Here is a 55561-nt window from a genome sequence, read left to right on the forward strand (position 1 = left end):
AAGAAGTCATGCACATATTGCTGACCGGCGGTACTGGTTTGATAGGACGTCAGCTTTGTCGACACTGGTTGAGTCAGGGGCATCGCCTGACGGTCTTGAGTCGTACGCCCGATAAAGTTGCGAAAATTTGCGGCGCTGCAGTGCGTGGTGTCGCACTGTTGGAAGACCTCGGTCAAGAACCGATTGACGCCATTATCAACCTGGCGGGTGCGCCGATTGCCGATCGACCATGGACGTCCAAACGCAAAGCGCTGTTATGGAGCAGCCGGATTACCTTGACCGAAACCCTGCTGGCCTGGCTGGAAAAGCGCGAGCAGAAACCCCGGGTACTGATCTCCGGCTCTGCCGTGGGTTGGTACGGTGATGGCGGCGAGCGGGAGTTGACCGAAGAATCACCGCCGGTGATCGACGACTTCGCCAGCCAGTTGTGCATCGCCTGGGAAGAAACCGCGCAGCGTGCGGAGGCCTTGGGGATTCGGGTGATCCTCATTCGCACCGGTCTGGTGTTGTCTGCCGATGGCGGCTTTTTGTCGCGCCTGCTGCTGCCGTTCAAATTCGGGCTGGGCGGGCCGATCGGCAACGGTCGGCAGTGGATGCCGTGGATTCATATCAACGATCAAATCGCCCTGATTGATTTTCTTCTGCATCGCAATGAAGCCAGCGGTCCATATAATGCCTGCGCACCGAAGCCGGTACGTAATCGCGAGTTTGCCAAAACCCTGGGCAGCGTATTGCATCGCCCGGCGTTCATGCCGATGCCGGCGCTGGCGTTGAAGGTCGGCCTGGGCGAGATGTCATTGTTGTTGCTGGGTGGTCAACGGGCCACGCCGGCGCGTTTGCTCGAAGCAGGATTCACCTTCCAGTTCACTGATTTGCGCGCGGCCCTGGACGATCTTTCCAGCCGCCTCTGAAATAGGACGTTGCATGACCGATCACGCGTTGCTTCTGGTCAACCTGGGCTCACCGGCCTCCACTTCGGTGGCGGACGTGCGCCGTTACCTCAATCAGTTTCTGATGGACCCCTACGTGATCGACCTGCCTTGGCCGGTGCGGCGTCTGCTGGTGTCACTGATCCTGATCAAGCGTCCCGAGCAGTCGGCCCACGCGTATGCTTCGATCTGGTGGGACGAAGGCTCGCCGCTGGTGGTGCTCAGTCGTCGCTTGCAGCAAGCGATGACTGCGCACTGGCATCACGGCCCGGTTGAGTTGGCCATGCGATATGGCCAACCGTCCATCGAGTCGGCGCTTACACGACTGATCGCCCAAGGGCATAAGCGAATAACCGTGGCGCCGCTCTATCCACAATTTGCCGACAGCACCACCACAACGGTGATCGAAGAGGTCCGGCGTGTTTTGCGCGAGAAAAATCTCAATGTGCAACTGTCGATACTCCAGCCGTTTTACGATCAACCAGAATACCTTGATGCGCTGGTGGCCACGGCCGGACCGTACCTGCAACAGGATTACGACCACCTGTTGCTGAGCTTTCACGGCTTGCCTGAGAGGCATCTGACCAAGCTCGATCCGACCGGCCAGCATTGCTTCAAGAATGAAGACTGCTGCAAGAACGCTTCGCCAGCGACCCTGGCGACCTGTTACCGCGCCCAATGCCTGCGTAGCGCAGCGGAGTTTGCCAAGCGCATGGGGCTTGCGGACGGCAAATGGTCGGTGTCGTTCCAGTCGCGCCTGGGGCGCGCCAAATGGATTGAGCCCTACACCGAAGCGCGTCTTGATGAGTTGGCCAAGTCGGGTGTGAAGAAACTATTGGTCATGTGCCCGGCGTTCGTTGCCGATTGCATCGAGACGCTGGAGGAGATTGGTGATCGCGGTAAAGAGCAGTTCCGCGAAGCGGGGGGCGAGGAATTGGTGTTGGTGCCGTGTCTCAATGATGACCCGCGTTGGGCACAGGCATTGACCAAGTTATGCGAAAGAGCGCCTTTGGCTCTCTAGGAACCCAACCTGTGGCAAGGGAGCTTGCTCCCGCTGGGTCGCGAAGCGGCCCCAAAATCTTGCAATAAATGAAGATTTTGTGGCTGCTGCGCACTGGTGCGCCAGACCGGTCAAGCGGGAGCAAGCTCCCTCGCCACAGGGATCGCCTGTTACACCAGCGGCTCTTCCGCCTTCTTGTGCTTCCAGCTGTCATTGCCCGGCAGGATCAGGTTCAGCGCAATCGCCACCACCGCGCACAGCGCAATGCCTTTGAGGCCGAAATCATCCGGGCCGGTGCCGGTACCCACCAACACACCGCCGATCCCGAACACCAGGGTCACCGACACAATCACCAGATTGCGCGCCTCGCCCAGATCGATCTTGTGGCGGATCAGCGTGTTCATGCCTACCGCTGCAATCGAACCGAACAACAGGCACAGAATGCCGCCCATCACCGGCACCGGAATGCTTTGCAGCAGTGCGCCGAATTTGCCGATGAATGCCAGGCTGATGGCGAATATCGCCGCCCAGGTCATGATTTTCGGGTTGTAGTTCTTGGTCAGCATCACCGCGCCGGTGACTTCGGCGTACGTGGTGTTGGGTGGGCCGCCGAACAGGCCGGCTGCGGTGGTGGCAATGCCGTCACCAAGCAGCGTGCGGTGCAGACCGGGTTTCTTCAGGTAATCGCGACCGGTCACGCTACCCACGGCAATCACACCGCCGATGTGTTCGATAGCCGGGGCCAGGGCCACCGGAACGATGAACAGGATCGCCTGCCAGTTGAATTCCGGCGCGGTGAAGGCCGGGATGGCGAACCATGGCGCCGCGGCAATCTTCGCCGTGTCGACCACACCGAAATAGAATGACATGGCAAAACCCACCAGCACGCCGGAAATGATCGGCACCAGGCGGAAAATGCCTTTGCCGAACACGGCGACGATCAGGGTGGTCAGCAGCGCCGGCATCGAGATCAGCATTGCGGTCTGATAGTGAATCAGCTCGCTGCCGTCTCCCGCCTTGCCCATCGCCATGTTGGCGGCAATCGGCGCCATGGCCAGGCCGATGGAGATGATGACCGGGCCGATCACCACCGGTGGCAACAGGCGGTCGATGAAACCGGTGCCTTTGATCTTCACGGCCAGGCCGAGGAAGGTGTAGACGAAGCCAGCCGCCATCACACCGCCCATGGTCGCCGCGAGGCCGAATTGACCCTTGGCGAGAATGATCGGGGTGATGAAAGCAAAACTCGACGCCAGGAACACCGGCACCTGACGTCCGGTGACCACCTGAAACAGGATGGTTCCCAGGCCGGCGGTGAACAGCGCCACGTTCGGGTCAAGGCCGGTAATCAGCGGCATCAACACCAGGGCGCCGAAGGCCACGAACAGCATCTGTGCGCCGGACAGCACCGTGCGCCAGAGCGGATCGTTGAACTCTTGCTGCATGCTCACGCGTCCTTCTGCTTGGTGCCGAAGATCTTGTCGCCAGCATCGCCCAGGCCCGGGATGATGTAACCGTGTTCGTTGAGTTTTTGATCAATGGACGCGGTGTAGATGGTCACGTCCGGGTGAGCTTTCTCGACCACCGCAATGCCTTCGGGCGCGGCAACCAGCACCATGGCGCGGATGTCCCTGCAACCGGCCTTTTTCAGCAAGTCGATGGTCGCGACCATCGAGCCGCCGGTGGCGAGCATCGGGTCGATGATCATGGCCAGGCGTTCGTCGATTTCCGGTACCAGTTTTTCCAGGTAGGTGTGGGCTTCGAGGGTTTCCTCATTGCGGGCCACACCCACGGCGCTGACTTTGGCGCCTGGGATCAGGCTCAACACACCTTCGAGCATGCCGATACCGGCACGCAGAATCGGTACTACAGTAATTTTCTTGCCGGCGATTTTCTCGACCGACACCGTGCCGCACCAACCTTCGATATCGTAGGTTTCGAGCGGCAGGTCTTTGGTGGCTTCATAGGTCAGCAGGGCACCGACTTCCTGAGCGAGCTCACGGAAATTCTTGGTGCTGATGTCTGCGCGGCGCATCAGGCCAAGTTTATGACGGATCAGCGGGTGGCGGATCTCGAGGATGGGCATGGGAAAGGCTCCGGCGGCGGGCAAAAAAACCGGCCTAGATTAATCTATCCGAGGGTGTTGTCCTATAGACATAGAGTACGTTAGTCCACAAACGCTTGATCTGGCCTCGCTTGATGCGTACCTTTGCCCGCTTTTCCTGAACCGCCACCCCCCTCAATCCCCTGGAGAGCGCCATGTCCGCTGATCTCGAGCATATCCGTCAAATCATGCGAGAGGCTGACTGCCTGTACACCGAAGCTGAAGTCGAGGCGGCCATCGCCCGCGTGGGTGCACACATCAATGAAGAACTGGCGGACAGCAACCCGGTGGTGTTCTGCGTGATGAACGGCGGGCTTATTTTTGCCGGCAAACTGCTGACCCATCTACAATTCCCGCTGGAGGCGTCCTACCTGCACGCCACCCGTTATCGCAACGAAACCAGCGGCGGCGAGCTGTTCTGGAAGGCCAAGCCGGAAGTGTCGTTCATCGACCGTGACGTTTTGATCATCGACGACATTCTCGACGAAGGTCACACCCTGGGTGCGATCATCGACTTCTGCAAACACGCCGGTGCCCGCAAAGTGCACACCGCCGTGCTGATCGACAAGGATCACGACCGCAAGGCTCGCCCGGACCTGAAAGCCGATTTCGTCGGTCTGCCGTGCATCGACCGTTACATCTTCGGCTACGGCATGGACTACAAGGGCTACTGGCGTAACGCCAACGGGATTTTTGCCGTTAAAGGAATGTAAGACATGGATACGCCTCGCTTTCTCGATCAGACGTTGTTCGCGGAACTGGCCGGGAAAGCCGCGGCCAATCCTCGTGGACGCCAGCATTACAACTTCCATCAGATGGAAGACGCTTGCCATCGCATGGCGGTGGCGCTGCAGCCATCCACGTACATTCCGCCTCACCGGCATCTGGGTGACAACAAGGCTGAAACCCTGCTTGTCCTCAAAGGACGCCTGGGTGTGTTGATCTTTGACGAGAACGGTACGGTGCTCAGCAAGACCGTGCTTCAGGCCGGTGGCGACTGTGTTGGCGTGGATCTGCCGACAGGCGTATTCCACGGCCTGGTGGTGCTTGAAGACGATAGCCTGATGTTCGAATGCAAGGCAGGGCCTTACCGCCCGGTCGGTGAAGGTGAACTTGCCGTCTGGGCGCCGCGCGAAGGCGAGCCTGGTGTTGCCGAATATCACGCCTGGATGCGTGCGCAGTTCGATTGATCCAAGCCAGATCAAAACATCGCAGCCTTCGGCAGCTCCCATAAGGGCCTGATGTACACCCTGTAGTCGCTGCCGAAGGCTGCGATCTTTGCTTTTAAAGCCATGATAGAGTGCTCGGCCCCGCCCTCCGGAGCCTTGTCATGAGCCTTTTGTTTCGCAGCTGCGCCGCTCTGTTGCTGACCCTCAGTCTGCCCCTGGCCGCTGCCCCGGCACCGATGCACGGGCAGTTCCTGCCTCCGGATGACCTGACTCTGCGTGACGCAGAGCCCGAGCAGCAGCAGTTGTTGCAAGTCACCGAATATTCGGTGGTGGTCGGCAGTCAGCGCCAGTCCAATCAGCAGCCGATCCCGGTGACCTCGCCGCTGCTGGTTCGCCTCAAGGGCAAATCCTTGAACAAGGGAGCAACCATCAGTCAGGTGCTGGTCAATTTCGACGGCGAAAGCAAAAGCCTGAAGAAACCGGTCTACGACGACAAAACCAAGACCCTGACCCTCTATTACCCGCTGGCGCAGTACCGGGTGGTGATCGATCTGTTGCGCAATGACACGGTGTATTGCCAGTTCTTGAGCTATGCCAATGGCCACATTTGGGCCGATCTGCACACAGGCGCCGTTCGTCCGCGTTGAGCCCGGCGCCCGCGCAGGGGTAAACTGCCTGCCCTGTGAAATGTCTGCGAGCTGGAGTCGGCAATGCGTAAAGATAAGAAACAAGTGATTGGTGACGAGATCGGCGATGAGCAGATCAAGTTGTTCCTCGATTTCGAACCGGTCGACGCGACTTCTCCGTCCCTGCACAAACTGGTCAAGGCCTACCGTGGCCTGCGCATTGATGACTTCGAACGCTTCCTGACGTTCTTCGTCGAGGCCGGTTTTGACGTCAACGGCAAAGACGAGCAAGGCAATGACTTCATTGCCTTGATCAAGGATCAGCGTAATGCGGCCGAGTACATTGAACTGATCGACAAGGCTCGCGGCTGATCAATTTTTCCCTGTGGCGAGGGAGCTTTCTCCCGCTTGACCGGGCTTGCGCACCAGTGCGAAGCGCTCACAAGATTCTGGAGCCGCTTCGCAGCCCAGCGGGAGCAAGCTCCCTCGCCACAAAGAAGGTTTGACCGCCCATAAAAAAACGCCCCGTTCTCAAAGAGGACGGGGCGTTTTTCATGGGGCCGAATCAAGCGTAGCTTTCGGTCTCGCTGCTGGCTTCAACCAGTTCCAGGGCAACGTTGTTCTGCGTGTTGATCTTGCGATACAGCGCAGCGTCGGCTTCCAGGACTTTTTCACGGGCCGGGAAAATTTCCGCCAGTTTGGCAGCCCATTCGCCTTTGGCCTGGTTCGGGAAGCATTTTTCGATCAGTTCCAGCATGATCGAAACCGTTACCGAAGCACCTGGCGAAGCGCCGAGCAGGGCGGCGAGGGAGCCGTCCTTCGCCGCGACCAGTTCGGTACCGAACTGCAGGATGCCGCCTTTTTTCGGGTCTTTCTTGATGATCTGCACCCGTTGGCCGGCCACTTCCAGGCGCCAGTCTTCGGCTTTCGCTTCAGGGTAGAAGCGACGCAGGGACTCCAGGCGCTGTTCCATGGACTGCATCACTTCGCTGACCAGATACTTGGTCAGGTCCATGTTGTTTTTCGCCACGGCCAGCATCGGGCCGATGTTGCCGGCGCGAACCGACATCGGCAGGTCCATGAAGGAGCCGTGCTTGAGGAACTTGGTGGTGAAACCGGCATAAGGTCCGAACAGCAGGGACTTCTTGCCGTCGACGACGCGGGTGTCCAGGTGCGGCACCGACATCGGTGGCGAACCCACGGCAGCCTGGCTGTAGACCTTGGCCTGGTGGTGCTTGACCACTTCCGGGTTGTCGCAACGCAGCCACTGGCCGCTGATCGGGAAGCCGCCGAAGCCTTTGCTCTCTTCGATACCCGAGGCCTGCAGCAGCGGCAGTGCCGCGCCGCCAGCGCCGAGGAAGACGAATTTGGCGTCGACTTCACGGGTGTTGCCGCTGTTGACGTCCTTGATGCTGACGGTCCAGCCACCGTTGTTGCGCTTGAGGCCGGTCACGCGCTTGCAGTATTTGACCTGGGCATCGGGTGCGCTGGTCAGGTGCTTGAGCAACTGGTTGGTCAATGCGCCGAAGTTGACGTCGGTGCCATTGATCACGCGGGTGGCGGCAAGGGTTTCGCCGGGGTCGCGCCCAGGCATCATCAATGGCATCCACTCTGCCATTGTCGCCTTGTCTTCGGTGTATTCCATGTCGGCGAAGGCGTGGTGCTTGCTCAGCACCTTGAAGCGTTCCTTGAGGAAGGACACGCCGCTGTCGCCCTGGACGAAACTCAGGTGTGGCACCGGGCTGATAAACGATTTGCACGAGCCGAACGTGCCTTTTTTGGTCAGGTACGACCAGAACTGCTTCGACACCTCGAACTGGGTGTTGATGTGCACGGCTTTCTTGATGTCGACGGTGCCGTCGGCGGCCTGCGGCGTGTAGTTGAGCTCGCACAGCCCGGCGTGGCCGGTCCCGGCGTTGTTCCATGGATTGGAACTCTCCGCGGCACCGGAATCCATCAGCTCGACGACTTCCAGCTTGATCGCGGGGTCGAGCTCTTTGAGCAGTACTGCCAGGGTGGCACTCATGATGCCGGCCCCAACCAGTACTACGTCGACTGCTTCGTTATGCGCCATTTAACGCGTCTCCAAAATCTGCAGCACCAAATTGACGGCATGGCTGCCAGGCGTTCCGGGGCGAGTCAGTAATGCCCCTCGAACTCATGGCAGGATCGCCATGTCCGAATCTTCGCAATTTTTTGCAACTTCGACGGACGCTACCGGCCGGGTCTAATCAGAGTCCTATGAACTCATTTCAACGGGCGGCTGGCAATTCGACTTATGGTCGAGACATCCGTTTGTGCAACCAAATCCGTAGCGGACAGGCTTCAGGCTCCGGTGTTCGAGGCGTACTCGGTCCTGTGTCGTTGGGCTGTTCTAGACGCTAATGGTGCATGTTCAGACGCAAAACTATTCATTTGCTCGCCACACTCTTGTGAAGTTGTGAAAACCCGTTTTTTTCACGCTCTTTTGAAGACGTGAACCTCAAAAAAGGGCTGCCTCTGCCTGGCACCGTGCCCGAATGCTTTGCCGCCAGGGAGTTCATGGCAGGCAAAACGGGCAAACAGCTCAGTGACCGAGCGTCATGACAGCTCTGCAGATTCGCGAAAAGTGGAGGTTTTGCTTGATGAACAGCAAGCGCGCCAGCTTCACTCGATCTGTGTGGGCGGCTCTCTGTGGGCGGTGCGGGGTGCCAAAACCGAAGCATTGACGATGCTGCGAGGCCCGATCAGGAGACGTCCTTATAATCGGGGGGAGATTGTAGCGAAGAAACGTAGGGAATTGGTCGTGTTTAATGACTTTTATTAGGCGTTCGGTCAGGTGGTCAACAGTTGCTGTGCCCGCGAGCGTGGCTGGCGTGCAATCACGCGGGCGCTGGCAGGCAAGGGCTTGTGCAGCCAGTTGAGGCGGATTTCTTCGATTTCGACCCAGCCATCGCCCATGGGCTGCAGGCTGCATTGTTTGAATGCCTGGCAATGGCCGTTGCGGTCGAGCAGCGCAAAGCTGCGGTGATGCGGACGTGCTTCGAACAGCGAAACGAGAAAACGCATGGCGAGAGACCTCTTGGGTGATTGACCATTACGTTCGCAGCCACTCGTGACGTGCAAGTGAAGGCTGGGTGAAAAATCTGTGACAGGAACCGTGATCTCTCGGGTTTGTCAGAGATTTCAGTAATCGTTGCATGACCCTAGTTAGCCGCAGTGGCCCACCGCTATACTGCCGGCCTGTTTGTGCCTGATTCTGGAGAGAAGAGCATGTTGCAACGCCTGTTGTTCGGTTTGATCACTGTGACCAGCTTGACGCTGGTCGGCTGCGCCCACAGCCCGCAACAACTGAACCCGGAACCCAAGTTGACGGCCCAACTGGCGCCGGTCGGCCACGGACAGCCGGTGGTGGTGCGTGTAGTCGACGGTCGTCCGTCGCCGACCCTGGGTACCCGCGGCGGTCTGTATCCGGAAACCAGCGCGATTACCGTGCAGGGCGCGCAGATCCTGCCGAAACTGCAAGCCCAGGCCGAAGCGGCCGTGCGGCTGCTGGGGTTCACCCCGAGCACCAACGCGCCGAACGCGCCGCAAATCACCGTGACCCTGGCCGAACTGAAGTATCAGTCGCCTAAAGAGGGCATGTACGTGACCGAGGCCACTATTGGCGCGACTTTCCGCTCCGATGTGCAGAACGCCAACCGTCGCTACAGCGGTCGCTACGGTGCGTCCCTGGACCAGCGTTTCGGCATGGCGCCGAACCAGGAAACCAACACCAAGCTGGTCAGCGATGTGTTGAGCGATGCGTTGACCCGTCTGTTCAAGGACCCGACCGTGGGTCAGGTACTCGGCGAATAAGCGTTCGCAAGATGTAGGAAAGCCCGGTGCCAGCAATGGTCCCGGGCTTTTTCATGTCTGATGTACACCCTTCCCTGTAGGAGCTGAGCTTGCTCGCGATGGCGGCATGACATTCAACATTGTTGTCGACTGACAGTGCGCGATCGCGGGCAAGCCTCGCTCCTGCAGGGGGCGAGGTATCACGCGGCTTGCGAGTAGAAGTCCAGCACACTGACTCCGGTCAGCAAATCCGCTTCCGGCAAATCAGCATGTTGGTGGCCGCCGAGTGCGCAATACACCAGCCAATGGCGGTCTTGAACATTGAAGGCGAGGCTGCCGACGAGGGTTTGTTGTTCGTCGTTGTGGGCGATGAGATAGAGGCGATCCTGGTTTTCGGCGTGAAGCATGACGCAGTCCGTGTCGGTTTCGAGGCGCGCATGTTCGCCGATGCAGATGACGAAGCTGTGACGCAGGACAGCCATTGGTCATTTGTTTCGTTATTTGTCGTAAAGGGGAGTGCAGGTACAGAGGCTTTCGGTAGAATCCGCGCCGCGGTCGTCGGTCTGGCGCTCGCCACACCGGTTTTGCTTGAGGTTTGTGATGTCGCTGCATTTGATGACGCTGTTTACCGCCCATCCCGCCAAGTTGATCAATCTGCTGGCCTTGTTCTTCGCCTTTCCGGGCGGCTGGTTGCTGCATGCCACCCGTCGTCGTGAACAACGCGCGATGGCCAATCTGCAAGCGCAACGCGAGAGTCGCCCCAGCGAAGAACCAACGCTGGACTGGGCCACCCTGCGCATGAACCGGTTTTTCTACAGCTTCGGCTTCGCCTGCATGGGGCTGGCATTGCTGGTGTCGTGGATCAGCACGCAAGTCTAGATTCAACAAAAACGGCGCCCGAAGGCGCCGTTATCGTATCCAGCCGAAACCGCTTACAACGGCAGTCCAGCCTTGACCCGGTACTGATTGCGCACCGGTGTTGCATATTGCAGCACCAGGTACGGACGATGCTCTTCAGGGCAAGCGTCCAGGCGTTGCTGCCATTGCTCCTGGGCCTTGGCCAATTCGTCCGCCGCGAACATCTCGGCAGCGCTCGGTACCTGCAATTGCGGGTCGGCGTCTGTCCATTGTGCATAAGCCAGGTAGTGCACCGGGAACAAGCGGTACCCGCCCAGAATTTGCTTGTCCATTTCGACGGCCAATTGCTTGGTGTCTTCGAACAGCTCGGTGATTGGCGCGGCAAAGTTCACGTGCACCCGGCCCTTGTAGCCGGTGATGCCCTTGGCGATGCTCACGTCATCTTCGCCCGGCGCCTTGGTGTAAGTGCCGGTGGTGGCGCGGATGTAGAGCTCGCGGGCCTTGGCCTGGTCGCAAGGGTCATATTCGTAGCTGATCGACACAGGCGTGAGGTTCAGCGAACGGATCACTTCGCCGAACGGTTCGTCCTTGCGGCTCATGTGGAACATCTTGAGGATCGCCGACTCGGTACGGTCATCGCCGTCCTTGGCCCGGCCTTCGGCCTGGGCGATCCAGATCGAGGCGCAATCGTTACGGATCGAATGATTGATATACGCTGACAACAGTTGATACGCCGCCATCTTCTCGCGGCGACCCGTAATCGAACGGTGCACGATGAAGCTCTTGTTCAGACGCATCAGGTCACTGACAAAGGGCTTTTGCAGCAGGTTGTCACCAATTGCGATACGCGGGGTCGGCAGGCCGGCGTGGTACACGGCGTAGTTGACGAAGGCCGGATCCATCACGATGTCGCGGTGATTGGCAATGAACAGATAGGCGCTGCCGGACTTGAACTGCTCGACACCGGAATAGGTGACCCCATCGGTGGCGCGTTCAATGGTGTGGTCGACGTAAACCTCGACTTTGTCCTGCAAAGTGGCGACCGAATTGACGCCAGCGAACTCACGGCGCAGCCGATGAGCTATAAGGGGTTTGAGTGCCCAGCCTAAAGCACCGGCAAAACGCGGGAAGCGGAAGTGGGTGAGGATATCTAGAAACGCCTTGTCGCCGAGCAGCCGGTCCAGTACTGCCGGGACTTCGCTGTCGTCGTAAGGTCGGATGGCATCGAATTCGCCCATCATGCTCTCTTGTTAGAAACGGCTAGGGTAAGTAAAGGTTCTGATCGAAAACCGGCGGGGTACGGTCTGAAAAAGTAGTCAGACAAAAATAGCCCTGCAAATAGACCGGCGATTATACGCACAAGTCACCCGGGAGACCGCGATGCTGGAAAACGCGCTGTATGAATGTCCGTATTGTGGTGAAGAAGTCGAGACGACGGTGGACCTCTCCGGCGGCGATCAGACCTACATTGAGGACTGTCAGGTGTGCTGTCGGCCAATCACGTTTGTATTGCAGGTTCATGGTGAGGATTGGTTTCTGGAAGTCTTCAGCGAAAACGAATGAGGGGCGCATATGCAGCGCATCTACGAACCGGAAAACCTGATGGAAGGCGAGCTGCTGCAAGGCATGCTCGCCAGCGAGGGCATCGAGGCGCATCTGGTGGGCCGCGATCTGGTCGGGGCCACCGGTGAATTGCCGATCTTCGGCCTGCTGGGGTTGGCGGTGGATAACGATCAGGCCGAATACGCCCGCGAGCTGATCAGCGCGTACAATGCCGCGCTGCCGCTGTCCGGCGATGAACCGGAAAGCTTCCCCGGCACGCTGGTCTGTTAGGCTGGCGTTCGTTTGATCAAGAGTCGTGCTGCCCCATGTGTGGACGTTATGCCCTGTTTCGCTGGAACCGCGACTTCGCGACCCTGCCAGGTTTTCCCGCCGATCAGCAGGCGCAGTGGAACATTTCCCCCAATGATTCGGTGTTGATGCTGCGTGCCGGTGCGCACGGCCAGCGGGAACTGGCGCGCGCGCGCTGGGGCCTGACGCCGCCGTGGCTGACCGATCTGTCCCGAACCCCGGCCCATGCCCGCGCCGAAACCGTGGCCGAGCAACCCATGTTTCGCGAAGCATTGCGACTGCGGCGCTGCCTGCTGCCTGCCAACGGTTTCTACGAGTGGCGCGGCACCACGCGCAAGCGCCCATACTGGTTGACGCCGGGGGAGGGTTCGTCATTGTTTTTTGCGGCGATCTGGGAAGCGTATCCGGTGCAGGAACAAGTCTGGTTGAGTACGGCGGTCATCACGCAGCCGGCGGCGAACCAGCGTCGGCCGCTGATTCTGGATGAGGCGGGGCAGGCGGCATGGCTCGATCCCGAGACGCCGCTGCACACCTTGCAAGCCCTGCTGGCCAGCGAGCCCGCCGCGTTGCGCGAGCGCGTGTTGGCCAATATGGTCAATGATCCGAAGCTCAACGGGCCGGAGTGTTTGACCCCGGGTTGATGGGTTGTCTGTGCTGACCCAATCGCTGGCAAGCCAGGCTCCCACAGGGTTTTGCGGTGTTCACGAAACCTGTGGATCAGATCCTTCCACAGTGTTTTGCGGCGCACGCAAAACCTGTGGGAGCCTGGCTTGCCCGCGATGGGGTCTTTGGATCAGACCTTGAACTGATTGATCAGCCGCCGCTGCTGTTCGGCCAGTTTGGTCAAATCCGCACTCGCCGCGCTCGATTCATCCGCACCGCTGGCCACTTCATTGGCCACTTGCCCGATATTGATCACGTTGCGGTTGATGTCATCGGCCACCGCGCTTTGTTCTTCGGCGGCGCTGGCGATCTGGGTGTTCATGTCGTTGATCACCGACACGGCTTGCGTGATGGTTTCCAGCGCTTGGGCCGCCTTCGCCGCGTGTTGGACGCTTTCGTCCGTGCGGTTCTGGCTGTCTTCCATGACCCGCACCACATCCCGTGTGCCCTGTTGCAACTGTTGAATCATGGTCTGAATTTCTTCGGTGGCCTTCTGGGTTTTCTGCGCCAGGTTGCGCACCTCATCGGCCACAACGGCGAAGCCGCGACCCTGTTCACCGGCCCGGGCGGCTTCGATGGCGGCGTTCAGGGCCAGCAGGTTGGTCTGCTCGGCAATCCCGCGGATGGCGGTGAGGATCGCGTTGATGTTTTCACTGTCCTTGGCCAGGGTTTGCACCACACCGACCGCGCGTCCTATTTCCACGGCCAGAGCACCAATGGAATTCGAGGTATCACGGACGATTTGCATCCCCTGGCTGGCAGCCTGATCTGCATGGCTGGCGGCTTGAGCCGCTTGCGTCGCGTTACGGGCTACGTCCTGAGCGGTGGCGGTCATTTCGTGCACCGCCGTGGCGACCTGATCGATCTCGGCCATCTGCTTGTGCACGCCGGTGTTGGTGCGGATGGCGATGTCGGCGGTGTGTTCCGAAGAGTCGCTGACGCTCTGCACCGACGTCACCACCTGAGTGATCATCGCCTGCAACTTGCTCAGGAAGGTGTTGAAGCCTTTGGCGATCGAGCCCAATTCATCGGCGCGGTCGCTGCTCAGGCGGCGGGTCAGGTCGCCTTCGCCCTGGGCGATATCGTCGAGCATCGCGACCATTTGCTTCAACGGACGGGCAATGCCGTGGCCCACCAGCCAGATCACCAGCAAACCGATACCGGCAATCAACAGGCCGACCATGGCCATGCCGAACGTGTCCGACTTGCGCTGGGAGTCGAGGTCCGCCTGGAGTTTCTGCAGATCGGCCATGACCGCATTCAGTGGGAGTTGCAGCATCAGGGTCCAGCGGGCGTCGGTCTGGCCGATGCCGAAGGGCAGATACAACTCGATCCGGCCCTGGGCCTTGTCGACGGTATAGGTGACTTCGCCACGCTTGAGATTGGCCATGTTGGCAATCTGCTTGCTGTCGAGAATGTCGCTGACTTTTTCGCCGAATTTGCTCGGATCCTTGGTGTAGGCAACGATTCGTCCATTGCCGCCGATCAGGGCCATTTCGCCAGCGCCGCTGTAGAGTTTCTGGTTGGCGCCGAGGAGCATTTCCTGAATGAAGTTCACTGACAGATCGGCACCGACGATGCCCTGGAAGGCGCCGTTGAGCATGATCGGCTCAATAAAGGAGGCGAGCATGACGATTTTGTCGCCGACCTTGTAAGGCGCCGGGTCGATCACACAGGATTTTTTGGTTTCTTTCGAGCACAGGTAGTACTCGCTGGCGCGCACCCCGGTGGACAGGGTTTTCTGATCGTCGACGTCCACCAGTTTGTCCAGCCCAAGGCTGCCGTCTTCATTGCGGAACCACCAGGGCAGGAAGCGCCCGTTGCTGGTGTCGATGCCAGCGACCTGGGTGCCGACGTACGCCGTATCGTTGTGATCCAGCGCGTCTTTTTCCCAGCCGATGTAGGTGCCGAGGATCTTCGGGTTCTTGGCTACGTTTTCCTTGATCAGGCCGATCAATTGCTCGCGGCTGAGGCTCAGGGCAGGTTGGCCATCGGCACCGGGCGTGCCGATCAGCGCGTTGACCCGCACCAGGCCGCCGGCAATCAACAGGGGGGCCTCCAGCTCGCGCTGGATCTGACTGACCTGGGTTTGCGCCAGTGAGGTCAGGCGCTGTTCGATGACTTGCTCGAATTGCGCCTGGGTCCGTTCCTGGACCATGTCTTGCGTCCGGGCACCGGAGAACAGCGCGTAAACGACCAGGGCCGCCACCACACTCAGAACGATGGCGCCGGCCAGGGCCGCCACGGAAAACTGGATCGACTTGAATTTCATGGTTGCTCCGCACGCAAAAGGACATCCGCGGAGGTGTATCGGCAGGGGGCTGGAGGGGCATGAGCGGGCGTCACTGAAATGACTGTTTTGGGGTGCTCGATGTCGCAAATGAATCATTGCCCGCGCTTTACGGACGGTGGCTTACCCGGTTTCGTGAATTTTTTACTGCAGTGACGAGAGCTTTGTCTGAAATGCGCGTCATATATGCCGTTGTATCTGGCGCCGATACCTTTCCGCGCCTAGGATACGGTCATGTTTTCAGGGAGTTTTTTGATGAACAAGACATTGGTTTCGTGTGCGCTGAGCGCAGGTCTGTTGCTCGCCGGTTGCCAGTCTGTCAACACCACCAGCGGTGGCGCGGTGGGTGTTGAGCGCAAGCAGTACATGTTCAGCATGTTGTCCTCGCAAGAGGTCGACCAAATGTATGCCCAGTCTTATCAGAAGACCGTCGGCGAAGCGTCCAGTAAAGGCGTGCTGGACAAAACCAGCAGCGATGCCAAGCGCGTACAGGTGATCGCCGATCGGCTGATTGCCCAAACGCCGAACTTCCGCCCGGATGCGGCCCAGTGGAAGTGGGAAGTCAACCTGATCAAGAGTGACGAGCTCAACGCCAACTGCGGACCGGGCGGCAAGATCTTTTTCTACACCGGACTGATCGACAGTCTGCAATTGACCGACGATGAAATCGCCGCGGTGATGGGCCATGAAATTGCCCATGCCTTGCGTGAGCACGGTCGTGAAGCGATGTCCAAGGCCTACGGCATGGAAATGGCGAAGCAGGGCGCTGGTGCGTTGTTCGGGTTGGGGCAGGATACCCTGGCGCTGGCCGACACCGTGGCCAACTACGGCATGACCTTGCCCAACAGCCGCGGCAATGAGAACGAGGCCGATCTGATCGGCCTGGAGCTGGCTGCTCGCGCGGGTTACAACCCGAATGCCGCCATTACCCTGTGGAACAAGATGAGCAAGGCCAGCGAAGGTGCTCCGCCAGAGTTCCTCAGCACGCACCCGTCCTCTAGCACCCGGACTGCAGCGTTGAAGGCGGCGATTCCGAAAGTCATGCCACTTTACGAACAAGCCAAGAAGTCCTGATCTGCGCGCGAGGGCACTTGTGGCGAGGGAGCTGGCTCCCGCCCGGCTGCGCAGCAGTCGTAAATCCGGATGACGCGTCGAATCTGACAACACGCGATCATCTGGTTTGGGGCTGCCAGGCAGCCCAGCGGGAGCCAGCTCCCTCGCCACAATGATTGCCTACCGCGTCAAACCCATCCGCTAGCCTGCATCGCCTTGTATACCGCAACAATCGCCAGAATGAAGAACGCCGACGCAGCCAAGCGGCGAATCAGGGTCAACGGCAGTTTGTCTGCAGCGAAGTTACCCGCCAAGACCACCGGCACGTTGGCAATCAACATGCCCAGGGTGGTGCCAATGATCACCAGCCACAATTCCGGATATTGCGCAGCCAGCATCACGGTCGCGATCTGGGTCTTGTCACCGATTTCCGCGAGAAAGAACGCGATCAACGTCGTCAGGAACGGCCCGAACTTGCGGGCGGTGCTGGCTTCGTCGTCATCCATCTTGTCTGGCACCAGGGTCCACAAAGCGGTGGCGGCGAAGCTGATTGCGAGGATCCAGTGCAGCAACGTATCCGAGAAGAAGCTGCCCACCCATGCGCCAACCGCGCCGGCTGCCGCGTGGTTGGCAAGGGTCGCGGCAACGATGCCGGCGATGATCGGCCAAGGCTTGCGGAAACGGGCAGCGAGAATGAGCGCGAGCAGTTGCGTCTTGTCGCCAATTTCGGCCAAGGCAACGATTGCGGTGGGAACGAGCAATGAATCCAGCATCAGGGGTTTTCCTAAGGGGCGGGTCGACACGGCTATGACACGTACAGCCTTCCCGCCCCGGGTAAGGTGTGCGTGTCATAGGTCTTGTCAAACCCTGCGATCCGTCTGATGCGGACGCTTGGGTCGCATACGCCATGGTCTGAGGACCAAGTATGTTGACGTATGCCGGACGAGCATGGCGCTCGTGGGAGACTACTCCCCTAGGACGGAGCGGATTCTGCCTAGGCAAAATCCATTCGGCAAGTACAAATTTCTACCCGCGTTTGGCTCGGTAGATCCTAAAACCCTGACCTTCGGCCTTGATGGCGCACACGCCAAGGTGCTCTTCGATCAATGGTTGATACTTCAGGAAGCTATTGGCTACCAAGCGAAGTTCGCCACCATTTTTCAGATGTTTGGCTGCTTTTCGCAGCAAATTCTCGGTGGCGAAGTAATCGGTGTGCACGCCGACATGGAAGGGCGGGTTGCTCAGGATCGCACTCAAACCCATCGGTGCAGCGTCGATGCCGTCGCCGGTAATCACTTCGGCTTCCAGACCGTTGGCGGCTAACGTCAGGCGACTGCTGGCGGCGGCGAACGCGTCGACGTCGAGCATTGTCACCTGATTGTGCGGATAGCGCCGTTTTACCGCGGCGCCTAAAACACCTGCACCGCAACCGAAGTCCAACAGGTGACCACTGGGCAGTTTGTCCAGATGCTCCAGCAGCAGTGCGCTGCCGCGATCCAATCGACCATGGCTGAACACGCCCGGCAGGCTGATGACTTTGAGCGGGCCTTCAGCCAGTGGCAGTTCGTAGGTCTGGGCGAGGCTTTCCAACGGTTTGGCTGCAGGCGCATTGGCCACAGTCACCAGCCACAGCTGGCAGTGTCGCGCGCTGTCGAGTTTGCGCGGCTTGCCGAACGGATTGAGTTGTTTGGCGGCGCCCTCGATGCCGCTTTTTTTCTCGCCCACCAGGTACAGCTCGCGGCCCGCCAGCCGCGAGGCCAAGGCGTTGAGGATGTAGTCGGTCAAATCCTTGGACTTGGGCAAAAACACCACGGCGGCGTCAAACGGGTGTTCCGGCACGTGTACGCCAAAATCGCTGCGCTCGGCGAAACGCGCGTCCAGCGCGGCTTGATCACCCGCATGCCAGCACCAACCGCGAGCGTCGGGCAGGCGGCCCAGCAAATCGTCGGCGGGAAGACCGGCCAACAAGACTGGCCCCTGGAATAATTCAGCCTGACGAAGCAGTACTTCACTGCGCGGATCCATAACTGCTCCTGTGAAAAAAAGTGTCGCAGTCTATCAACTGACGACCCGCAGCGCCTTACCGCTGAAGTAGGCGAGGGCGTTTTCAGTGACTTGGCCGACGATGCGCTGGCGTGCCTCGCGACTGCCCCAGGCGTTGTGCGGTGTGACAATCAAGCGCGGGATGTCATTGGCCAGCAGCGGATTGCCGTTGACGGGCGGTTCGACACTCAGCACATCGGTAGCGGCACCGCCGAGGTGACCCTTGCGCAACGCGTCGGCCAGGGCCTGTTCGTCGATCAGGCCACCGCGAGCGGTGTTGACCACAAAAGCGCCGGGCTTCATCGAGGCCAATTCACGGGCTCCAATGAAATGGCGGGTGTGCTCGTTGAGCGGGCAGTGCAGGGTCAACGCGTCGACTTGCGGCAGCAGCTCGTCCAGCGGCAAACGATCCGGGCGGGCAGGGCGCCCCGGAATCTGGCCCAGCAACACACGCATGCCGAACGCTTCGGCCAGCCGAGCGACGGCACCGCCCAATTCGCCATGGCCGAGCAAGCCGAGGGTTTTGCCTTCCAGTTCGACGATCGGGTAGTCCAGCAGGCAGAACTGCCGGGCCTGCTGCCAGCGACCTTCGCCCACGGCTTTTTGATAGTCGGCCAGACGCGTCGCCAAATTGAGCAGCAGCATGATCGTGTGTTGCGCCACGGACGGTGTGCCGTAACCCTGACAATTGCACACGGTAATGCCGTGGGCACGGGCGGCCGCAAGATCGACGTTGTTGGTGCCGGTGGCGGTGATCAGGATCAGCTTCAGCTCGGGGCTGGCAGCCATGGCCGCGGCATCAATCAGGATTTTGTTACTGATCGCCACGGTAGCGCCCTTAAGGTGATCGATCACTTGATCCGGCAAAGTCTGCGAGTACAGCTGTAACTCACTGAAGCAGTCCCGTAGTGGCTTGAGATCAAGGTCGCCCAGATCGAGGGATGGGTGGTCAAGGAAAACGGCGCGGCGAGTGTTCGTCATCAACTGTACCTTTTGTGCAATGAACTGAAGGCGTAATCTGCCGAGCCTACCAGATGAAATAAATAGTTACGCTTGGCCTAAGGAGCCCTCATGTACTGGACCGAGTTCTTGACCGTTGCCTTGATCCACTTGCTGGCTGTGGCCAGCCCTGGCCCGGACTTTGCCGTGGTGGTGCGTGAAAGCGTCACTCACGGTCGTCGCGCGGGCACCTGGACAGCGCTGGGTGTCGGTACGGCAATTTTCCTGCATGTGGGGTATTCCCTGCTGGGTATCGGCTTGATCGTTTCCCAATCGATCATGCTGTTCAACGCCCTGAAATGGGCCGCCGCCGCTTACCTTTTGTACATCGGCTTCAAGGCATTGCGGGCAAAACCTGCCAAAGCGGTGACTGACGATTTGCACAAGGAAGCGGGCGAGCGCACCGCTCGCGGCGCCTTCACCTCGGGCTTCGTGACCAACGGCCTGAATCCGAAAGCCACGCTGTTTTTCCTGTCGTTGTTCACCGTCGTGATCAACCCGCACACGCCGCTGGCGGTACAGGCCGGTTACGGGGTGTACCTGGCAGTGGCGACGGCGATCTGGTTCTGCCTGGTGGCCATGTTGTTCAGCCAGCAACGTGTGCGTGCCGGGTTCGCCCGCATGGGTCACTGGTTCGACCGAACCATGGGCGCGGTACTGATCGCCATCGGCGTGAAGCTGGCATTTACCGAGATGCACTGATTGTAACGGTCTTCAAACACCGGCAAATGCTGGCGCAACGCTAGCATTTGCGCGGCCCTGCAAATCATTCCTTTGGCTGATTTGGCTGGCGTTCAGGCGCACTACAGTGCGTACTTAACAGCCACGACCGTGCAGTCAGAAAAGGGATTCTTATGTTGCAGACACGCGTTATCCCCCCAGCCGAAGGCGCTTACCAGTATCCGCTGCTGATCAAACGGCTGCTCATGTCAGGCGCGCGTTATGAGAAAACCCGCGAGATCGTTTACCGCGACCAGTTGCGCTACAGCTATCCGACCCTGATCGAACGGGTCGCGCGGCTGGCCAACGTATTGACGGCCGCCGGGGTCAAGCCCGGGGACACCGTGGCGGTCATGGATTGGGACAGCCATCGGTATCTGGAATGCATGTTCGCCATTCCGATGATCGGTGCAGTGATCCACACCATCAACGTGCGTCTGTCGCCGGAACAGATCCTCTATACCATGAACCATGCCGTGGACCGCTTTGTCCTGGTCAACAGCGAGTTCGTGGGGTTGTACAACGCGATTGCCGGTCATCTGACCACGGTCGAGAAAACCTTGCTGCTGACCGACCTGCCGGAAAAAACCGCGGACCTGCCCAATCTTGTGGGTGAGTACGAGCAATTGCTGGCCGCCGCGAGCCCGCAGTACGACTTCCAGGACTTCGACGAGAACTCGGTGGCGACCACGTTCTACACCACCGGCACCACCGGCAATCCCAAGGGCGTGTACTTCAGCCATCGACAACTGGTGCTGCACACCATGGGCGTGTCGACGATCATGGGCGCCATCGACAGCGTGCGCCTGCTGGGCACCAACGACGTGTACATGCCGATCACCCCGATGTTTCACGTCCACGCGTGGGGGCTGCCTTACGTGGCGACCATGCTTGGGCTCAAACAGGTCTATCCGGGCCGCTATGACCCGGAGTTCCTGGTGGAGCTGTGGCGCAAGGAAAAGGTCTCCTTCTCGCATTGTGTGCCCACCATCCTGCAAATGGTCCTCAATGCCAAGGCGGCACAAAACACCGACTTCGCCGGCTGGAAAATCGTCATTGGCGGCAGCGCGCTGAACCGTACGCTGTACGAAGCCGCGAAGGCCAAGGGCATCCAGTTGACTGCCGCCTATGGCATGTCGGAAACCGGACCGCTGGTGTCCTGTGCGCACCTCAACGACGAATTGATGGCCGGCTCCGAGGATGAACGCACCACCTACCGGATCAAGGCCGGTGTGCCCGGGCCATTGGTCGAAGCGGCGATTGTCGATGCCGAAGGCAACTTCCTGCCGGCCGACGGCGAAACTCAAGGGGAGCTGGTGCTGCGCGCGCCGTGGCTCACCGAAGGCTATTTCAACGAGCCGCAGAAGGGCGCCGAGCTGTGGGCCGGGGGCTGGTTGCATACCGGTGACGTGGCAACGCTCGACAGCATGGGCGTGATCGATATCCGCGACCGGATCAAAGACGTGATCAAGACCGGCGGCGAGTGGATCTCCTCGCTTGACCTGGAAGACCTGATCAGCCGCCATGCAGCGGTACGCGAAGTAGCAGTGGTGGGGATCGCCGACCCGCAATGGGGCGAGCGTCCGTTTGCCTTGCTGGTGGTACGCGAAGGCCATGTGATCGGGGCGCGGGAACTCAAGGAACACCTCAAGCCATTTGTCGAACTGGGGCACTTGAGCAAGTGGGCGATCCCGAGTCAGATCGCCCTTGTTACTGAAATTCCCAAGACCAGTGTCGGCAAACTCGACAAGAAGAAAATTCGCGTCGACATCACCGAATGGCAGGCCACCAACAGCACCTTCCTTTCGACGCTTTAAGTCTCTTGCGGCGTGCCCGAAAAGGCACGCCAGCCCCACCAAGCAAGCGCTTGGCTTGTCAAATCCGAAATTTCAGCCATTCTTGCCGTGCCGACAGGTGTCGGCTTGGCAAAGGACTGTTCCAGAGTGGCTGGCAGCTGCAAATCACACTTTAGAGGGATCAAGCACTACTACCTGCTGGCTATAGTCCGCTCAAGGATTTTTAAGAACGGGGCAAACGCACAAACCGGGGCGATGCAACTTTGGAGTGACTTTGGGATGCCGTGGCTCCCTGTTATCCAAGCGTTTTTAAAAGTGCTCACTGCCATAACAATAAAATGCACATGGAGTAGCGTCGATGACATCAGTAAACCAGTTCTGGCGCCGGGCTAAACTGCCTCTGGCCGTCAGCCTTGCCTCTACGCTCGCCGGGCCTGCATTCGGCGTCAGTTTCAACGTTGGTGAAATCGAAGGTCAGTTCGACTCTTCCCTGTCGATCGGCGCGAGCTGGTCTACCGAAAGCGCCAACAAGAACCTCATCGGCGTCAACAACGGCGGCCGTGGCCTGTCCCAGACCTCCGATGACGGGCACCTGAACTTCAAGAGCGGCGAGACCTTCTCGAAGATCTTCAAGGGTATCCATGACCTTGAGTTGAAGTACGGCGACACTGGCGTTTTCGTCCGTGGCAAATACTGGTACGACTTTGAACTCAAGGACGAAAGCCGTCCGTTCAAGGACATCAGCGACAGCAACCGCAAAGAAGGCGCCAAGTCGTCTGGCGGTCAGATCCTCGATGCATTCGTCTACCACAACTACTCGGTTGCCGATCAGCCGGGCTCGGTTCGTCTGGGCAAGCAGGTAGTGAGCTGGGGTGAAAGTACTTTCATCGGCAGCGGCATCAACTCGATCAACCCGATCGACGTGTCCGCGTTCCGTCGACCAGGCGCCGAGGTCAAGGAAGGCCTGATCCCGGTCAACATGTTCTATGTGTCCCAGAGCCTCACCGACAACCTGTCGGCGGAAGCCTTCTACCAGCTCGAGTGGGACCAGACTGTCGTCGACAACTGCGGCACCTTCTTCTCCCAACCGGACATCATTGCCGACGGTTGCGACAATAACCTGCGCGTGCTGAACAAACGTTCGACCATTCCGGCCGCGGCTCTGCCTACGCTGACCCGTCTGGGCGTCAACGTAGACAACGAAGGTGTGCTGGTTCGCCGTGGTGCGGATCGCGATGCACGTGACAGCGGCCAGTGGGGCGCGTCGCTCAAATACATGTTCGAGCCGCTGGACACCGAGTTCGGTGCCTATTTCATGAACTACCACAGCCGTGCGCCGATCTTCAGCGCCACCGGTGCCCCAGCATCGGTCTATGCCGGCGCAGCGGCCCTGCCGGCAGCCTTCCGTGCACTGGCGCCACTGATCGTCGCGGGTAACTCGAGCTATTTCGTCGAGTATCCGGAAGACATCCGCCTCTATGGCCTGAGCTTCTCCACCACCCTGCCTACCGGTACGGCGTGGAGCGGTGAGGTCAGCTACCGTCCGAACGCACCGGTGCAGCTCAACTCCACCGACATCCTGTTCGCCGGTGTGCGTCCGTTGGGCGGCGCGCTGACCAATGCTTCGCTGCTGACCGGTGTACCGGGCCAGGACTTGCACGGCTATCGCCGCAAGGAAGTGACCCAGTTCCAGACCACCCTGACGCACTTCTTTGATCAGGTCATGGGCGCCAGCCGTCTGACCCTGGTGGGCGAAGTGGGCGTCACCCACGTTGGCGGCCTGGAAAGCACTTCCGACGTTCGTTATGGCCGTGATCCGGTCTACGGTCCTGGCGAGCTGCCTGCCACTGGCGGTGCCAACACCTGTGTGGCCCTCAACACCAGCACCATCAACGGTGCCGGCCCGGGTACCCCGACCAACAACGTCGCCCGTAACTGCAACGACGATGGCTTCACCACGGCCACCTCCTGGGGTTATCGCGGTCGTGCCATCTGGGAATACAACGACGTGTTCGCTGGTGTGAACCTCAAGCCTAACGTGGCCTGGTCCCACGACGTTGACGGCTACTCGCCTGGTCCTGGCGGCAACTTCGAGGAAGGTCGCAAAGCGGTCAGCCTGGGCGTCGATGCCGAGTACCAGAACACCTACACCGCAAGCCTGGCGTACACCAACTTCTTCGACGGCAAGTACACCACTGTGGATGATCGCGACTTCGTTGCGCTCAGCTTCGGCGTGAACTTCTAAGCACTGTATTTTCAGGACGAACACAAAAATGAAAATAACCAAGAGTCTGTTTCACATCGGTGTCCTGGGGCTTTCGCTGTTGGCAACCGGCGTCATGGCGGCGGTCCCGGCCGCCGAAGCGGACAAGCTGGGCAAGAGCCTGACCCCGATGGGCGCCGAAATGGCAGGTAATGCCGACGGTTCGATTTCTGCCTGGAAGCCGCTGCCAAAGAATGCTGGCAGTGTCGACAGCAAAGGCTTCCTGTCCGATCCGTACCCAGGTGAAAAGCCACTGTTCACCATCACCGCGCAGAACGTCGACCAGTACAAGGCAAAGCTCGCGCCGGGTCAGTACGCGATGTTCAAGCGCTACCCGGAAACCTTCAAGATGCCGGTCTACCCGACCCATCGCGGTGCCACCGTGCCGGATGAAGTGTTCGCCGCCATCAAGAAGAACGCCACCAACACCAAGCTCGTTTCCGGCGGCAACGGCCTGGAAAACTTCGAAACGGCGATTCCGTTCCCGATTCCGAAGAGCGGCGTTGAAGTGATCTGGAACCACATCACCCGTTATCGCGGTGGTAGCGTGACCCGTCTGGTCACCCAGGCCACGCCACAGCCAAACGGCTCGTTCAGCCTGGTGTACTTCCAGGACCAGTTCGTGTTCCGTGACAAGATGAAGGACTACGATCCGGCCAACCCGGGCAACATCCTGTTCTACTTCAAGCAGAAAGTGACTGCCCCGGCACGTCTGGCCGGTGGTGTGCTGCTGGTGCACGAAACCCTCGACCAGGTGAAAGAACCGCGTTCGGCGTGGGTCTACAACGCCGGCCAGCGTCGTGTGCGTCGTGCGCCACAAGTGTCCTATGACGGCCCGGGTACTGCTGCCGACGGCCTGCGTACCTCCGACAACCTGGACATGTACAACGGTGCCCCGGACCGCTACGACTGGAAGCTTGAAGGCAAGAAAGAGATGTACATCGCCTCCAACGCCTACAAGCTCGACGATCCGAAACTGAAGTACGCCGACATCATCAAGGCCGGCCACATCAACCAGGACCTTGCGCGGTACGAACTGCGTCGTGTGTGGCATATCGTTGCAACGCTGAAGGAAGGTCAGCGCCACATCTACGCCAAGCGTGACTTCTACATCGACGAAGACACCTGGCAAGCGGCGGTGATCGATCACTACGACGGTCGCGGCCAACTGTGGCGCGTCGCCGAGGCTCATGCCGAGAACTACTACGACAAGCAAGTGCCGTGGTACGCCCTGGAAGCCTTGTACGACCTGCAATCTGGCCGTTACCTGGCGCTGGGCATGAAGAACGAAGAGAAGTCGGCGTATGACTTCGGCTTTACTGCCACCACCAGCGACTTCACCCCGGCGGCATTGCGTCAGGATGGTGTTCGCTAACGAGCGCTGAAACGAGGCCGCATCCTCTGCAAACGCCCCGACTGGTTCGGGGCGTTTTCTTGTGTGTAGACTTTTTGTAGCCATTTGTAGCAATAACCTTCATTCCCTCTTCGTTTACAGCTAGTCTGCGGACATCTGCAACGCCGCCACCCGCAATTCAAACAAGAGCCGGCCATGACTGATCTGTCCCCACCACCCGCTCCCGCAAGCGTCGCTGTCGCTGCGCTGGACGGGCGTTTTTTCCGACCGCCATTGCCCGACGGCCATGTGCTGCGACCTCGACTGTGCGAGCGTCTGAGTGCGGGGCTCGGTGGCCGGTTGCTGTTGGTCAGTGCACCGGCGGGGTTCGGCAAGAGTTCATTGGCGATAGAGTTTTGTCAGGCATTGCCGGCGCATTGGCAAAGTCTGTGGTTGGGCCTGAGCCCGCGAGACAGTGATCCGGGACGATTCCTCGAGCGATTGCTCGAAGGCCTTCAAGACTATTTCCCGCAGCTGGGCAGGCAATCCCTCGGTTTGCTGAAAATGCGTCAACGTCATCAACCGTTCGCCTTCGAAGAATGGCTGGACGGCTTGCTCGACGAACTGGCCGTGCACTTGTCGACCGCCACGCCATTGCTGCTGGTGCTGGATGATTATCATCTGGCCCAGGGGCCGGTTCTGGATCGCTGCCTGCAGTTTTTCCTCAATCATCTTCCCGATGGTTTGCTGGTGATGGTCACCAGTCGCCAGCGCCCGGATTGGCATCTGGCGCGGCTTCGCCTGTCACGGCAACTGCTTGAGTTGCACGAACAGGACCTGCGGTTGACCCACGATGAGGCCCTGAGTCTGCTCGACCGGCACAGCAGTTCACTGCGTGGCGAGGCGATGGAAAACCTCATCCAGCGCAGTGAAGGCTGGGTAGCCGGCTTGCGATTCTGGCTGCTGGCAGCCTCCGAGGCCGGTACCGACGGTGCTTTACCCCAGGCGCTTAATGGCGGGGAAGGTCTGATCCGCGATTATCTGCTTGAGGAAGTCATCGATTGCCTGCCCGCCGAGGTCCAGGCTTTTCTCTACGACACCGCCCCTCAGGAACGCTTCTGCAGTGAGTTGTGCGACGCCGTTCGCGACGCCCATGACAGCGCCGAGATCCTGCGCTTTCTGGCGGCGCACCAGGTATTCCTGGTGCCGTTGGACGAGCATGGCCACTGGTACCGTTATCACCACCTGTTTTCGGATCTGTTGCGTACCCGGCCCACTGCACAGACGATGGTGCCCGCCGCCACCCTGCATTTGCGTGCCTGTCGCTGGTTCAATGCCCAGGGGCTTCTGGATGAAGCGGTGGAACAGGCATTGCGTGCCGGGCATCTGGACGTTGCGGCAAACCTGGTGCAAAACCTTTCGGAGGAACAGCTGCTCGCCGAACAGAATGTCGGCATGCTGCTGCGCTGGAAAATGGACTTGCCCGACAGCCTGCTGATCAGCACGCCGCGTTTGATCGTGCTCTACAGCTGGGCGTTGGGACTGGCCTGCCAACTGGATGCTGCCGAGGAGTTGGCCAGTCATCTGAGCCGTTTCCTGCCGGCCCCGTCGGCTACCGCGCAGAAGTCGATGCTGGCGCAATGGCTGGCCCTGAGCGGGATCATCGCTCGCGGGCGTGGCAACCGTGAGCTCACGCTGCTCTATTGCACAGAGGCACTCGAAAGCCTTCCCTGCAAGCGTTACGGCCAGCGGCTGATGTGTCTTTCGACATTGTCCAACCTGGCCATTGCCGACGGCGACCTGTGGCGTGCGCGCGGGTTGAATCGCGCTTCTCTGGAGTTGGCACAACGGGTCGGCAACCCACTGTTCGAAGCGCTGGCCCATTATGACCGTGCCCGTGTATTGCAGGCGCGCGGGGAAGTCCTGCGCGCCCTTGCCGAAGTTCGCCAAGGGCTGCAGCGTTTGCAAGGTTTGTCACCGCAACGGCTCTATGCCATCCGCGCCCGGCTGACCTTGTACGAAGGGTTTCTGCTGGCTCTGCGCTTGCAACCACACGCGGCGAGAGCGCGTTTGCAGGTGGGCTTGAACGAGGCTCGCGCCTGTCGCGACATCAGCGTGTTGATCGGCCATTGTGTCATCGCCCGGCTCGAAGGCAGCAGCGGCGAGTTTGCCAAGGCCTTTGCCGAACTGGCTGAAGCCGAACGCCTGATGCACATCTGGGACGTGCCGCCGATCTACTATCTGGCGATGATCACCTTGGTCAAATGCGAACTCTGGCTGGCGCAGGGGCGCACAGATCTTGCCGAAGCCTGGCTGGCGCGACTGGGGCAAACCTACAATGGCGAGCATGCTGCAGCGCCACCGGAATTCCATCCGCAATTGCCGTTGCATATCGAACTGCAACAAGCCCTGCTTGAGGTTATACAGGGTCAGCCGATGCTGGCCGAGGGGCGTTTGAATGTCTTGCTCGAGCAGGGTCAGCAAACCGGGCGGCAGATGCTCAGCGCGATGGCGCTGACGCAAAAAGTGTCGCTGTTGCTCACCACCGGCCGCGAGCCCGAGGCCCGCAAGGCGCTGATCCAGGCATTGGACGCCGCTGGCGGGGGCATACTGCAATCGTTCGAAGGTTTGATGGCAGGGTATCCGGAGTGGTTGCGTGGCCAATTGCAGCTATGCGCGACGACTGAAGTCATACAGAGCCTGACAGAGAAACTTCCTGCTCCGCCTGCGCGTCAGGTGCTGGACCCGGCTCCTGCCGCCGAACAACTGAGCACGCGCGAATTGGCTGTGCTTCGACTGATTGCCCAAGGCTGTTCGAATCAGGAAATCAGCGACCAGTTGTTTATTTCCCTGCACACAGTCAAGACCCACGCCAGCCATATCAACAGCAAACTGGGGGTCGAGCGCCGTACACAGGCCGTTGCCCGGGCCAAGGAACTGGGGGTTCTGGGGTAGGGAATATTTCACATTACACATCGCAGACACTGGCGGGATACTGATGTGTGCGAACATTACCCGTCCCCGTTTACCGAGCAGACCCCGATGTCCCAACACCCCGGCCTCATCCGCGAAACCTTCCCCGTCGGCCCTTTGCAGTGCAACTGCATTGATTGCTAGATCGCTGAGTACTTGATTTTAAAAGGGATTGTTAATATTTATTTTTTGAATCAATGAGTTGTGCTACTGGATATTTAAGCGTCTTTGAGCGCTTTTTTGCAGTGTGATGCACTCTGGGTGTGCCAGTTTTGTGCCTAGGGGTAGACGCCAAACAACCTCATTGGGCATGGATACTTAGAGTTACGATGCCTGATGAGGCGGGTGTCCACGCGTGCGTTTGGTCTTAGTGCATACCCTTCATAGATATTTTGAAAGTCACTCAGATGTGACTTTACAGATAGGTGCGACGGTAGCGGCTGAAGCCGGGTTCCCCGTCCTCCAATGCTAGACTAGCGATCATAATTTTTACGAGTTTGTCGACTAATAATGTCACCACCAAGAGAAGAAAACCGCAGTACCACAGAGTCTTTGCATCAGTACAGCCAGATAGCATTGAATTTCACTTCTGTATTGGCAGCCATCGCAATTGGTGCCTGGGCCTGCTGGAGCACCTATGCAGTTAAGCGCGAAGGGGAGATAGCAGAACTAACTTTGCAGGATCTCAAGCAGAAAACTAGTCTCGCGCCCCACATTGGTATTCGTCTGCAAACGAAAATCCATCCGTCCCCCACGGTTGCGACAACCGTTGAAGTCGCAGTAACCATGATAAATCAAGGTACTGACTTTGCGCGCCTCAATTTGGAGAAGCGAGTGCTGTCGATTACGAAGGTCGATTTCCAGAGTGGATCTCCAGTCTTCAGCCACAGTCGTAGCCTAGGAGATACTCGCTTCAAAGGCGAGACAGAGTGGGTAGGCGGATATGTGGATATTGGTCCCAGCGAAACATACGAAATTAACTACATTTTTCAAGTCGCTGAACCCGGTTTGTACCTTGTGAGGTTTCTTTCGCGTATGAACAGTGATTTCCTCGTTACTCACAAGGCTAGAACCCTAACTCCTGCACTGATAGATTATTCAGCCGGTGCAGATCAGTACATCACTATCCCTTAATAGTGGTGAGCAACTGCTCTGATGATTTTGAAGGCATAACAAAAAAGCCCGGCAGTGATTGCCGGGCTTGGTTCGAGTTAATTGGGGGGAGGGTAATAGGAACTACATATTACGAGCTCCGTGCTGAATGCTCGAATAGATAGAGCTATACAACTCGTAGCGAAGGCTTGATTTTTTCGGGTTCTGTCATCATTTTTACACCGAGAACGCCTCGTAAAAGCGAGTCGACCTCATCCAACGGTAAATGAAGCTGCTCCGCAATGCTTTCTTTAGTGAGCCGTTCTCTCCATAACTCCTCCAAAACCTTCTTCCAGAGTACTGAGCTTTCCCGTGGTCTCGATTCAGGTTCGCTCTTCCTGTACCCAAGAGTTCCCATTTGTTTGCATAACTCTCTGTAGTGCCACTCCGTCACTAAACCAGCATCTTTGGACGTGCGAGTAAGCGCAGCAAGCGACACACCCCAGCGACCTTTACTAGCAATAAGTTGAGCAAGAGAGCTCACCTGATGCAGGTTTGCAATGAGGTCCTCTCGCGGAATGAGAAAGTGCGAGGCGAACTGATCTGCTTCTCTCTCAACCTCGCGCCCTTCATGATATCCGTGCACATGCAAAAGTAGATGACCAAGCTCATGAGCTGCATCGAACCGACTTCGCTCAGCAGATTTCATTGTGTTCAAGAATATGTAGGGAACACCATCTCGCCAGAAAGAAAAGGCATCAACATCTTTTCCCTCCGACAGAGTGAATACCCGAACCCCTTTTGCTTCCAGTAGCTTGATCAAGTTAGGAATGGGTTTGAATCCTATCCCCCAATGCCTACGAATAGCAGCAGCAGCGGACTCTGGATCCTCTACCCTCAACTCAGGAAGATCGGGCTCGGGAAGGTTAAAGCGACTGGCAACCCAGTCATTGAACATATAGCCGATCGCTCCACTGGATAGCGCTGCATCGCGCTGCCGAATGGTCATCGTTGACAGGCTGCGAAAGCTGACCTGTTCAGTTTGTAATTCCTCGACATCATCCTGATAAAAAAAGCTCACTGGATAGCCCAGAGCCTTTGCCAAGGCCGTCACTGTATCCTCGCTAGGATGCTGGGTGTCTCCCTTATCAATTCGTGTGAGAGTTACATGTGAAACACCAGCCAGTTCCGCTAATTGTTTCTTTGTTAGCTGCCTCCGCTTTCTGGCCAAAGCGAGGCGATTTAAGTTAAGAGTCGCCATTTGCCTTTTTGGAGATATTTATTTCAATATCGTCCAACCCTTCTGTGTCTGTTTGTGCTGCTGCAGGCGTATCTAGTTTTTCATCCAAGACATAGATACGGTTAAAAAATCCATCGAACTGATCGCCATCAAATGGTTTGGGGCGGGATACCTCAACCTGAAGTGAATCAGTGGTTGCAGCTACACACACGAACCAGATTACCGGGCGATCCCCGGCCTGATACACGTTAGTTGGAAGGACCTCCGACTGAAAAAGATCAGTTTCATAGGATCGAGCAACCAGATCTCTTGTTCCTGGACCCCGCTCAGATATCGCGCGTGGAGAGCTCGCTTGGCAAGCCATGTCAACGTTCTGAAAGCCAAGCATCAGCCCTAGCTCGTGATTAACAACCATTTCGATGTTGTTATATCTTGCCGATTTCCAGCCGCTAGGCAGAAGCTCCAAACGAAGCTGCCTTACGCCCGCCATATAAGCTTTCTGCCCCGGTGCATTTTTCGGGTCGATGCCCTCCAAATATTCTGCCCTGGCGGAGAGAGCAGATCTTGCAATCTGAGAAATTTGTTCCTTGCTGAGGTCCATCTGACTCAGAGCTGCCCGGACCTTATCGTCATCTCGAATAATGGTTTGAAAATCTTCGGCCTGCATGCACAGCTCCTGATGTTAATTTTTCTTAGCTACATTGTAGGAGGAAAAAATTAACATGCAACCGTCATTCGTCAGGCTGCGTCGAATAGGATAATCCTATCCCGTTCTCAACCTCACGGCGGCATTAGGCTACTCAAGCTTCCACTACAGACCCCCGCTGCTAAACAGTGTGAGGATCGGTCGCGATGTCAGCAGAGCCTCTCAGGGATGGGACCGGTAGGGCGGTAGCGAGTGGTAAGAAATACTTGAAATCCTTACCGTGAGTCTATCGCAGTATTGTTCGAACCTGACGGCATTCGCAAACCAATGCAGCGATGAGCACTAATCTGCTCAGGCTCATACGAGTGCCAACCAATGCAAGCCTTACTCACTGTCGATCAGCTTTCTGTCTTTTTACAAAAATCCGTCGCAAGCATCCGTAGCGACGTTACTCGTAACCCTCAAGCTCTACCGCCAATCTGCCGTCTGCCAGGCACTAAGCGTTTGCTGTGGCGTGTAGAGGATGTCAAGGCATGGTTGGCGAAGCATGTTGTCGATGGTGAGTTTGTTAAGTATGGAGCGGAACATGAGCGCGCCTGAATGGGGCGTCCTACTAAAGCCGTGCAGATAGCTAAGCAGCGCAGCTTCGCCAAATGAACTCACGTGGTTCCCTTTCTGATCGGGTGGAACAACTACGAAAGTCCGCCCCGCCTAGGCCCGCTGTAGCACCACCACCTTCCCTCTTGTTTCTGCCCGGCCTCAATGAATTCTGTCGTGCAATGCCGAATCATATTGCCCGCTCCAGCTTGTTCGCCCCGGTGGCTCGCGGAGGTAAGAAAATGCACAAGGAAACCGTGTTGGTCAGCCGTAAGGATGCGGTCCTCACTTTTTGGGGGGAGCAATTAGATGAGGCTCAAGCCGATGTTTGGATGCAGTTGATGCACGAAGCGATCAAAGCACCACTTGGTGATGCTGTGCCTATTAATCGCGCCCGTTTGCTGCGTGCAATTGGCAGGCAAACGGGAAATTATGAATATCAGTGGTTGCATCGAACGATGAAGGCGTTGAGTTTTGCCATGCTAATCGTCGAGGTGACGAAGGACGGTAGGCCGAAGCTTGAGGTTGGCAGAGCAGAATCACTGCATCTGATTGATAAGTTTATGTACGATCCTGAGCGAGAGAGCTACACCGTTCGTATCGATCCAAGGTGGTGTTTTCTGTACCGTAATCGAGAGTACGCCTTAATCGATTGGGAGAAGCGGCTACGCATTCGTAAAGGCCAAGATATGGCCAAGGCCCTGCAGCGCCTAGTCGCGACTTCGAGTGAGTCTGTGCAGCGCTTCCAGCTCGTTTGGTTGAAGAACCGCTTTCAGTATTCCAGTCCAATGCGCAAATTCAGGACTTCACTGGATGCTGCCATGCAGGAACTGGAGCGCGTCGAGGTCATTGCGGCCGGAAGAGTCGAGCTCAGCACTAAAGGGATAGAGCAAGCCGTGTGGACGCGCCTTTAACCCGCTTGACTATAGGGGTTGCGTTCCGCCTGCTTCGGGGTTGCATTCCGGGCCGTCGGGGTTACGTTCCGCTTTATCGGGGTTGCATTCCCCCCGTGATACTGGAGGCCACGTAATCCATGGTGTCCAGAGGAGCAGCGTGCTCTCTACCTTTTTTCTACTGTTTAACTATCACCATCATGGTGTGGATAACCTTACTCTTAGGCAAAATTCGATGTAGTCCGACCTCACGACCTTGAACATCGGATCCGTGCCGGAGCACGACTGCCAAAGTGCTAGACCTGCCCGCACTCGATGGGACTAACCCAATGTGGTCTATTGCTGACGCGCTCCTTTTCAATCTTGCTGATTTCTAACTGAACTCCTTCGTAAACTCCCAATCCTGAGAGGTTATTTTTTATCTCATCAAATTTGAGTATTTTCGTGAGTTGTTGGTATATCGAGAATGCGCGACCGAAACCATGACCATCGCCAAATCTCCCGTATGGGTCTGTTGTGGCTAGGTATCTATATGCAGCGATAGTCGATGTAAGAGAAAAAGAGCCATCAACCAGATAATCCATAAAGACTTTATTCAATGCCTCCTCGGTTGTCGACTGTTCCAAAGTTTTTGAGATGGATTTTACTATGTTTGAGGTCTGGTGAGCTTCACCCCATAACGCGGACCAGAGATCCTCTGGGCTGTTCCAATAAATATCTTCAGCGTTCTTAAAGATCTGAGAAAGAAGGTTCAATATTTGGGTCGGATGCCTACTTACGTCTGTCTCATAATATTTTTTGTCTCGGGCAATGAAGCGTAGCAACAAGCGAGGTAAGGGCACCAAAAGTGGGCGATGTGTAAAAGTCGGTGACTTGTGTGCAATTCGTTGCGGCTGAAGCTTGAGATTTTTTTGTTATACCGTCGATTACACGCCTTTCCCTTTTGGTGTCTATTAAGAATGCTTAGGTGACGTAGTGAAAACTTGGTGTTGGCTCGCGGTGACTTGTTTGTATTTAGGCGCCATGCAGTATCGGGAGACATATTTTGTAAATTGGGTGTATCCGATACTTAGTTTTGATGCATTGTTAGCGTATATGTTAACCAGTGTGTGACCTGCATTGAGTTGTTTTTGGAAAGTATCTTGCAGTGTAAGGAAGTCAACCTTCCCTTGGCCGCGCTTAGCCTTAGAGGAAGGGTTGTTTAAAGTGTCCATGTTATCTCCTGGTTGACGGTTTTTTTCTATGTCTAGCAGCAGGAAAGAAAATTTGGAAGAAATTAGTTAAAACTTTTTTTCGTATATGCGATTTAGCGCGATTTAATGCGATTTAATGCGACGCGAAGATATTCAACGAGATGGTTGCCCGGAATTTTACTGGATCGCATTAAATCGCGTAGATTAGCAAATTATCTGACGGCAAGATGTGTGTTGTACGGGTACGGGCTTCGCTCTTCCCCTCCCAACACCTTGCCTTACTCGCCTTCGGCTCGACGGAATCGTGCTCTGCGAGGCCCACCGCCGCTGCCGCTACAGAAGCAAATGCCATATAGAAAGGAGCGTTGCCATGATCGGCACAGAGCTAAAAAATTCGAAAGCCCGGCGACACTGTAAGCTGATTGAGGTTTGGGTGAACCACGAGGAAAAAGCGCGGATCACCGCACGTGCTGAGCCGTCCGGCTTGTCCCGGTCTGTATACTTGCGAGCCGTTGGATTGAACTACCCAATTTGGTCTGTCGTAGACTTGGCTGCCGTCGCCGATTTGGCCAAGGTCAATGGCGACCTTGGGCGGGTCGCAGGCTTAAAGTTGTGGTTGGCCGAGAAACACGGGCCGGGAGCACGTGCGGTGGACGTTGACGCCATAATGGTGGAGTTTCGTGAACTACAATGAGAGATTCGGTCGATTATGAGCAAGATCGTTTACGAGCGTTGTTAACTCTAGGGTTCAAGGTATTATAGTATCTACTTTGGTGCCGTACCTGGGTGCGCAGCTACCTTGTTTGTTCCTGAATCCACGTATTGAGCGGGGGGTAAGTCCGTAACATTGTGCTAACTCGTAAGTTGGCTGTCGAAATCTAAGCAGGCCAAGCATAATGGGGCGGTTTTGTACGAGTCTCAGAGCTTTTAGCGGTATGCGGAATTGAATGAGTTGTTGGAGGCTTATGCGCGACAAATCTCACGACGAAGTTATGGGTAGACATTACCGTCAACGGCCGGCAGAAGTTGCGGCTATGTTCCGAGCCCTGCTATTTGATGGGGGGCAACCAGGGGAGTGGCGTATTTTTTTTTCGTCATGTCCATCGCGCATTCTTCAGGTGCTGAGAGTGTGTAAGTTATCCGACTCGTAGCTGGCCGGTAATAAATAGCATGTTAATTTATATGCCGATGGCTTTGTCTAGTGTTGAGGTTATTTGATCTTCAATAGATGTAATAAAGGTGATATTCTGGTTGTCCAAGTTAAGCTTCTTAAGAATGGTTGACAGTTTTGTAGTGATCGTGCTTTTGTAATGTTGGTCTTGGTAAGTGCCGGGCTCAATTTGACCGTATGCTACGCAAAGAAGAGTATATTGAATTAAGGTTTTGTCGTCTTTAATCGAAAAATATTCTTTGTTGTTTATGCTGGAGTTAGAAATTAGTGTTCTAAGTTGTGGGGCCGAGTTAAGGTGTTCATCGGCTAACTCGGATGACCACTCAATAAAGTCTTCAGGGGTTGATACTAGAATGTTGGGTATGTTTAGCATGATGATACTGCCTTTTGATTGAGTGACTCGGACCACAGTTTTGCGCTTAATCCTAGCTTATCATACGGCAATGTTTGGGTTAAATCAACGCTGTCTCTGTCCGCTTTATATTGAAAGTATTGTGTAAATATTTCTTTTGTATAAGGGCACTGTATTTGATTTAAGTTTGATTCACATATGGATTCATTTTCAGATAACAGGCTTGTATAAAGGTGTTGCGGAGATGGGTAATCTTTCCAGCTGAGAATTTCGTCCCGATCGTTGGTTTGGATTATATTGTCAACTTTTTCAATGTTTGACTGATATAGGTGCAGTGAGTCAGTGAAATGGCGCTGTACACCAGTGTCTACCCCAAGCGCGGTTGCTGCGTATTTTTGTATGCAGTTGAATACAAACACATTGTACGGTACACCCAAGAATAAATCATTTGATCTATTTAAGATCGTTATGTCAAGTTTGTCGTTTCTTATTTTTAAGTATATTGTAGTGTTGCACGGTATATCTAAAGATGTTCGACTTAAGTCGTCGGGGGAGTGCAGTGTTAATACCGCTCTGCGGCTCGAAGCGTCCGCTTTCAAAAGATCTATTGATTGGGAAAGTTGATCTTGTCCAAAATATTTTCTCATTCTGAAGCCGTATGCTCCATTTAGGGTTTTACCGTCATCGGAGTATTTAGAAAAATTTGCTACCATTGTTTTTAATGGTGTAAGCGAATTTTTTCCGCATAAAATCCACGCAGCTTCTACGATCGCGAAGTATGGATTGAATCCTCGATTTCTTAGCGTTAGCAGTTGGTCAATAGGGTTTCTGAATTCAAAGTAGGCCGGGCCGAAATCGTAGACAGTACCTACTCTGGAGGTGCCAGGTTGTGTGCATAGCGCCCGGCATGTAATTAATGTGTCTAAATATATATCGTTAAGGTCGTTTCCTACAAAGCTGTGCATGCTTATACCTGCTTAAATCTTTGTTTGTTTTTTTCTATTTTCTTGAAGGTTTCAGCTTCGATATCAATGTCTAATTGGTTTGAAATTTTAAGTAGATAAATAAATGTATCGGCCAGCTCCTCGCTAAGCTCGGCTTTCGCATTTTGGAGGGTGAAATCGCCTCGCGTTACCTTTTTTAGAATATTACAAAATTCACCGAATTCCCCTGATAGGCATACCGCTAGATGTTCAAGTTCGTTAATGTTGGTTTCATTTATTTCGGTGTAGAGGCTTTTGGTTCCAGATTTATGACTTTGATCAAATTCTTTTTGCGCTAACTTTATTTCATCTAGTGTTTTACGCATTGTGGATTTCCTTTGAGATGGCAAGGGTTTTTTCTTCGAGGTCTTTGTTTAATTTATCAACGGCTTCGTGATGTGAATTTACTGCGCGCTTTTCTTTTAGGTCGTTAGCGATTGTGAGTGCCTCTTTTGTGAGGTGTAGCGTGCGCACTCGATTGAATTTGACGTCCGTATCTTCAAGTTCACTTAAGGATGAAATAATTTTCTCCAATGAACCGGTTAAGACTACGGTTGAGTCTTTGCACTTCTGTTTTAATAGTTCGGAAATTTCTTTAGGGTTTTTGGTTAGGGTTGTTAGGATTTTTGCTTCGGAGAGGCGGTCGATTTGTGGAATTTTTAGTGTATTTATATTTTTATTTGAGTAGGCCCGAAAAGCAACGATAGCGAGCTTTACGCTATCGAAGTTCTGAAGTGAGTCATAAATCTTAGCTACTTTTATTCTAATTTCTTCTAGGTTTATGCGTAAGAAGGTGGTTACTTCCAGTGCTCGAAAATATGCAGTGCAATAAAGGTTATTTTCGTGAATGTTGCATTGTAGTAGCATGAAAGAGGGTATTGGGGTGTCGCCTGAATTGGAAATGTTACTTTGGTTGATAAGAGAAAATATAGCGCGGTTGCTGGTTCTTTTATGAGTTAACTCGGATATGATATGATCTAGTCCGTCGCCAATAAATTCACCGTGATTTATATGAAGTTCTTCGGGGCGTACTTCTTTTGCCCACAATAAGGCCTCGTCAGATACGTCTCGAAGGGGGTTTTCTTTTATGATTTTTATTGGAATGGAAAAAGGGAGTATGTAGTTGATGGTGGAGTTGCCATCTGGTATTTCATCAGATGCATGATTAATAATATCCTCAAGTGAGGATACTTCAATATATTCAATTTTCAATTAAGGTCTCAACTTCTAGCATGATTTTTTTGTGTATTGTTTCGATAGATTCAGTGGCGTCGATTTTAAGTATTTTTCCCTTGTATTCTTGGAAGATTTTTTCATAGTTGTTTTTGGCTGTCAGGAGCTTTTCAGTGTTTTCATATTCATCTCTGAAAGCTCTTTCGTTTATTCGTTCTATAGATTTTTTTGCAGGGTTATCTAGATAAATTACGAGATCCGGTTCTGGAAATCGTGCGTTCAATGTTTTCACCAGATTGAAGTCTTCTGGGTTTGAGCAGTGATAAGCAAAAGATGAAAAGTAATATCTTGTGCTGATAACGATCGCTCCTTCGGCCTTCAGCTTGAGTACGCCATCAATGTTGTTGTAAAGATGATCATGACGGTCGGCAGCGAAAAGATATGCCATTTGTTCGTCAAACAGGTTCCCGCTGTCAATGTTTGGATTAGAACCTTTAGCTATGCTAATCCTGCCTTTGAATATTTGCCGGATCATATTCCCGATGGGGCCATCTGACGGTTCGCAGGTTAGGTGGCAGAGGATGTTTTTGGCAGTGAGTGCTTTTTTTAGCAGTTCGGATTGTGTGGATGTGCCGGATCCATCAATTCCCTCAAATACAATAAATTTGCTATTCATCACAGCTCCCGAAAAATTAGCTTAGTTGGATCTTCGTCTGGTGTGGCTATAAAACGTTTGATTGTACCAGTTTCTTTTGCGATTGTACTAAATCCATTATGGTATCCTTTGTCGTGAAAATTTAAAGAGCGTCCAGAAAGTATTTTTGTTCCGCGCTCTCCAAAGGATAGGTCCGAGCTTGAGTGTTGATGCCCATGAAGTACGTAGTCAAATTGCAGCTGGTCCAAAGTGTGTAATAGTTTGTGGGTGTTTCTTATGGTTGATAAATCGCCATCCCGTTGGTTTATTAGGTGGTGGTGGGTTATGAATATTTTATGATCGAATTGCAATATCCTTTCTCTTTGTGCAAATAGTTTTTCAATGGTCGAGTCTGGTATTAGTCCGTACTTGTGATCTAGGTGGTATGAGGAGTTTGAGGTAACGAAAATCGTGTCGCCGATTTCTATCGTTGATTCATTTTTTTGTGAAGCGGAAAAAATATCATCTCGGCGCAATGAGTAAATAAACTTGTCGAATTTATTAAAGGTGATGTCGGGCAAAATATCATGATTTCCAGGGCAGGCAATAACGTTTGATCTTGAAATTCCGCACTCGATAATCACGCTGGAAAAAAACTCAGAGGCTTCGTCGTATCCCTGAGGCCTACCCTTATAAGTGATGTCGCCGCTGATGATAAGGACTTTGTCGCCTGGCTCGTTGTTTATTTTGTCAATAAATGCAGTCTTTATTTTCTCACGATTGTAGGTTGGACTTTCATTTCCAAAGTGTGGGTCCGTCACGTGGATAATTGTTGTGCTCATCAATTTTCTCTAAAGACTTAGGATAGTTTTTTGGCCAGGTCCTCAGTGCGAGGATGGTAGTAGCGCATCAGCATTCTAGTGTCCTGATGGCCGGTAATCTTGGTCAATTCGTGTAGGGGGAAGATCTCTGCCAAGCGTGATGTCGCCTCATGGCGCAGATCGTGGAAGCGTAACGTTTTTAAAAAATGCTCGTCGTGGACATGGTTATTAGTTGTATCGCGACCATTTTTCTTCTGTTCTGAATGTCGTGCCATCCCCTGATCATAGGCTTTGCGAGCAAGCTCTACTGCCGCAGCAAATGCCTTAGTGATGGTATCTGGGCGACTTTTGAACCAGCGACCATCGTCGCGTTCCGGCAGCGCTCTCAGGATTTCAACGGCTTTACTGGAAAGGGGGACTCCTCTGGAGGAACCATTCTTGGTCATTGGTAGAATGGCTACTCGCTTTTCTAGGTTGACGTTACTGCGCAGAAGGTTGGTAATTTCGCTACGGCGCATCGCTGTTTCAACAGCGAAGGCTACTATCATCGGTAGCTCAGTCGACCGAGAGTGGCGGCTGATCATCTCCAGCTCGTCTAGGTGCTCACATTGCAGGGCCTCGCCGTTAATCATCCACACATCTGCATTGAGAATTCGCCGTTCTCGTGCGTCATCAACGCTCGGCTGTCGGATCAGTTCAACTGGGTTGCTCAGAGACTCCATGCGCCACTCTTTGCGGGCAATAGTGAAAACGTGCGAGATCAGCGCTAATTCCCGGCAAACGGTAGAAGGTGCCTTGCCTTCGTCGAGTCGCGTGTCACGGTAACTCGCCATGTCGGAGCCGCGAATACTGGCGAGCGAGCGAAGTGCGAGAGGGTGGCGCTGCATGGCTTGGATACGTGATAGCTCGGAAGCGCTGCTGCGCTTTTTGCTGGTAATTTCCTTGGCATACAACTCCAAGGCACTGGCGAAGGAGGTAGCTTCTGCTTCGCTGCGGCTGACGAATACACCCGCATCCATTTCACGCTCAATCATAGTCGCCCAGGTTTTTGCTTCAAGCTGGGTATTGAATGTGCGTGTCTGTTGGGGCCACCCTTTACGTCTGATCTGGGCGTGCCATTGGTGGTGGCCTTTCTTCCTAAACGTCGCCATCGCTTTTTTCGCACTGTGCCAAAAATGTGCCATTAACTTTACAGGAACACCCATGGAAGCCGCAAAGCCCTTGATGATCCGCGAAACCTTCCCCGTCGGCCCTTTGCAGTGCAACTGCACGATCATCGGCGATCCAGTGACGAAAAAGGCCATCGTTGTCGATCCGGGTGGCAATCATGAGCTGATCCTCGCCCGTCTGGACGCGTTGGGCCTGAAGGTGGTCAGTATCATTCACACCCACGCACACCTTGATCATTTCCTGGCCTCCGGTCAGTTGAAGGAAAAAACCGGCGCCACCTTGCACTTGCACAAGGAAGACCAATTCCTCTGGGACAATCTGGAGATGCAATGCCAGATGTTCGGGGTGCCCTACACGCCGGTGCCATCGCCGGATCGCTGGCTGGCTGACGATGAAGAATTGGCGTGTGGGTGTGGCGTAGCGCTGCATACGCCGGGTCACACGCCGGGTTCGATGAGTTTCTGGTTTGCCGATGCCAAGCTGCTGATTGCCGGCGACACCTTGTTCAAGCGTGGAGTGGGGCGTACGGATTTATGGGGTGGCGATCAGGCGACTATCGTGCGCTCGATCAAACAGCGTTTGTACACCCTCGATGAAGAAGCCGTTGTGGTGGCCGGGCATGGTCCCGATACCCGACTTGGCGATGAAATGCGTGAGAACCCGTTCGTTCGAGCCTGATTTGTAACAGGTGGAATTTTCAGGCATCGAAATGATCCAACGCCCGCAAAGGCCGATGCCTTGGTCTGATGCACCACAGAATGCAAAAAGTAGGAGCTCTTCATGTTCACCACCCGTCGTTTGATTATTGTCGCTACTGCCGTGGCGCTGTTGTCCGGTTGCGCATCGCCCAACCCTTACGACAACCAGGGACAGGCCGATAGCGGCTCCACCGGCATGAGCAAAACCGCGAAGTACGGTGGCCTCGGGGCACTGGCCGGCGCGTTGGCCGGTGCCGCCATTGACCACAACAACCGTGGCAAGGGCGCGTTGATTGGCGCCGCCGTGGTGGGTGCTTCCGCCGCCGGTTACGGTTACTACGCCGACCAGCAAGAGAAAAAACTGCGGGCCAGCATGGCCAACACCGGTGTCGAAGTGCAGCGTCAGGGCGATCAGATCAAACTGATCATGCCAGGCAATATCACTTTCGCCACCGACTCGGCGAACATCGCTTCGAGTTTCTACCAGCCGTTGAACAACCTGGCCGGCTCGCTGAAAGAGTTCAACCAGAACCAGATCGAAATCGTCGGTTACACCGACAGCACCGGCAGCCGCCAGCACAACATGGACCTGTCCCAGCGTCGTGCGCAGAGTGTGGCGACCTACCTGACTTCGCAAGGTGTCAGCGGTGCCAACCTGAGCGCCCGTGGTGCCGGCCCGGATAACCCGGTTGCCAGCAACGCTGACGTCAATGGCCGCGCGCAGAACCGTCGTGTCGAGGTCAACCTCAAGGCGATTCCGGGTCAGCAGTATGGTGCTCAGCAACAGCCGGGCACCGTTCAGCAGTACCCGTAACACCCGCGACATAAAACCTGTGGGAGCGAACCTGCTCGCGATGGCGGTCGGTCAGTCAACATCAATGTTGAATCTGACTGCCCCAACGCGAGCAGGCTCGCTCCCATTTTTTTATGTGCGGCGTTTCAGTTGGCTTCTTTTACCGCACTGAGAAACGCACAGGTACGCTCCTGCTGTGGATGTTCGAAGATCTGCGCCGGGGTGCCCTGTTCGTGGATCTGGCCCTTGTAGAAGAAGCACACACGATCGGCGAACTCCCGGGCAAAGCCCATCTGGTGCGTGACCATCAACATGGTCAGGTTATGTTCGGCGCCGAGCTTGCGGATCACATTGAGTACTTCGCCGCACAGTTCCGGATCGAGCGCCGAGGTCACTTCGTCAAACAGCATGACTTTGGGGCGCATGGCCAAGGCGCGGGCGATCGCTACCCGTTGCTGCTGCCCACCGGACAGCTGCGAAGGGTAATGCCCCAGCTTGCTGCCCAGACCCACCAACTCCAGCAGATCCGCCGCGCGTTCCCGTGCTTCGGCGGGTTTCATGCCCAGAACCTGCACCGGCGCTTCGATGACATTTTGCAATGCGGTCATGTGCGGGAACAGGTTGAAACTCTGGAACACCATGCCGATCTTGCCGCGTACACGGCGGATGTGTCGGTCGTTGGCCGGCACCAGCACGCCATTGCGATTGGGCATGTGCGTCAGCAGATCGTCTTCAACGCGGATCACTCCGTCATCGATGCCTTCGAGGGTCATCAGGACCCGCAACAGCGTGGATTTCCCTGAGCCGCTGGGGCCGATGATTGCGACTTTTTCCCCGGGCGTGACGTCCAGGTTCAAATGATCGAGCACGGTGAAACTGCCGTAGCTTTTGGTGACATCCTGAAAGCTGACTATCGGCTTGACCGCTTTCGTTTGATGCATGGCCGTGGCCTCTTGCGGATGCAGCGGCGTCAGGTTGCCGCGCCGGGAAAGGTCGTTGGAGGTCGAGAGTGGAGAAGTCATTAACGTAGCTCCAGGCGCAGTTCGAGGCGCCGTACCAGATAAGCCAAGGCGATGCTCAGGGCGAGGAAGAACAGACCGACCATGGTGATCGGTTCCAGGTAGCGGAAGTTTTCGGAACCGATGTTCTTGGCCTGCTGCATGATTTCCACCACGGTGATGGCCGACAGCACGGGCGTGTCCTTGAGCATTGCCACCAGGTAATTGCCCAGCGGCGGCAGGATCGGCCGCAGGGCCTGGGGCAGGATGATGTTGCGGTAGGCGCTGTACGGCGCGATGTTCAGCGCGGTCACCGCTTCCCATTGCGCACGAGGCACCGCATCGAGCCCGCCGCGATAAACCTCGGCGATGTAGCAGGCGTAATGCACGCCGATGCCGATGATCCCCACTTGCATGGCCGACAGGCTGACGCCGTAGTTGGGCAGTACGTAGTAAAGGAAATACACCTGGATCAGCAGCGGCGTGCTGCGGATGAACTCGATGACCCCGGCGATCGGCCACGACAACCAGTACAAGCGGCTGCGCCGGCCGATGGCGAGGAACAGCCCAAGCACAATGGCGATCAGGAAACCGACCAGGGTAATGCCCACGGTGTTGAGCGAAGCGCGCAGCAAATCGGGAAGGATCTGCCAGGCGTATGTCCAGTCGAACAGGGTCATGACAAACCTCCACGCATCCGGCCACGCGCCAGACGCCGCTCGATACTGCGCATGCCGAGGTTGATCGCTTGTGCCAGGATGAAATACATCACCAGCGCCAGGCTGAAGATTTCCAGGGTCTGGAAGGTAGCCTGATCCAATTGTCGAGCGCGGAAACTCAGGTCGGACAAGGTGATCAGCGACACCAGCGAAGTGTTCTTCAGCAATTCGATCAGCAGGTTGGTGCCTGGTGGAATCGCGGCGAGCAAAGCCTGAGGCAGAATGATTCGGCGAAAGCGTTTGTAAGCGCTGAAGTTCAGCGCGGTCGCCGCTTCGTACTGACCTTTCGCCACGGAGCTGATCGCACCGCGCATCACCTCGGCGCCATAGGCGCCGATGTGCAGGCCCAGGCCGACGATGGCCACGCTGTAGGGGCTCAGTTCCAGATTGAACGGTGGCAGCGGCAACACGAAAAACAGCCAGAACAATTGCACCAGCAACGACGTACCGCGAAACACTTCGATGTAGGCGACCGAGAACCAGCTCAACGGCCGCCACGGCGACATGCGCCCCAGCGCCGCCAGAATGGCCGCGACAATTGCCAGGATCGAGCCGAAGAAGGTCACCTGGAGCGTGACCCAGGCGCCTTGTATCAATAGCGGAAGTAATTCACCCATTGTTCACACCTGCGTGGTTCAACATCCGGAGTCAGCAGGGATAGGCATCGCGCCACAGCGCCATGCCTGTCTCGACTATTGAGCGCAGAGCTCGGCAGCCGTTTTGCTGGTCACGTTGGATTTGTCGAAGCCGAACGGGGCGACCGTCTTGAGGTGCTCTTCAGAGCCCAGCCACTTTTTCAGTTCGGCATTGACCGCATCCCGCAGGTCCTTGTCTTCCGGACGGAAGGCGAGGGCGCCGTAACCGGTATGCGACGGGTCATCCTTGAACTCGGTAACCGCTTCGACCTTTTCACCGCCCTTGGCGGCCAAGCCTTTCATGGTCAATTGGGTGCCTACGGCGGCATCGGCGCGACCGGCGCGCACGGCTTGCAACTGGGCGGTGGTGTCGGGCACCTGGAGAATTTGTGCGTCCTTCACCCCGGAGTCCCGTGCGTATTTCAGATTGACCGTGCCGGCCATGATCGCCAGTTTCACATCCGGGTTCTTGGCGATGTCTTCATAGCTGTGGAGGTTTTTCGGGTTGCCTTTGGCGGTCAGGAGGGCATCGGGCAACTGGTACTGCGGATCGGTGAAGATGACTTGCTTGCAGCGTTCGGGCGTGATGTACATGCCGGCGGCAATCACGTCGAAGCGCCCGGCGCGCAGGCCCGGAATCAGCGAGCCCCATTCGGTCAGCACGCCATCGACTTGCTTGATGCCCATTTTGGCGAAGATGACTTTGGCGATCTCCGGCGATTCACCGGTGACCCGGCCATCGGTTTCGGTGAAGGCGAATGGCGTTTCGTTGGCGTAGCCGATGCGAATGCTGCTGTTTTTCGTGATGGTTTCCAGCGTCGTGGCGGCATGGGCGCTGGCGGCCAGACCGAACATCGCACAAGCCACGAACAGGTGACGCAAGACATGGGAACTGCGGGGAATGGAATTGCTCATCGATAAAATCTCCTGTTTCTTGTGGACCCGTCGAAGACGGCTCTGTGGTAGGAGGCAGTGTGACAAGAGCAAAGCGTACGAGAGCCGTTTTCCTGTTGAGCCGAAGCTTTGGGCCACAGTTCCGGTACAGATCGATTGGTTGTTGTTGGCGGCGGGTTCGGCCGCCTGTGCATCGACCTTGGACCGAGCATACAAAAGCCCTGAGCCACATTGCATTGCACTAGGACAATTGCTTTGCATGGTTTCTCGCGGGATGCTGTCGGCACTGGCAAACACGTGGGTTCGGCGCCGATGGACAAGTGGAAGGCAGCACTGCAAATCGCCCGCAGCGGCGAATCGAAATACAAGATCCTGGTGCAGGCGATTGCCGACGACATCGAGCAGGGCGTGCTGGTCAACGATCAGCGCCTGCCGCCGCAACGACAGGTTGCCGATGCGGTGGGTATCAGCGTGCAAACGGTCACCAACGCCTATAAGGAGTTGGAGCGCCAGGGGCTGGTGCGTTGCGAAGTGGGGCGTGGCAGCTTCGTCTCGCGGCGCATGAGCGACCGGGTCGCCACCTATATTCTCGACAGTCCCGAACGCGCGCTGGTGGATTTTTCCATTACGCGGATCATGCACACCCGTGAACATGACCAGTTCTGGCGCGAAACCTGCCGCGAACTCAGTACCGAAGACGATCAGCCGTGGATTCACGCATTCCGTCCGATTGCCGGGTTCGAGTCGCACCGGGAAGCGGCGATGCACTGGATCGCCCGCCAAGGCCTGCGCGTCGAGCGCGATGACATCCTGATCACCAACGGCGCGGCCCACGGAATTTTCCTCGCCCTGGCTTCGCTCGCCGGGCCTGATGATGTGGTGCTTTGCGAAGGTGTCACTGACCACGGCGTGATCGGCAATTCCCAGGTGCTGGGGTTTACCCTCAAGGGCCTGGAAATGGATCGCTACGGCATTGACCCGGAACATTTCGAGGACATGTGCAGCAATGAACGGATCACCGCGCTGGTCTGTACGCCGAACCTGAACAACCCGACCACCAGTCTGATGCCTGACAACCGGCGGCGTGAAATTGCCGAGATTGCCCGGCGTTTTGGTGTGCACATCATCGAAGATGATGTCTACGGCCCGCTTCTGGACGAGCGCCGTGCGCCGCCGATCAGCCATTACCTGCCGGAGCTATCGTTCTATTGCACCAGCATGACCAAATCGGTGCTCACCGGTTTGCGCATTGGTTATCTGGTGATGCCCAAGCGTCTGGCGCTGCGCACCGAAAGCATTTTGCGGGTCAACAGCTGGATGGCGACGCCCATGGTTTCGGAAATCGCCACGCGCTGGATTCGCGATGGCCGCGCCGAGACGCTGGTGGGCGTGCAGCGCAAGCTGTTGAGCGGGCGGCAGGCGATGGTCAGCGAATACCTCGGCGAGTACCTGCTCGGCCAGCATCCCTATGCCTTGAACGCCTGGATCGGCATCCCGCCGCACTGGGAACTCGACAGCCTGGTGCGTGCGTTGCGCCACAAGCATATTGCAGTCACGTCGCCCGACCCGTTTACCGTGCGCGGTACGCCCCGGCCACGGGCCGTACGGGTATGCGTCGGCGCTGAATGCAGTGACGAGGAAATGCGCGATGCGCTGATGGGCATGCGCGAAATCTTTGGTCAGTACCCGCAAATCCACGATTTTTGAGCCGCAAAAGACGTCAAAAATTTTGTCGACTAAATTGCCCTAGTACATTCAGCGCGACAATCCAGCCCTCTTAGACTGCGCCCAATACCTCATCGGGATGCGGTCATGTCAGCGTTACAGCTCAACGATATCTACCTCGCCCGCCAGCGGATCGAAGCGCTGGTACGGCGCACGCCGATGGAACATTCCCCCAGCCTGTCGCGACAGTCGGGCGTGCCGGTGTACCTCAAGCTCGAATCCCTGCAAATCACCGGCAGCTTCAAGTTGCGCGGCGCGAGCAATGCCGTGGCACAACTCACTGCCGAGCAAAAGGCGCGTGGCGTCGTCGCCGCGTCCACCGGCAATCATGGGCGGGCGCTCGCTTACGCCGCATCGCGGCAAAACGTGAAGGCGACGATTTGCCTGTCGCACCTGGTGCCGGGAAACAAAGTCCAGGCCATCCGCGATCTCGGCGCTGATGTGCGTATCGTCGGTCAGTCCCAGGATGATGCTCAGCGCGAAGCCGAGCGGATTGCCCACGAACATGGCGCAACACTGCTGCCACCGTTCGATCACCCGGCGATCATTGCCGGGCAGGGCACGCTGGGCCTGGAGATCCTCGAACAGCAGCCAGACGTCGCCCAAGTACTGGTTCCATTGTCCGGTGGCGGCCTGTTCGCCGGCGTCGCGCTGGCGCTGAAAAGGGCCAACCCGCAGATCGTCACTCACGGTGTCAGCATGCAACGCGGTGCGGCCATGCACGCCAGCCTCGCGGCCGGGCATCCGCTGGAAGTCGAAGAGTTGCCGACCCTGGCTGACTCGCTCGGCGGCGGCATCGGCCTGGACAACCGTTACACCTTCGCCATGACCCGCGACACCTGCGATCACTTGCATCTGCTCAGCGAAGCCGCCATCGCCAATGCCATCCGCCATGCCTATCGCGAAGAACGTCTGGTGGTGGAGGGCGCGGCGGCGGTGGGGATTGCCGCGTTGCTCGAGGGTTTGATCGAGCCGCTCGGGCCAATCGTGGTGGTAATCAGCGGACGTAACGTCGATGTCGAGCAACACCTGCGTGTGCTCGCCGGCGCCGATGCATGAATGCCAACAATAACGACTCGATGGAGTGCCGCGTTGATGAGTGAAATCACCTTGCTGAACGAAGCGGACCTGCGCGCCTGCGTGTCGCTGGACCTGCCAAGCATCGAAGCCATTGAGCAGGCCTTCGTACTGCTGGCCACCGCTGCCGTGGCGATGCCGCCGATCCTGCGCCTGGACATTCCCGAACATAACGGCGAAGTGGATGTGAAAACCGCTTACCTGCCGGGGCTTGAACGCTTTGCGATCAAGGTCAGCCCGGGTTTTTTCGACAACCCGAAACTGGGCTTGCCCAGCCTCAACGGCATGATGATGTTGTTGTCTGCGCGCACCGGCTTGCTGGATGCCTTGCTGCTCGATAACGGTTACCTGACCGCCGTGCGCACAGCGGCGGCCGGAGCCGTGGCGGCGCGGGCGCTGTCGCGGCAAGACAGCCGTAGCGTGGCGCTGATCGGTGCCGGAGAGCAGGCCGCGTTGCAGTTGCAAGCGCTGCGTCTGGTGCGGCCGATCGACAGCGTGCGGGTCTGGGCGCGGGACGCCGCCAAGGCCCAGGCCTTCAGCGTCGAACTGGCCCGGGACAGCGGTCTGGCGGTCAAGCCGTGCGCCAGCATCGACGAGGCGATGTCCGAGGTCGACATCGCGATCACCTGCACACCAAGCCGTGAGCCGTTGATCGATTTGCGCCATTTGCATCCCGGTCTGCACATCACGGCCATGGGCTCGGATGCCGAACACAAGAACGAAATTTCTCCCCGTGCGCTGGCACAGGTCGACCGCTACGTGGCGGATCGATTGAGCCAGACGCGCATCCTCGGCGAGCTGCATCACGCCCTCGCGGCGGGTGTGGTCAGCGACGAATCGAACTTCGCAGAACTGGGGCAGGTGTTGGCCGGCCAACGGCCCGGTCGTACCGATTCAACGCAAATCACCCTGTGCGACCTCACGGGCACCGGCGCCCAGGACACGGCCATGGCCAACCTGGCCTTCGAACGTGCGCGTGCGGCCGGCAAAGGTTTTCAGTTCGGCAGTTAAAGCGCTTTTTTCATCCGTGCGTCATTTATCAGAGGGCATGTGCATGTCTCAGATAGTCGTCAATCTCCCGTTTCAACGGGAGGAATACGCCCAGCGTCTGGCCAAGGTGCGAGTGGCCATGCAGGCGCAGGGCATCGAGTTGTTGCTGGTCACCGATCCGTCGAACATGGCCTGGCTGACCGGCTATGACGGTTGGTCGTTTTACGTTCATCAATGCGTGCTGCTGGCGCTCGATGGCGAACCGCTGTGGTTCGGTCGCGGCCAAGACGCCAACGGCGCCAAGCGCACCGTCTTCATGCAGCAAGAGAACATCGTTGGCTACCCGGACATTTACGTGCAGTCGCGGGAACGTCATCCCATGGACTACCTGTCGTGCGAAGTGATCAGCGCTCGAGGTTGGGATGCACTGACCATCGGCGTGGAAATGGACAATTATTACTTCAGCGCTGCCGCTTATCTGTCGTTGCAGAAAAATCTGCCGAAGGCCAGATTGATCGACGCGGTCGGGCTGGTGAACTGGCAGCGGGCGGTCAAGTCGCCGCAGGAAATCGCCTACATGCGCATCGCCGCGCGCATTGTCGAGGAAATGCACGGGCGGATCCTGGAGCGCATCGAACCGGGCATGCGCAAAAACGAACTGGTGGCCGAGATCTACAGCAGCGGCATCCTCGGGGCTGACGGTCATGGCGGCGATTATCCGGCCATCGTGCCGTTGTTGCCGACCGGCGCCGATGCCAGTGCGCCGCACCTGACCTGGGACGATTCACCGTTCGAAAAGGGCGCCGGCACCTTTTTTGAAATCGCCGGCTGCTACAAGCGTTATCACTGCCCGTTGTCGCGCACGATCTATCTGGGCAAACCGCCGCAACATTTCCTCGACGGCGAGAAAGCCGTGGTTGAAGGCATCGCAGCCGGGCTGGAAGCGGCCAAACCGGGCAATACCACCGGCGACATTGCCGTGGCGTTTTTCAAGGTGCTGGAGAAGTTCGGCATCCACAAGGACAGCCGTTGCGGCTACCCGATCGGTATCAGTTATCCACCGGATTGGGGCGAGCGCACCATGAGCCTGCGTCCCGGCGACACCAGCGTGTTGCAACCGGGCATGACCTTCCACTTCATGCCGGGCCTGTGGATGGATGACTGGGGGTTGGAAATCACCGAGAGCATTCTGATCACCGAAACCGGCGTCGAGACGCTGTGCAATGTGCCTCGCCAATTGTTCGTGAAGGATTGAGCCATGAGTGAACTGCCTGACAACCCGATCAGTGCCACGGTGGATTTCAGCCGCGAAGGCGTGCAGCACGGTTTTCTCAAGCTGCCCTATTCCCGGGACGATTCTGCCTGGGGCGCGGTGATGATTCCGCTTACGGTGATCCAGCGCGGCCAGGGACCGACCGCGCTGCTTACCGGCGGTAACCACGGTGATGAGTACGAAGGCCCGGTGGCTTTGAGCAAACTGGCGCAAAGCCTGACGGCCGCCGACGTCAGCGGACGGGTGATCATCGTCCCGTTCATGAATACCCCGGCGTTCCACGCCGGGCGGCGTACGTCGCCGATCGACAAGGGCAACCTCAATCGCAGTTTTCCCGGCAAGCCGGACGGGACGGTGACCGAGAAGATCGCCGACTATTTCACCCGCACGTTGCTGCCCCTGGCCGACATCGTGCTGGACATTCACTCCGGCGGTCGCACCCTGGATTTCCTGCCGTTCGCCGCCTGTCATGTGTTGCCGGACAAACGGCAGCAGGCGCAATGCGAGGCCGGCATGCGTGCGTTCAATGCGCCGTACAGCATGCGCATGCTCGAACTCGATGCCGGGGCGATGTACGACACCGCTGCCGAGTCCCAGGGCAAGATTTTCGTCACCACGGAGCTGGGCGGCGGCGGTTCGTCTACGGCGCGCAGTGTGGCGATCGCCGAGCGCGGCGTACGCAATCTGCTGGTGCATGCGGGGATTGTTGAGGGCCAAGTGCAGGCTTCGACATCGATCATGCTCGACATGCCCGATGGCGATTGCTTCATCGCCAGCGAGCACGACGGCCTGCTGGAAATGTGCCGTGACCTGGGCGATCACGTAAGCAAGGGCGAAGTGATCGCCCGCGTCTACGACGCCACCCGCAGCGGCGTGGCCCCGGTGGAATATCGCGCGGCGCGCAACGGTCTGCTGGCGGCGCGGCACTTTCCGGGGCTGGTGGGGTGCGGCGATACCATCGCAGTGATCGCCGATATCGTGACCTGACAACCATCCCTGTGGGAGCTGGTTTGCCAGCGATAGCGGTATGTCAGTCACATCAATGCTGGATGTGCTACCGCCATCGCTGGCAAGCCAGCTCCCACAGGTTTTTTATTAACCTGAGGGATATGCCCATGCACAAGCTCGATCGCTATGACCTGAAAATCCTGCGAATCCTCGCTGACGACGGGCGTATCACCAAGTCGAGCCTGGCCGAGGCGATCAATCTCTCGGTGACCCCGGCCTGGGAGCGGGTGCGCAAACTCGAAGCCCTCGGCCTGATCAAGGGCTACCGGGCACACATCGACTGGGGCGCGGTGTTCAAAAGTCAGCAGGTGCTGGTGGAAATCACCCTGGCCCGGCACACCGCGCAGGACATGCGGCGTTTCGAGCAACGCATGAGCGACGCACCCGAAGTCGCGTTCTGTTATGCCACCGGTGGCGGTGTCGATTACATGGCAATGATCCAGGCACCGGACATTGACCATTACCAACGTTTCATCGACCAGTTGCTGCTCGATGATCTGGGAATCGAACGCTACTTCACCTACATCGTCACCAAAACCATCAAGACCGGCGGCGCCTTGCCGGCCGAATTGTCGCAAGAATCCTGAACACCCAATAAACCTGTGGGAGCCGAGCCTGATCGTGATGGCGGCCAGTCAGAAACCGTGATGTCAACTGACACACCGCTATCGCGAGCAGGCTCGCTCCTACAGTCGATTTGTGTGGATTCAGGTGTCGTGTTCACACCGCAAAAAACGCTGTTCAGCCCCGCTCAATCAGAAAAAACCACCTGCCAAACCCCGTTCAAACGCCAAATTCCCAAGGCTTGGCTGCCCTAGCATGGTTCCACGCACACGGATTTGGAGTGAACGCCATGACTTACAAACATCCACTGTTGTTCAAGGCCCTTTGCTACGTCGATGGCCATTGGGTGCACAGCGACAGCGGTCACAGTATCGCGGTGCACAACCCGGCGGATCAAAAACTGATCGGCCATGTACCGATGCTCGACCAGTCCCAAATCACCGCCGCCGTCGATGCTGCGCACCGTGCGTTCGCCGATTGGCGCGAACAAAGCCTGGAGGCGCGCGGGGCGATTCTGCGGCGCTGGGCGGCATTGATTCTTGAGCATCAGGAAGACCTGGCGCGGATTCTCAGTCTGGAGCAAGGCAAGTCCCTGGCCGAGTCCCGTGGCGAAATCGCTTATGCCGCCAGTTTCATTCCCTGGTTTGCCGAAGAGGCGCGGCGCCTGTATGGGCAAAACATTCCCAGCCACATTCCAGGGGCACACCTGGGCACGGTCAAGGAGCCGGTCGGCGTCTGTGCATTGCTGACGCCATGGAATTTCCCTTCGGCAATGATCACTCGCAAAGCCGCTGCCGCGCTGGCCGCCGGTTGCACCGTGGTCATCAAGCCGGCCCATGAAACGCCGTACTCGGCGTTTGCCCTGGCGCAACTGGCCGAGGAAGCAGGTTTCCCTGCCGGCGTATTCAATGTGGTGTTGGGCGAACCGCAGATGGCCATGCAGACCCTGGTGCAGGACAGTCGCGTGCGTTCGGTGAGTTTCACCGGCTCGACCCGCGTCGGTAAGTTGGTGCTGCAAGCCGCAGCCCAGGACGTAAAAAAGGTGGCACTGGAGCTGGGCGGCAACGCGCCGTTCATTGTCTGCGCCGACGCCGACCTTGAGCTGGCGGTGAAAGTCGCGGTGGCCGCCAAATTCCAGACCTCCGGCCAGGATTGCTGCGCGGCCAACCGCATCATGGTCGATCGCTCTGTTTATGCGCAATTTCTCAAGGGGTTTACCGCGGCGGTACGTGAGTTGCGGGTTGGCCCGGCGATGCTCGGCGACCGTGAGCAGCAGGTCGATGTCGGCCCATTGATGCATCAGGCCGCTTTCGATGTCACCACCGAACGGGTCGCCGATGCCTTGCAACACGGCGCGCAACGACTGGTGGGCGGTGAGGCCCATGCACTGGGCGGTTTGTTCTATCAGCCAACGGTGCTGGCCGATGTCACGCCACAGATGCGCATCTACCGCGAAGAAAACTTCGCGCCGATTGCCGGGGTGATGCCGTTCGACACCCTCGATCAGGCGGTCGAGATGGCCAACGACACCGAATACGGTCTGGCCGCCTACATTTGTTCCAATCGTCTGGACCTGATTTACCCGCTGATCCGCCGCCTCGACCACGCCATGGTCGCGGTCAATGGCGTCAAGTTTACCGGCCATCCGATCCCGTTCGGTGGCATGAAAGCCTCGGGGCTGGGCCGGGAAGGCGGCACCGAGGGCTTCGAAGCCTTTGTCGAAACCAAATACTTCTGCCTGCACCATCAAGGCCAGTTCTGAGGAGATTCACCATGAACCAAGAATTTGACTCGCTGTTCGAGCAAGACCGTGCGCACTTCATGCACCCTTCGACTCACGCCCATGATCATGCCAGCGGCGCGCTAAAGGGGCGCATCATCAAAGGCGCGTCGGGTATCCGCATCCGCGACCACGAAGGCCGCGAGCTGATCGACGCCTTCGCCGGCCTGTATTGCGTGAACATCGGCTACGGGCGCACCGAAGTTGCTGATGCGATCTACAAGCAAGCCAGGGAACTGGCCTATTACCACACCTACATGGGGCATTCGACCGAAGCGATCATCGAGCTTTCGAGCCGTATCATCGACTGGGCGCCTGAAGGCATGAAGAAGGTCTATTACGGCCTTTCCGGGTCTGACGCCAACGAAACCCAGATCAAACTGGTGCGTTACTACAACAACGTGCTGGGTCGCCCGCAGAAGAAGAAAATCATCTCCCGCGATCGCGGCTACCACGGTTCGGGCATCATGACCGGCAGCCTGACCGGCCTGCCGAGTTTTCATCAGCATTTCGATCTGCCGGCCGAAGACATCAAGCACACCGTGTGCCCGCACTGGTATCGCAAGGCGCCGACCGGCATGGATGAAACGGCCTTCGTGCGCTATTGCGCCGACGAGCTGGAAAAAATGATCCTCGCCGAAGGTCCGGACACCGTGGCGGCCTTCATTGGCGAGCCGCTGATGGGGACCGGCGGGATCATTGTTCCACCCGCCGGGTATTGGGCAGCGATCCAGGCAGTGCTGAACAAATACGATGTGCTGTTGATCGCCGACGAAGTGGTCTGCGCCTTCGGTCGGCTGGGGTCGAAAATGGGTAGCCAGCGTTACGGCATGCGCCCGGACCTGATCACTACCGCCAAAGGCCTGACCAGCGCTTATGCGCCATTGTCGGCGGTGATCGTCGGCGAAAAGGTTTGGGACGTGATCGAAAAAGCCTCCGAATCCCAAGGCGCCATGGGCCATGGCTGGACCTATTCCGGGCACCCCATTTGTGCGGCCGCGGCGCTGGCCAACCTCGATATCCTAGAGCGGGAAAACCTCACGGCCAACGCCGATAAGGTGGGCGGTTATCTCAATCGGCGGCTGCGCGAAACCCTCGAAGGCCATCCGCTGGTGGGCGAAGTGCGCGGTGACGGCATGCTCGCGGCGGTCGAGTTCATGGCGGATCGTGAACAGCGCACGCCATTCGACGCCGCCTTGAAGGTCGGTCCGAAAGTCTCGGCGGCATGCCTGGAGCGCGGGATGATTGCCCGGGCGATGCCCCATGGCGACATCCTGGGCTTTGCACCGCCGTTGGTCCTGACCGAGGCCGAGGCGGACTTGATCGTGGGTATCACCAAGGATGCGATCGATCAGGTGGCGGGGGAGGTGTTGGGCTGATTATCTGATCCTGTTGTGTGGTCTGTACTGGCCTCATCGCGGGCAAGTCCGCGATGAGGGCGGGACATCCAGCCGAGATGCTGGATCAGAAATAAAAAAGCCCTCGGACAACCACTTGTCCGGGGGCTTTTTGTCGAGTGAAACCTGATTACTTCTTCAGGCCGTAATGCTCATCGAGCATGCCCGGGGCGTTCGGGGCTTTGGGTGCGTAGTCGCGTGGCGGTTCCTGATTGCGCGGCGGCGTCAGGCGCTCGCGCGGAGTCTGCGCCGCGTCGGCGTGCAGCGAAGCCAGCAAGCGTTGGCGGGTTTGTTCATCCAGGGCCAGACGGTTGGCACCCTCGGCGAGATGATCCTGCACTTCCTGATAGCTCTGAGTCAGTTTCTTGACCAGTGTCGCAGTGCTGTTGAAGTGGGTCACCACCTCGTTCTGATAACTGTCGAAACGTTCCTGAATATCGTCCAGCTGACGTTGTGTGCTGCTGGGCGCGGCATTCGGCGCCAGGCGAGCGATCAGGAAACCAATGGCGACACCCACAACCAGGGCAAGAGTCGGCAACAACCAAACTAAGAGCGAGTG

Annotated in this window: 54 protein-coding genes and 1 riboswitch (1 of these 55 cut by a window edge); of the genes, 30 read left to right on the forward strand and 24 right to left on the reverse strand. The window is 57.1% G+C overall.

The genetic code is table 11. The annotated features are described in order from the left end of the window. Window positions 1-8 precede the first annotated feature (8 nt). Together D8U18_RS09375 and hemH are read left to right on the forward strand one after the other, a co-directional pair. A complete protein-coding gene (locus D8U18_RS09375; protein WP_056853261.1) occupies window positions 9-911 on the forward strand; it encodes a TIGR01777 family oxidoreductase in 903 nt (300 codons plus the stop codon). A gap of 13 nt (window positions 912-924) precedes the next feature. Then, window positions 925-1950, forward strand: a complete 1026-nt coding sequence (gene hemH / locus D8U18_RS09380) for a ferrochelatase (protein WP_130903575.1) — start codon at window positions 925-927, stop codon at window positions 1948-1950. A gap of 149 nt (window positions 1951-2099) precedes the next feature. On the opposite strand, the gene D8U18_RS09385 is transcribed toward hemH, so the two are convergent. Both D8U18_RS09385 and upp read right to left on the reverse strand, forming a co-directional pair. Continuing rightward, window positions 2100-3374, reverse strand: a complete 1275-nt coding sequence (locus D8U18_RS09385) for a uracil-xanthine permease family protein (RefSeq protein ID WP_130903576.1) — start codon at window positions 3372-3374, stop codon at window positions 2100-2102. Window positions 3375-3376: 2 nt separating this feature from the next. Next, window positions 3377-4015: a uracil phosphoribosyltransferase gene (upp, locus tag D8U18_RS09390; RefSeq protein ID WP_056853258.1), complete on the reverse strand. Its 639-nt coding sequence runs from the start codon at window positions 4013-4015 to the stop codon at window positions 3377-3379. A 173-nt stretch (window positions 4016-4188) separates the two neighbouring features. Between upp and D8U18_RS09395 the strand changes: the two genes are divergently transcribed. From D8U18_RS09395 to D8U18_RS09410, 4 genes are all read left to right on the forward strand, one after another. Next, window positions 4189-4746 (forward strand): hypoxanthine-guanine phosphoribosyltransferase, encoded by a 558-nt coding sequence (locus D8U18_RS09395; RefSeq protein ID WP_056853257.1) that lies wholly within the window; start codon window positions 4189-4191, stop codon window positions 4744-4746. A 3-nt stretch (window positions 4747-4749) separates the two neighbouring features. Beyond that, window positions 4750-5223 (forward strand): WbuC family cupin fold metalloprotein, encoded by a 474-nt coding sequence (locus tag D8U18_RS09400; protein ID WP_056853256.1) that lies wholly within the window; start codon window positions 4750-4752, stop codon window positions 5221-5223. Between the two features lie 140 nt (window positions 5224-5363). Next, on the forward strand, window positions 5364-5849 hold the full coding sequence (locus tag D8U18_RS09405) for a hypothetical protein (RefSeq protein WP_056853255.1): 486 nt from the start codon (window positions 5364-5366) through the stop codon (window positions 5847-5849). A 63-nt stretch (window positions 5850-5912) separates the two neighbouring features. Next, a complete protein-coding gene (locus D8U18_RS09410) occupies window positions 5913-6200 on the forward strand; it encodes a PA4642 family protein (RefSeq protein ID WP_130903578.1) in 288 nt (95 codons plus the stop codon). Between the two features lie 193 nt (window positions 6201-6393). Here D8U18_RS09410 and mqo read toward each other — a convergent pair whose 3' ends face one another. Both mqo and D8U18_RS09425 read right to left on the reverse strand, forming a co-directional pair. Next, the gene (mqo, locus tag D8U18_RS09420; RefSeq protein ID WP_131107494.1) at window positions 6394-7902 is read right to left on the reverse strand and encodes a malate dehydrogenase (quinone); all 1509 of its coding nucleotides are present in this window, start codon (window positions 7900-7902) and stop codon (window positions 6394-6396) included. Window positions 7903-8642: 740 nt separating this feature from the next. Further along, window positions 8643-8876, reverse strand: a complete 234-nt coding sequence (locus D8U18_RS09425; RefSeq protein ID WP_056853252.1) for a hypothetical protein — start codon at window positions 8874-8876, stop codon at window positions 8643-8645. 204 nt (window positions 8877-9080) lie between these two features. Between D8U18_RS09425 and D8U18_RS09430 the strand changes: the two genes are divergently transcribed. After that, a complete protein-coding gene (locus tag D8U18_RS09430; RefSeq protein ID WP_056853251.1) occupies window positions 9081-9665 on the forward strand; it encodes a YajG family lipoprotein in 585 nt (194 codons plus the stop codon). Between the two features lie 179 nt (window positions 9666-9844). Here D8U18_RS09430 and D8U18_RS09435 read toward each other — a convergent pair whose 3' ends face one another. Then, on the reverse strand, window positions 9845-10051 hold the full coding sequence (locus tag D8U18_RS09435) for a hypothetical protein (protein WP_034149566.1): 207 nt from the start codon (window positions 10049-10051) through the stop codon (window positions 9845-9847). Window positions 10052-10244: 193 nt separating this feature from the next. On the opposite strand from D8U18_RS09435, the gene D8U18_RS09440 reads away from it, so the two are divergent. Then, window positions 10245-10523: a hypothetical protein gene (locus D8U18_RS09440; RefSeq protein ID WP_056853250.1), complete on the forward strand. Its 279-nt coding sequence runs from the start codon at window positions 10245-10247 to the stop codon at window positions 10521-10523. Between the two features lie 53 nt (window positions 10524-10576). Here the strand turns inward: D8U18_RS09440 and D8U18_RS09445 are convergent, their stop codons facing one another. After that, window positions 10577-11743, reverse strand: coding sequence for a 1-acyl-sn-glycerol-3-phosphate acyltransferase (locus D8U18_RS09445; RefSeq protein ID WP_056853249.1), 1167 nt, complete (start codon window positions 11741-11743; stop codon window positions 10577-10579). Window positions 11744-11882: 139 nt separating this feature from the next. Between D8U18_RS09445 and D8U18_RS09450 the strand changes: the two genes are divergently transcribed. Genes D8U18_RS09450 through D8U18_RS09460 form a run of 3 tightly spaced genes read left to right on the forward strand, consistent with a single transcriptional unit; the run spans window position 11883 to window position 12994 of the window. Continuing rightward, window positions 11883-12065: a CPXCG motif-containing cysteine-rich protein gene (locus D8U18_RS09450; RefSeq protein WP_056853248.1), complete on the forward strand. Its 183-nt coding sequence runs from the start codon at window positions 11883-11885 to the stop codon at window positions 12063-12065. 9 nt (window positions 12066-12074) lie between these two features. Further along, window positions 12075-12335, forward strand: a complete 261-nt coding sequence (locus tag D8U18_RS09455) for a DUF2007 domain-containing protein (protein ID WP_056853247.1) — start codon at window positions 12075-12077, stop codon at window positions 12333-12335. 35 nt (window positions 12336-12370) lie between these two features. Beyond that, window positions 12371-12994, forward strand: coding sequence for an SOS response-associated peptidase (locus D8U18_RS09460; protein ID WP_130908428.1), 624 nt, complete (start codon window positions 12371-12373; stop codon window positions 12992-12994). Between the two features lie 152 nt (window positions 12995-13146). Here the strand turns inward: D8U18_RS09460 and D8U18_RS09465 are convergent, their stop codons facing one another. Continuing rightward, window positions 13147-15288: a methyl-accepting chemotaxis protein gene (locus D8U18_RS09465; protein WP_131107495.1), complete on the reverse strand. Its 2142-nt coding sequence runs from the start codon at window positions 15286-15288 to the stop codon at window positions 13147-13149. A 273-nt stretch (window positions 15289-15561) separates the two neighbouring features. Here D8U18_RS09465 and D8U18_RS09470 point away from each other — a divergent pair, with 273 nt between their 5' ends. Next, window positions 15562-16380 (forward strand): M48 family metallopeptidase, encoded by an 819-nt coding sequence (locus D8U18_RS09470; RefSeq protein WP_056853244.1) that lies wholly within the window; start codon window positions 15562-15564, stop codon window positions 16378-16380. A gap of 167 nt (window positions 16381-16547) precedes the next feature. Here D8U18_RS09470 and D8U18_RS09475 read toward each other — a convergent pair whose 3' ends face one another. From D8U18_RS09475 to D8U18_RS09485, 3 genes are all read right to left on the reverse strand, one after another. Beyond that, window positions 16548-17132 (reverse strand): TMEM165/GDT1 family protein, encoded by a 585-nt coding sequence (locus D8U18_RS09475; RefSeq protein ID WP_056853243.1) that lies wholly within the window; start codon window positions 17130-17132, stop codon window positions 16548-16550. Between the two features lie 90 nt (window positions 17133-17222). Beyond that, window positions 17223-17345: riboswitch (yybP-ykoY riboswitch) on the reverse strand. A gap of 40 nt (window positions 17346-17385) precedes the next feature. Further along, entirely contained in the window at window positions 17386-18384 is a 999-nt protein-coding gene (locus D8U18_RS09480) for a class I SAM-dependent methyltransferase (protein WP_056853242.1), read from the reverse strand. Window positions 18385-18417: 33 nt separating this feature from the next. Next, complete coding sequence (locus tag D8U18_RS09485; RefSeq protein WP_056853241.1) at window positions 18418-19383, reverse strand: 2-hydroxyacid dehydrogenase; 966 nt, start codon at window positions 19381-19383, stop codon at window positions 18418-18420. Window positions 19384-19473: 90 nt separating this feature from the next. Here D8U18_RS09485 and D8U18_RS09490 point away from each other — a divergent pair, with 90 nt between their 5' ends. The 6 genes from D8U18_RS09490 (at window position 19474) to D8U18_RS09515 (ending at window position 29620) form a co-directional block, all read left to right on the forward strand. Further along, window positions 19474-20103, forward strand: coding sequence for a LysE family transporter (locus tag D8U18_RS09490; protein ID WP_056853240.1), 630 nt, complete (start codon window positions 19474-19476; stop codon window positions 20101-20103). Window positions 20104-20255: 152 nt separating this feature from the next. Then, window positions 20256-21938, forward strand: coding sequence for a fatty acid--CoA ligase (locus tag D8U18_RS09495; protein ID WP_056853239.1), 1683 nt, complete (start codon window positions 20256-20258; stop codon window positions 21936-21938). A 337-nt stretch (window positions 21939-22275) separates the two neighbouring features. After that, window positions 22276-24162: a DUF1302 domain-containing protein gene (locus tag D8U18_RS09500; protein ID WP_056853238.1), complete on the forward strand. Its 1887-nt coding sequence runs from the start codon at window positions 22276-22278 to the stop codon at window positions 24160-24162. Window positions 24163-24190: 28 nt separating this feature from the next. Further along, the gene (locus D8U18_RS09505; RefSeq protein WP_056853237.1) at window positions 24191-25555 is read left to right on the forward strand and encodes a DUF1329 domain-containing protein; all 1365 of its coding nucleotides are present in this window, start codon (window positions 24191-24193) and stop codon (window positions 25553-25555) included. Window positions 25556-25729: 174 nt separating this feature from the next. Further along, window positions 25730-28468, forward strand: a complete 2739-nt coding sequence (locus tag D8U18_RS09510; protein WP_131107496.1) for a LuxR C-terminal-related transcriptional regulator — start codon at window positions 25730-25732, stop codon at window positions 28466-28468. Window positions 28469-28996: 528 nt separating this feature from the next. After that, window positions 28997-29620: a hypothetical protein gene (locus tag D8U18_RS09515; RefSeq protein WP_131107497.1), complete on the forward strand. Its 624-nt coding sequence runs from the start codon at window positions 28997-28999 to the stop codon at window positions 29618-29620. A 145-nt stretch (window positions 29621-29765) separates the two neighbouring features. On the opposite strand, the gene D8U18_RS09520 is transcribed toward D8U18_RS09515, so the two are convergent. Then, the gene (locus D8U18_RS09520) at window positions 29766-30839 is read right to left on the reverse strand and encodes an ImmA/IrrE family metallo-endopeptidase (protein ID WP_131107498.1); all 1074 of its coding nucleotides are present in this window, start codon (window positions 30837-30839) and stop codon (window positions 29766-29768) included. Next, window positions 30826-31485 carry a hypothetical protein gene (locus D8U18_RS09525; RefSeq protein ID WP_131107499.1) on the reverse strand — a complete coding sequence of 220 codons (660 nt, stop codon included), beginning with the start codon at window positions 31483-31485 and terminating at the stop codon, window positions 30826-30828. The genes D8U18_RS09520 and D8U18_RS09525 overlap by 14 nt, the downstream gene beginning before the upstream one ends. A gap of 632 nt (window positions 31486-32117) precedes the next feature. On the opposite strand from D8U18_RS09525, the gene trfA reads away from it, so the two are divergent. Further along, window positions 32118-32975 carry a plasmid replication initiator TrfA gene (trfA, locus tag D8U18_RS09535; protein WP_131107501.1) on the forward strand — a complete coding sequence of 286 codons (858 nt, stop codon included), beginning with the start codon at window positions 32118-32120 and terminating at the stop codon, window positions 32973-32975. Between the two features lie 275 nt (window positions 32976-33250). Here the strand turns inward: trfA and D8U18_RS09540 are convergent, their stop codons facing one another. After that, the gene (locus D8U18_RS09540; protein WP_131107502.1) at window positions 33251-33709 is read right to left on the reverse strand and encodes a hypothetical protein; all 459 of its coding nucleotides are present in this window, start codon (window positions 33707-33709) and stop codon (window positions 33251-33253) included. A gap of 808 nt (window positions 33710-34517) precedes the next feature. On the opposite strand from D8U18_RS09540, the gene D8U18_RS09545 reads away from it, so the two are divergent. After that, the gene (locus D8U18_RS09545) at window positions 34518-34841 is read left to right on the forward strand and encodes a CopG family transcriptional regulator (RefSeq protein ID WP_131107503.1); all 324 of its coding nucleotides are present in this window, start codon (window positions 34518-34520) and stop codon (window positions 34839-34841) included. Between the two features lie 843 nt (window positions 34842-35684). Here the strand turns inward: D8U18_RS09545 and D8U18_RS09555 are convergent. Genes D8U18_RS09555 through D8U18_RS09580 form a run of 6 tightly spaced genes read right to left on the reverse strand, consistent with a single transcriptional unit; the run spans window position 35685 to window position 40486 of the window. After that, window positions 35685-36635 (reverse strand): thymidylate synthase, encoded by a 951-nt coding sequence (locus tag D8U18_RS09555; RefSeq protein WP_131107505.1) that lies wholly within the window; start codon window positions 36633-36635, stop codon window positions 35685-35687. 2 nt (window positions 36636-36637) lie between these two features. Beyond that, the gene (locus D8U18_RS09560) at window positions 36638-36979 is read right to left on the reverse strand and encodes a MazG nucleotide pyrophosphohydrolase domain-containing protein (RefSeq protein ID WP_131107506.1); all 342 of its coding nucleotides are present in this window, start codon (window positions 36977-36979) and stop codon (window positions 36638-36640) included. Further along, window positions 36972-37865: a hypothetical protein gene (locus D8U18_RS09565; RefSeq protein ID WP_131107507.1), complete on the reverse strand. Its 894-nt coding sequence runs from the start codon at window positions 37863-37865 to the stop codon at window positions 36972-36974. The genes D8U18_RS09560 and D8U18_RS09565 overlap by 8 nt, the downstream gene beginning before the upstream one ends. Continuing rightward, entirely contained in the window at window positions 37855-38502 is a 648-nt protein-coding gene (gene tmk, locus D8U18_RS09570) for a dTMP kinase (protein ID WP_131107508.1), read from the reverse strand. The genes D8U18_RS09565 and tmk overlap by 11 nt, the downstream gene beginning before the upstream one ends. Further along, entirely contained in the window at window positions 38502-39302 is an 801-nt protein-coding gene (locus tag D8U18_RS09575; protein WP_131107509.1) for a metallophosphoesterase, read from the reverse strand. Before D8U18_RS09575 ends, tmk begins: the two co-directional genes overlap by 1 nt. A 17-nt stretch (window positions 39303-39319) precedes the next feature. Further along, window positions 39320-40486, reverse strand: a complete 1167-nt coding sequence (locus D8U18_RS09580) for a site-specific integrase (protein WP_241664313.1) — start codon at window positions 40484-40486, stop codon at window positions 39320-39322. Between D8U18_RS09580 and D8U18_RS09585 the strand changes: the two genes are divergently transcribed. Both D8U18_RS09585 and D8U18_RS09590 read left to right on the forward strand, forming a co-directional pair. Then, window positions 40485-41129, forward strand: a complete 645-nt coding sequence (locus D8U18_RS09585) for an MBL fold metallo-hydrolase (RefSeq protein ID WP_131107510.1) — start codon at window positions 40485-40487, stop codon at window positions 41127-41129. The two genes, D8U18_RS09580 and D8U18_RS09585, sit on opposite strands and share 2 nt — an antisense overlap. A 102-nt stretch (window positions 41130-41231) precedes the next feature. Continuing rightward, entirely contained in the window at window positions 41232-41963 is a 732-nt protein-coding gene (locus tag D8U18_RS09590; RefSeq protein WP_056853234.1) for an OmpA family protein, read from the forward strand. A 125-nt stretch (window positions 41964-42088) separates the two neighbouring features. Here D8U18_RS09590 and ehuA read toward each other — a convergent pair whose 3' ends face one another. The 4 genes from ehuA to ehuB form a co-directional block, all read right to left on the reverse strand. Then, on the reverse strand, window positions 42089-42883 hold the full coding sequence (gene ehuA / locus D8U18_RS09600; RefSeq protein WP_056853301.1) for an ectoine/hydroxyectoine ABC transporter ATP-binding protein EhuA: 795 nt from the start codon (window positions 42881-42883) through the stop codon (window positions 42089-42091). Between the two features lie 80 nt (window positions 42884-42963). Then, window positions 42964-43620, reverse strand: a complete 657-nt coding sequence (gene ehuD / locus D8U18_RS09605; protein ID WP_056853233.1) for an ectoine/hydroxyectoine ABC transporter permease subunit EhuD — start codon at window positions 43618-43620, stop codon at window positions 42964-42966. Next, window positions 43617-44276 (reverse strand): ectoine/hydroxyectoine ABC transporter permease subunit EhuC, encoded by a 660-nt coding sequence (gene ehuC / locus D8U18_RS09610; protein WP_056853232.1) that lies wholly within the window; start codon window positions 44274-44276, stop codon window positions 43617-43619. The genes ehuD and ehuC overlap by 4 nt, the downstream gene beginning before the upstream one ends. A gap of 75 nt (window positions 44277-44351) precedes the next feature. Continuing rightward, entirely contained in the window at window positions 44352-45209 is an 858-nt protein-coding gene (gene ehuB / locus D8U18_RS09615; protein WP_056853231.1) for an ectoine/hydroxyectoine ABC transporter substrate-binding protein EhuB, read from the reverse strand. 291 nt (window positions 45210-45500) lie between these two features. On the opposite strand from ehuB, the gene D8U18_RS09620 reads away from it, so the two are divergent. The 8 genes from D8U18_RS09620 to D8U18_RS09655 all read left to right on the forward strand — a co-directional run bounded on the left by D8U18_RS09620 (window position 45501) and on the right by D8U18_RS09655 (window position 54984). Beyond that, window positions 45501-46895, forward strand: coding sequence for a PLP-dependent aminotransferase family protein (locus D8U18_RS09620; protein WP_056853300.1), 1395 nt, complete (start codon window positions 45501-45503; stop codon window positions 46893-46895). Window positions 46896-47000: 105 nt separating this feature from the next. Further along, window positions 47001-47972, forward strand: a complete 972-nt coding sequence (gene eutB, locus D8U18_RS09625; RefSeq protein ID WP_130932045.1) for a hydroxyectoine utilization dehydratase EutB — start codon at window positions 47001-47003, stop codon at window positions 47970-47972. Between the two features lie 36 nt (window positions 47973-48008). Beyond that, entirely contained in the window at window positions 48009-49001 is a 993-nt protein-coding gene (gene eutC, locus D8U18_RS09630) for an ectoine utilization protein EutC (RefSeq protein ID WP_130907948.1), read from the forward strand. 43 nt (window positions 49002-49044) lie between these two features. Further along, window positions 49045-50235, forward strand: coding sequence for an ectoine hydrolase DoeA (gene doeA, locus D8U18_RS09635; RefSeq protein WP_131107511.1), 1191 nt, complete (start codon window positions 49045-49047; stop codon window positions 50233-50235). Window positions 50236-50238: 3 nt separating this feature from the next. Continuing rightward, complete coding sequence (gene doeB, locus D8U18_RS09640) at window positions 50239-51240, forward strand: N(2)-acetyl-L-2,4-diaminobutanoate deacetylase DoeB (RefSeq protein WP_056853227.1); 1002 nt, start codon at window positions 50239-50241, stop codon at window positions 51238-51240. A 128-nt stretch (window positions 51241-51368) separates the two neighbouring features. Next, entirely contained in the window at window positions 51369-51848 is a 480-nt protein-coding gene (locus tag D8U18_RS09645; protein WP_130903588.1) for an Lrp/AsnC family transcriptional regulator, read from the forward strand. A 266-nt stretch (window positions 51849-52114) separates the two neighbouring features. Then, window positions 52115-53587 (forward strand): NAD-dependent succinate-semialdehyde dehydrogenase, encoded by a 1473-nt coding sequence (locus tag D8U18_RS09650; protein ID WP_131107512.1) that lies wholly within the window; start codon window positions 52115-52117, stop codon window positions 53585-53587. An 11-nt stretch (window positions 53588-53598) separates the two neighbouring features. Beyond that, window positions 53599-54984: an aspartate aminotransferase family protein gene (locus tag D8U18_RS09655; protein WP_131107513.1), complete on the forward strand. Its 1386-nt coding sequence runs from the start codon at window positions 53599-53601 to the stop codon at window positions 54982-54984. Between the two features lie 148 nt (window positions 54985-55132). Here D8U18_RS09655 and D8U18_RS09660 read toward each other — a convergent pair whose 3' ends face one another. Beyond that, on the reverse strand, window positions 55133-55561 hold the 3' portion of the coding sequence (locus tag D8U18_RS09660) for a DUF1043 family protein (RefSeq protein ID WP_056853223.1). It continues 6 nt past the right edge of the window; only the last 429 of its 435 coding nucleotides appear in the window; its start codon lies off the right edge, out of view; it ends in the stop codon at window positions 55133-55135.

The organism is Pseudomonas sp. Sample_10, from assembly GCF_004321495.1.
Classification (GTDB): Bacteria; Pseudomonadota; Gammaproteobacteria; order Pseudomonadales; family Pseudomonadaceae; genus Aquipseudomonas.

Excerpts from the sequence above, each read along its gene's own strand:
- D8U18_RS09440 (WP_056853250.1), top strand. The coding sequence starts at position 10,245 with ATGTCGCTGCATTTGATGACGCTGTTTACCGCCCATCCCGCCAAGTTG.
- D8U18_RS09620 (WP_056853300.1), top strand. The coding sequence starts at position 45,501 with ATGGACAAGTGGAAGGCAGCACTGCAAATCGCCCGCAGCGGCGAATCG.
- hemH (WP_130903575.1), top strand. The coding sequence starts at position 925 with ATGACCGATCACGCGTTGCTTCTGGTCAACCTGGGCTCACCGGCCTCC.
- D8U18_RS09435 (WP_034149566.1), bottom strand. The coding sequence starts at position 10,051 with ATGCTTCACGCCGAAAACCAGGATCGCCTCTATCTCATCGCCCACAAC.
- D8U18_RS09480 (WP_056853242.1), bottom strand. The coding sequence starts at position 18,384 with ATGGATCCGCGCAGTGAAGTACTGCTTCGTCAGGCTGAATTATTCCAG.
- D8U18_RS09585 (WP_131107510.1), top strand. The coding sequence starts at position 40,485 with ATGGAAGCCGCAAAGCCCTTGATGATCCGCGAAACCTTCCCCGTCGGC.
- D8U18_RS09525 (WP_131107499.1), bottom strand. The coding sequence starts at position 31,485 with ATGCAGGCCGAAGATTTTCAAACCATTATTCGAGATGACGATAAGGTC.
- D8U18_RS09430 (WP_056853251.1), top strand. The coding sequence starts at position 9,081 with ATGTTGCAACGCCTGTTGTTCGGTTTGATCACTGTGACCAGCTTGACG.
- D8U18_RS09545 (WP_131107503.1), top strand. The coding sequence starts at position 34,518 with ATGATCGGCACAGAGCTAAAAAATTCGAAAGCCCGGCGACACTGTAAG.
- D8U18_RS09555 (WP_131107505.1), bottom strand. The coding sequence starts at position 36,635 with ATGCACAGCTTTGTAGGAAACGACCTTAACGATATATATTTAGACACA.
- D8U18_RS09580 (WP_241664313.1), bottom strand. The coding sequence starts at position 40,486 with ATGGGTGTTCCTGTAAAGTTAATGGCACATTTTTGGCACAGTGCGAAA.
- eutC (WP_130907948.1), top strand. The coding sequence starts at position 48,009 with ATGAGTGAAATCACCTTGCTGAACGAAGCGGACCTGCGCGCCTGCGTG.
- doeB (WP_056853227.1), top strand. The coding sequence starts at position 50,239 with ATGAGTGAACTGCCTGACAACCCGATCAGTGCCACGGTGGATTTCAGC.
- D8U18_RS09475 (WP_056853243.1), bottom strand. The coding sequence starts at position 17,132 with ATGCTGGATTCATTGCTCGTTCCCACCGCAATCGTTGCCTTGGCCGAA.
- D8U18_RS09425 (WP_056853252.1), bottom strand. The coding sequence starts at position 8,876 with ATGCGTTTTCTCGTTTCGCTGTTCGAAGCACGTCCGCATCACCGCAGC.
- D8U18_RS09520 (WP_131107498.1), bottom strand. The coding sequence starts at position 30,839 with ATGGCGACTCTTAACTTAAATCGCCTCGCTTTGGCCAGAAAGCGGAGG.
- D8U18_RS09445 (WP_056853249.1), bottom strand. The coding sequence starts at position 11,743 with ATGATGGGCGAATTCGATGCCATCCGACCTTACGACGACAGCGAAGTC.
- D8U18_RS09405 (WP_056853255.1), top strand. The coding sequence starts at position 5,364 with ATGAGCCTTTTGTTTCGCAGCTGCGCCGCTCTGTTGCTGACCCTCAGT.
- D8U18_RS09515 (WP_131107497.1), top strand. The coding sequence starts at position 28,997 with ATGTCACCACCAAGAGAAGAAAACCGCAGTACCACAGAGTCTTTGCAT.
- D8U18_RS09485 (WP_056853241.1), bottom strand. The coding sequence starts at position 19,383 with ATGACGAACACTCGCCGCGCCGTTTTCCTTGACCACCCATCCCTCGAT.
- D8U18_RS09450 (WP_056853248.1), top strand. The coding sequence starts at position 11,883 with ATGCTGGAAAACGCGCTGTATGAATGTCCGTATTGTGGTGAAGAAGTC.
- D8U18_RS09645 (WP_130903588.1), top strand. The coding sequence starts at position 51,369 with ATGCACAAGCTCGATCGCTATGACCTGAAAATCCTGCGAATCCTCGCT.
- upp (WP_056853258.1), bottom strand. The coding sequence starts at position 4,015 with ATGCCCATCCTCGAGATCCGCCACCCGCTGATCCGTCATAAACTTGGC.
- D8U18_RS09375 (WP_056853261.1), top strand. The coding sequence starts at position 9 with ATGCACATATTGCTGACCGGCGGTACTGGTTTGATAGGACGTCAGCTT.
- D8U18_RS09575 (WP_131107509.1), bottom strand. The coding sequence starts at position 39,302 with ATGAGCACAACAATTATCCACGTGACGGACCCACACTTTGGAAATGAA.
- D8U18_RS09470 (WP_056853244.1), top strand. The coding sequence starts at position 15,562 with ATGAACAAGACATTGGTTTCGTGTGCGCTGAGCGCAGGTCTGTTGCTC.
- D8U18_RS09455 (WP_056853247.1), top strand. The coding sequence starts at position 12,075 with ATGCAGCGCATCTACGAACCGGAAAACCTGATGGAAGGCGAGCTGCTG.
- D8U18_RS09410 (WP_130903578.1), top strand. The coding sequence starts at position 5,913 with ATGCGTAAAGATAAGAAACAAGTGATTGGTGACGAGATCGGCGATGAG.
- tmk (WP_131107508.1), bottom strand. The coding sequence starts at position 38,502 with ATGAATAGCAAATTTATTGTATTTGAGGGAATTGATGGATCCGGCACA.
- eutB (WP_130932045.1), top strand. The coding sequence starts at position 47,001 with ATGTCAGCGTTACAGCTCAACGATATCTACCTCGCCCGCCAGCGGATC.
- ehuB (WP_056853231.1), bottom strand. The coding sequence starts at position 45,209 with ATGAGCAATTCCATTCCCCGCAGTTCCCATGTCTTGCGTCACCTGTTC.
- D8U18_RS09655 (WP_131107513.1), top strand. The coding sequence starts at position 53,599 with ATGAACCAAGAATTTGACTCGCTGTTCGAGCAAGACCGTGCGCACTTC.
- ehuC (WP_056853232.1), bottom strand. The coding sequence starts at position 44,276 with ATGGGTGAATTACTTCCGCTATTGATACAAGGCGCCTGGGTCACGCTC.
- D8U18_RS09495 (WP_056853239.1), top strand. The coding sequence starts at position 20,256 with ATGTTGCAGACACGCGTTATCCCCCCAGCCGAAGGCGCTTACCAGTAT.
- D8U18_RS09490 (WP_056853240.1), top strand. The coding sequence starts at position 19,474 with ATGTACTGGACCGAGTTCTTGACCGTTGCCTTGATCCACTTGCTGGCT.
- D8U18_RS09395 (WP_056853257.1), top strand. The coding sequence starts at position 4,189 with ATGTCCGCTGATCTCGAGCATATCCGTCAAATCATGCGAGAGGCTGAC.
- ehuD (WP_056853233.1), bottom strand. The coding sequence starts at position 43,620 with ATGACCCTGTTCGACTGGACATACGCCTGGCAGATCCTTCCCGATTTG.
- D8U18_RS09460 (WP_130908428.1), top strand. The coding sequence starts at position 12,371 with ATGTGTGGACGTTATGCCCTGTTTCGCTGGAACCGCGACTTCGCGACC.
- D8U18_RS09650 (WP_131107512.1), top strand. The coding sequence starts at position 52,115 with ATGACTTACAAACATCCACTGTTGTTCAAGGCCCTTTGCTACGTCGAT.
- D8U18_RS09590 (WP_056853234.1), top strand. The coding sequence starts at position 41,232 with ATGTTCACCACCCGTCGTTTGATTATTGTCGCTACTGCCGTGGCGCTG.
- mqo (WP_131107494.1), bottom strand. The coding sequence starts at position 7,902 with ATGGCGCATAACGAAGCAGTCGACGTAGTACTGGTTGGGGCCGGCATC.
- D8U18_RS09400 (WP_056853256.1), top strand. The coding sequence starts at position 4,750 with ATGGATACGCCTCGCTTTCTCGATCAGACGTTGTTCGCGGAACTGGCC.
- D8U18_RS09385 (WP_130903576.1), bottom strand. The coding sequence starts at position 3,374 with ATGCAGCAAGAGTTCAACGATCCGCTCTGGCGCACGGTGCTGTCCGGC.
- doeA (WP_131107511.1), top strand. The coding sequence starts at position 49,045 with ATGTCTCAGATAGTCGTCAATCTCCCGTTTCAACGGGAGGAATACGCC.
- ehuA (WP_056853301.1), bottom strand. The coding sequence starts at position 42,883 with ATGCATCAAACGAAAGCGGTCAAGCCGATAGTCAGCTTTCAGGATGTC.
- D8U18_RS09505 (WP_056853237.1), top strand. The coding sequence starts at position 24,191 with ATGAAAATAACCAAGAGTCTGTTTCACATCGGTGTCCTGGGGCTTTCG.
- trfA (WP_131107501.1), top strand. The coding sequence starts at position 32,118 with ATGAACTCACGTGGTTCCCTTTCTGATCGGGTGGAACAACTACGAAAG.
- D8U18_RS09500 (WP_056853238.1), top strand. The coding sequence starts at position 22,276 with ATGACATCAGTAAACCAGTTCTGGCGCCGGGCTAAACTGCCTCTGGCC.
- D8U18_RS09465 (WP_131107495.1), bottom strand. The coding sequence starts at position 15,288 with ATGAAATTCAAGTCGATCCAGTTTTCCGTGGCGGCCCTGGCCGGCGCC.
- D8U18_RS09560 (WP_131107506.1), bottom strand. The coding sequence starts at position 36,979 with ATGCGTAAAACACTAGATGAAATAAAGTTAGCGCAAAAAGAATTTGAT.
- D8U18_RS09510 (WP_131107496.1), top strand. The coding sequence starts at position 25,730 with ATGACTGATCTGTCCCCACCACCCGCTCCCGCAAGCGTCGCTGTCGCT.